This is a genomic window from uncultured Thiodictyon sp. (assembly GCF_903946935.1).
GTDB lineage: Bacteria > Pseudomonadota > Gammaproteobacteria > Chromatiales > Chromatiaceae > Thiodictyon.
This window is the reverse complement of the sequence record NZ_CAJAXH010000311.1, coordinates 1-57,185: the sequence shown is the minus strand read 5'-3', so window position 1 is coordinate 57,185 and position 57,185 is coordinate 1. Positions and strand designations below refer to the sequence as shown.

54 protein-coding genes and 2 tRNA genes (1 of these 56 running past the window's edge) are annotated in these 57,185 nt (G+C 61.9%); 29 read left to right on the top strand and 27 right to left on the bottom strand.

Annotated elements, in window-relative coordinates; all coding sequences use genetic code 11:
- A protein-coding gene (topA, locus tag QZX93_RS26400) for a type I DNA topoisomerase (RefSeq protein WP_295392057.1) crosses the window boundary here: on the top strand, positions 1-511 show its end. Its footprint begins 1,796 nt before the window's first position; 511 of the gene's 2,307 nt are visible here — the last part of the coding sequence; its start codon lies beyond the left edge, outside the window; it ends in the stop codon at positions 509-511.
- 709 nt (positions 512-1,220) lie between these two features.
- Here topA and mnmE read toward each other — a convergent pair.
- Genes mnmE through rpmH form a run of 5 tightly spaced genes read right to left on the bottom strand, consistent with a single transcriptional unit; the run spans position 1,221 to position 5,029 of the window.
- Complete coding sequence (mnmE, locus tag QZX93_RS26395; protein WP_295392056.1) at positions 1,221-2,558, bottom strand: tRNA uridine-5-carboxymethylaminomethyl(34) synthesis GTPase MnmE; 1,338 nt, start codon at positions 2,556-2,558, stop codon at positions 1,221-1,223.
- A gap of 30 nt (positions 2,559-2,588) precedes the next feature.
- Positions 2,589-4,262, bottom strand: a complete 1,674-nt coding sequence (gene yidC, locus QZX93_RS26390; RefSeq protein WP_295392054.1) for a membrane protein insertase YidC — start codon at positions 4,260-4,262, stop codon at positions 2,589-2,591.
- 5 nt (positions 4,263-4,267) lie between these two features.
- Positions 4,268-4,489: a membrane protein insertion efficiency factor YidD gene (gene yidD, locus QZX93_RS26385; RefSeq protein WP_295392052.1), complete on the bottom strand. Its 222-nt coding sequence runs from the start codon at positions 4,487-4,489 to the stop codon at positions 4,268-4,270.
- Positions 4,474-4,860, bottom strand: a complete 387-nt coding sequence (gene rnpA, locus QZX93_RS26380; protein ID WP_295392050.1) for a ribonuclease P protein component — start codon at positions 4,858-4,860, stop codon at positions 4,474-4,476. Before rnpA ends, yidD begins: the two co-directional genes overlap by 16 nt.
- Positions 4,861-4,894: 34 nt before the next feature.
- On the bottom strand, positions 4,895-5,029 hold the full coding sequence (gene rpmH, locus QZX93_RS26375; protein ID WP_295392048.1) for a 50S ribosomal protein L34: 135 nt from the start codon (positions 5,027-5,029) through the stop codon (positions 4,895-4,897).
- Between the two features lie 482 nt (positions 5,030-5,511).
- Between rpmH and typA the strand changes: the two genes are divergently transcribed.
- The 3 genes from typA to dnaN all read left to right on the top strand — a co-directional run bounded on the left by typA (position 5,512) and on the right by dnaN (position 10,303).
- Positions 5,512-7,335 carry a translational GTPase TypA gene (gene typA / locus QZX93_RS26370; RefSeq protein ID WP_295392046.1) on the top strand — a complete coding sequence of 608 codons (1,824 nt, stop codon included), beginning with the start codon at positions 5,512-5,514 and terminating at the stop codon, positions 7,333-7,335.
- 347 nt (positions 7,336-7,682) lie between these two features.
- Positions 7,683-9,008, top strand: a complete 1,326-nt coding sequence (gene dnaA / locus QZX93_RS26365; RefSeq protein ID WP_295392044.1) for a chromosomal replication initiator protein DnaA — start codon at positions 7,683-7,685, stop codon at positions 9,006-9,008.
- A gap of 194 nt (positions 9,009-9,202) precedes the next feature.
- Positions 9,203-10,303, top strand: coding sequence for a DNA polymerase III subunit beta (gene dnaN, locus QZX93_RS26360; protein WP_295392042.1), 1,101 nt, complete (start codon positions 9,203-9,205; stop codon positions 10,301-10,303).
- Positions 10,304-10,396: 93 nt separating this feature from the next.
- Here dnaN and QZX93_RS26355 read toward each other — a convergent pair whose 3' ends face one another.
- Genes QZX93_RS26355 through glyQ form a run of 4 tightly spaced genes read right to left on the bottom strand, consistent with a single transcriptional unit; the run spans position 10,397 to position 14,723 of the window.
- A complete protein-coding gene (locus QZX93_RS26355; protein ID WP_295392040.1) occupies positions 10,397-11,128 on the bottom strand; it encodes a lysophospholipid acyltransferase family protein in 732 nt (243 codons plus the stop codon).
- Positions 11,125-11,685: a D-glycero-beta-D-manno-heptose 1,7-bisphosphate 7-phosphatase gene (gene gmhB, locus QZX93_RS26350; protein WP_295392038.1), complete on the bottom strand. Its 561-nt coding sequence runs from the start codon at positions 11,683-11,685 to the stop codon at positions 11,125-11,127. Before gmhB ends, QZX93_RS26355 begins: the two co-directional genes overlap by 4 nt.
- Positions 11,686-11,725: 40 nt before the next feature.
- Positions 11,726-13,798 (bottom strand): glycine--tRNA ligase subunit beta, encoded by a 2,073-nt coding sequence (gene glyS, locus QZX93_RS26345; RefSeq protein ID WP_295392036.1) that lies wholly within the window; start codon positions 13,796-13,798, stop codon positions 11,726-11,728.
- Complete coding sequence (gene glyQ, locus QZX93_RS26340; RefSeq protein WP_295392034.1) at positions 13,791-14,723, bottom strand: glycine--tRNA ligase subunit alpha; 933 nt, start codon at positions 14,721-14,723, stop codon at positions 13,791-13,793. The genes glyS and glyQ overlap by 8 nt, the downstream gene beginning before the upstream one ends.
- Positions 14,724-15,195: 472 nt before the next feature.
- On the opposite strand from glyQ, the gene QZX93_RS26335 reads away from it, so the two are divergent.
- The 9 genes from QZX93_RS26335 (at position 15,196) to QZX93_RS26295 (ending at position 23,538) form a co-directional block, all read left to right on the top strand.
- Positions 15,196-15,762 carry a Sua5/YciO/YrdC/YwlC family protein gene (locus QZX93_RS26335; protein ID WP_295392033.1) on the top strand — a complete coding sequence of 189 codons (567 nt, stop codon included), beginning with the start codon at positions 15,196-15,198 and terminating at the stop codon, positions 15,760-15,762.
- Positions 15,763-16,058: 296 nt separating this feature from the next.
- On the top strand, positions 16,059-16,271 hold the full coding sequence (locus QZX93_RS26330; RefSeq protein WP_295392096.1) for a Trm112 family protein: 213 nt from the start codon (positions 16,059-16,061) through the stop codon (positions 16,269-16,271).
- Positions 16,272-16,400: 129 nt separating this feature from the next.
- Positions 16,401-16,742 (top strand): preprotein translocase subunit YajC, encoded by a 342-nt coding sequence (yajC, locus tag QZX93_RS26325; protein WP_295392031.1) that lies wholly within the window; start codon positions 16,401-16,403, stop codon positions 16,740-16,742.
- Positions 16,743-16,810: 68 nt separating this feature from the next.
- Positions 16,811-18,667 (top strand): protein translocase subunit SecD, encoded by a 1,857-nt coding sequence (secD, locus tag QZX93_RS26320; RefSeq protein ID WP_295392029.1) that lies wholly within the window; start codon positions 16,811-16,813, stop codon positions 18,665-18,667.
- A gap of 14 nt (positions 18,668-18,681) precedes the next feature.
- Positions 18,682-19,617: a protein translocase subunit SecF gene (gene secF / locus QZX93_RS26315; protein ID WP_295392027.1), complete on the top strand. Its 936-nt coding sequence runs from the start codon at positions 18,682-18,684 to the stop codon at positions 19,615-19,617.
- A 20-nt stretch (positions 19,618-19,637) separates the two neighbouring features.
- Positions 19,638-20,726 carry an FAD:protein FMN transferase gene (locus tag QZX93_RS26310; protein ID WP_295392025.1) on the top strand — a complete coding sequence of 363 codons (1,089 nt, stop codon included), beginning with the start codon at positions 19,638-19,640 and terminating at the stop codon, positions 20,724-20,726.
- Positions 20,727-20,745: 19 nt separating this feature from the next.
- Positions 20,746-22,128 (top strand): amino acid permease, encoded by a 1,383-nt coding sequence (locus QZX93_RS26305; protein ID WP_295392023.1) that lies wholly within the window; start codon positions 20,746-20,748, stop codon positions 22,126-22,128.
- A gap of 136 nt (positions 22,129-22,264) precedes the next feature.
- On the top strand, positions 22,265-22,813 hold the full coding sequence (locus QZX93_RS26300) for a diheme cytochrome c (protein WP_295392021.1): 549 nt from the start codon (positions 22,265-22,267) through the stop codon (positions 22,811-22,813).
- Between the two features lie 95 nt (positions 22,814-22,908).
- Positions 22,909-23,538, top strand: coding sequence for a DedA family protein (locus QZX93_RS26295; RefSeq protein ID WP_295392019.1), 630 nt, complete (start codon positions 22,909-22,911; stop codon positions 23,536-23,538).
- 273 nt (positions 23,539-23,811) lie between these two features.
- Here the strand turns inward: QZX93_RS26295 and QZX93_RS26290 are convergent, their stop codons facing one another.
- The 3 genes from QZX93_RS26290 to QZX93_RS26280 form a co-directional block, all read right to left on the bottom strand.
- Positions 23,812-24,888, bottom strand: coding sequence for an ABC transporter substrate-binding protein (locus QZX93_RS26290; protein WP_295392018.1), 1,077 nt, complete (start codon positions 24,886-24,888; stop codon positions 23,812-23,814).
- Positions 24,889-24,965: 77 nt separating this feature from the next.
- Positions 24,966-25,742, bottom strand: coding sequence for an ABC transporter permease (locus QZX93_RS26285; RefSeq protein ID WP_295392016.1), 777 nt, complete (start codon positions 25,740-25,742; stop codon positions 24,966-24,968).
- Between the two features lie 9 nt (positions 25,743-25,751).
- The gene (locus QZX93_RS26280) at positions 25,752-26,426 is read right to left on the bottom strand and encodes a L,D-transpeptidase (RefSeq protein ID WP_295392014.1); all 675 of its coding nucleotides are present in this window, start codon (positions 26,424-26,426) and stop codon (positions 25,752-25,754) included.
- Between the two features lie 192 nt (positions 26,427-26,618).
- On the opposite strand from QZX93_RS26280, the gene QZX93_RS26275 reads away from it, so the two are divergent.
- The 10 genes from QZX93_RS26275 to QZX93_RS26230 all read left to right on the top strand — a co-directional run bounded on the left by QZX93_RS26275 (position 26,619) and on the right by QZX93_RS26230 (position 35,979).
- Positions 26,619-28,832: an ATP-dependent RecD-like DNA helicase gene (locus tag QZX93_RS26275; protein WP_295392012.1), complete on the top strand. Its 2,214-nt coding sequence runs from the start codon at positions 26,619-26,621 to the stop codon at positions 28,830-28,832.
- A 225-nt stretch (positions 28,833-29,057) separates the two neighbouring features.
- Positions 29,058-29,546, top strand: a complete 489-nt coding sequence (locus QZX93_RS26270) for a lipocalin family protein (RefSeq protein ID WP_295392094.1) — start codon at positions 29,058-29,060, stop codon at positions 29,544-29,546.
- Between the two features lie 99 nt (positions 29,547-29,645).
- Entirely contained in the window at positions 29,646-30,659 is a 1,014-nt protein-coding gene (locus QZX93_RS26265) for an N-6 DNA methylase (protein ID WP_295392010.1), read from the top strand.
- A gap of 423 nt (positions 30,660-31,082) precedes the next feature.
- On the top strand, positions 31,083-31,319 hold the full coding sequence (locus QZX93_RS27540) for a restriction endonuclease subunit S (RefSeq protein WP_366761280.1): 237 nt from the start codon (positions 31,083-31,085) through the stop codon (positions 31,317-31,319).
- A gap of 8 nt (positions 31,320-31,327) precedes the next feature.
- Positions 31,328-31,897, top strand: a complete 570-nt coding sequence (locus QZX93_RS26255) for a hypothetical protein (RefSeq protein ID WP_295392007.1) — start codon at positions 31,328-31,330, stop codon at positions 31,895-31,897.
- Complete coding sequence (locus QZX93_RS26250; RefSeq protein ID WP_295392005.1) at positions 31,897-32,601, top strand: DUF3800 domain-containing protein; 705 nt, start codon at positions 31,897-31,899, stop codon at positions 32,599-32,601. Before QZX93_RS26255 ends, QZX93_RS26250 begins: the two co-directional genes overlap by 1 nt.
- Positions 32,601-33,065, top strand: a complete 465-nt coding sequence (locus tag QZX93_RS26245) for a hypothetical protein (protein WP_295392003.1) — start codon at positions 32,601-32,603, stop codon at positions 33,063-33,065. The genes QZX93_RS26250 and QZX93_RS26245 overlap by 1 nt, the downstream gene beginning before the upstream one ends.
- Before the next feature lie 138 nt (positions 33,066-33,203).
- Positions 33,204-33,785, top strand: a complete 582-nt coding sequence (locus QZX93_RS26240; protein WP_295392001.1) for a type I restriction endonuclease — start codon at positions 33,204-33,206, stop codon at positions 33,783-33,785.
- A complete protein-coding gene (locus QZX93_RS26235; RefSeq protein ID WP_295391999.1) occupies positions 33,782-34,807 on the top strand; it encodes a DEAD/DEAH box helicase family protein in 1,026 nt (341 codons plus the stop codon). The genes QZX93_RS26240 and QZX93_RS26235 overlap by 4 nt, the downstream gene beginning before the upstream one ends.
- A complete protein-coding gene (locus tag QZX93_RS26230; RefSeq protein ID WP_295392092.1) occupies positions 34,798-35,979 on the top strand; it encodes a type I restriction enzyme endonuclease domain-containing protein in 1,182 nt (393 codons plus the stop codon). Before QZX93_RS26235 ends, QZX93_RS26230 begins: the two co-directional genes overlap by 10 nt.
- Before the next feature lie 47 nt (positions 35,980-36,026).
- Here QZX93_RS26230 and QZX93_RS26225 read toward each other — a convergent pair whose 3' ends face one another.
- The 9 genes from QZX93_RS26225 to QZX93_RS26185 all read right to left on the bottom strand — a co-directional run bounded on the left by QZX93_RS26225 (position 36,027) and on the right by QZX93_RS26185 (position 43,628).
- Positions 36,027-36,572: a hypothetical protein gene (locus tag QZX93_RS26225; protein WP_295391998.1), complete on the bottom strand. Its 546-nt coding sequence runs from the start codon at positions 36,570-36,572 to the stop codon at positions 36,027-36,029.
- Between the two features lie 66 nt (positions 36,573-36,638).
- Positions 36,639-36,714, bottom strand: a tRNA-Phe gene (locus tag QZX93_RS26220).
- A 228-nt stretch (positions 36,715-36,942) separates the two neighbouring features.
- A tRNA-Asn gene (locus QZX93_RS26215) sits at positions 36,943-37,018 on the bottom strand.
- Positions 37,019-37,136: 118 nt separating this feature from the next.
- A complete protein-coding gene (locus QZX93_RS26210) occupies positions 37,137-38,321 on the bottom strand; it encodes a pyridoxal phosphate-dependent aminotransferase (RefSeq protein WP_295391997.1) in 1,185 nt (394 codons plus the stop codon).
- A 188-nt stretch (positions 38,322-38,509) separates the two neighbouring features.
- A complete protein-coding gene (gene cysN, locus QZX93_RS26205; RefSeq protein ID WP_295391995.1) occupies positions 38,510-40,384 on the bottom strand; it encodes a sulfate adenylyltransferase subunit CysN in 1,875 nt (624 codons plus the stop codon).
- A complete protein-coding gene (cysD, locus tag QZX93_RS26200; RefSeq protein WP_295391993.1) occupies positions 40,384-41,268 on the bottom strand; it encodes a sulfate adenylyltransferase subunit CysD in 885 nt (294 codons plus the stop codon). The genes cysN and cysD overlap by 1 nt, the downstream gene beginning before the upstream one ends.
- Before the next feature lie 192 nt (positions 41,269-41,460).
- Positions 41,461-42,036: an SRPBCC family protein gene (locus QZX93_RS26195; RefSeq protein ID WP_295391990.1), complete on the bottom strand. Its 576-nt coding sequence runs from the start codon at positions 42,034-42,036 to the stop codon at positions 41,461-41,463.
- A gap of 68 nt (positions 42,037-42,104) precedes the next feature.
- Positions 42,105-42,863, bottom strand: coding sequence for a hypothetical protein (locus QZX93_RS26190; RefSeq protein ID WP_295391987.1), 759 nt, complete (start codon positions 42,861-42,863; stop codon positions 42,105-42,107).
- Between the two features lie 120 nt (positions 42,864-42,983).
- The gene (locus QZX93_RS26185; RefSeq protein WP_295391985.1) at positions 42,984-43,628 is read right to left on the bottom strand and encodes a CpsD/CapB family tyrosine-protein kinase; all 645 of its coding nucleotides are present in this window, start codon (positions 43,626-43,628) and stop codon (positions 42,984-42,986) included.
- 252 nt (positions 43,629-43,880) lie between these two features.
- On the opposite strand from QZX93_RS26185, the gene uvrB reads away from it, so the two are divergent.
- From uvrB to ald, 3 genes are all read left to right on the top strand, one after another.
- Complete coding sequence (gene uvrB / locus QZX93_RS26180; RefSeq protein ID WP_295391983.1) at positions 43,881-45,890, top strand: excinuclease ABC subunit UvrB; 2,010 nt, start codon at positions 43,881-43,883, stop codon at positions 45,888-45,890.
- A 122-nt stretch (positions 45,891-46,012) separates the two neighbouring features.
- On the top strand, positions 46,013-46,192 hold the full coding sequence (locus QZX93_RS26175) for a PLDc N-terminal domain-containing protein (protein WP_295392091.1): 180 nt from the start codon (positions 46,013-46,015) through the stop codon (positions 46,190-46,192).
- Positions 46,193-46,210: 18 nt separating this feature from the next.
- Entirely contained in the window at positions 46,211-47,332 is a 1,122-nt protein-coding gene (gene ald, locus QZX93_RS26170; RefSeq protein WP_295391982.1) for an alanine dehydrogenase, read from the top strand.
- Here ald and QZX93_RS26165 read toward each other — a convergent pair.
- From QZX93_RS26165 to QZX93_RS26150, 4 genes are all read right to left on the bottom strand, one after another.
- Positions 47,329-47,508 carry a hypothetical protein gene (locus QZX93_RS26165; RefSeq protein WP_295391981.1) on the bottom strand — a complete coding sequence of 60 codons (180 nt, stop codon included), beginning with the start codon at positions 47,506-47,508 and terminating at the stop codon, positions 47,329-47,331. The two genes, ald and QZX93_RS26165, sit on opposite strands and share 4 nt — an antisense overlap.
- A gap of 141 nt (positions 47,509-47,649) precedes the next feature.
- Complete coding sequence (locus tag QZX93_RS26160) at positions 47,650-47,913, bottom strand: RnfH family protein (protein ID WP_295391979.1); 264 nt, start codon at positions 47,911-47,913, stop codon at positions 47,650-47,652.
- A gap of 46 nt (positions 47,914-47,959) precedes the next feature.
- Complete coding sequence (rsxC, locus tag QZX93_RS26155; RefSeq protein ID WP_295391977.1) at positions 47,960-49,420, bottom strand: electron transport complex subunit RsxC; 1,461 nt, start codon at positions 49,418-49,420, stop codon at positions 47,960-47,962.
- A 14-nt stretch (positions 49,421-49,434) separates the two neighbouring features.
- The gene (locus QZX93_RS26150; RefSeq protein WP_295391975.1) at positions 49,435-49,968 is read right to left on the bottom strand and encodes an RnfABCDGE type electron transport complex subunit B; all 534 of its coding nucleotides are present in this window, start codon (positions 49,966-49,968) and stop codon (positions 49,435-49,437) included.
- 534 nt (positions 49,969-50,502) lie between these two features.
- On the opposite strand from QZX93_RS26150, the gene nifL reads away from it, so the two are divergent.
- Both nifL and nifA read left to right on the top strand, forming a co-directional pair.
- Entirely contained in the window at positions 50,503-52,143 is a 1,641-nt protein-coding gene (gene nifL / locus QZX93_RS26145) for a nitrogen fixation negative regulator NifL (RefSeq protein ID WP_295391973.1), read from the top strand.
- A 4-nt stretch (positions 52,144-52,147) separates the two neighbouring features.
- Positions 52,148-53,782 (top strand): nif-specific transcriptional activator NifA, encoded by a 1,635-nt coding sequence (gene nifA, locus QZX93_RS26140; RefSeq protein ID WP_295391972.1) that lies wholly within the window; start codon positions 52,148-52,150, stop codon positions 53,780-53,782.
- 119 nt (positions 53,783-53,901) lie between these two features.
- Here the strand turns inward: nifA and QZX93_RS26135 are convergent, their stop codons facing one another.
- Complete coding sequence (locus tag QZX93_RS26135) at positions 53,902-55,068, bottom strand: hypothetical protein (RefSeq protein WP_295391971.1); 1,167 nt, start codon at positions 55,066-55,068, stop codon at positions 53,902-53,904.
- Between the two features lie 2 nt (positions 55,069-55,070).
- Positions 55,071-56,660 (bottom strand): MBOAT family protein, encoded by a 1,590-nt coding sequence (locus tag QZX93_RS26130; protein WP_295391969.1) that lies wholly within the window; start codon positions 56,658-56,660, stop codon positions 55,071-55,073.
- 266 nt (positions 56,661-56,926) lie between these two features.
- On the opposite strand from QZX93_RS26130, the gene QZX93_RS26125 reads away from it, so the two are divergent.
- Positions 56,927-57,185, top strand: a 259-nt coding sequence (locus tag QZX93_RS26125; protein ID WP_295391967.1) for a hypothetical protein, incomplete at its 3' end; no start/stop codon positions are given.

Here is a 57,185-nt window from a genome sequence, read left to right as displayed (position 1 = left end):
CATCCGGCTCGGGCGCAATGGCCGCTTCATCGGCTGTACCCATTACCCGGAGTGCGACTACACCCGGGACCTGAACGCCGACAAGACCGCGGCCGAGCCCAAGGAGGTCATCGAGGGGCGGGTCTGCCCCGATTGCGGCTCCGTGCTGGAGGTCAAGAACGGGCGCTACGGCAAGTTCATCGGTTGCAGTGGTTACCCCAAGTGCAAGCACATCGAGCCCCTGGAGCGCCCAGAGGACACCGGCGTGACCTGCCCACAATGCAACAAAGGCACCCTGCAGAAGAAAAAATCCCGCCGCGGTAAGTTCTTCTTCTCCTGCTCCACCTATCCGAAGTGCGATTACGCGGTGTGGAATGAGCCTGTTGCTGGCCCCTGCCCGCGCTGCGGCTGGCCGGTGCTGACGATCAAGACCACCAAGCGCAACGGCACCGAAAAGGTCTGCCCACAGAAAGACTGCACCTTCAGCGAACCGTGCGAGGACGTGGGTACTACGGAAGAGGCGGAAGGCTGAACCCGCGCGATGCGGCAAAGGTCCGTGACCTCGACCGTCTTCCGAACATTGGCTAACAGCCAAGTGTAGATAGGTAAGACTTAACTTGGATGCGGTCGGCGTGAACACCACGCCGACCGCCAGGAAACCTCACCAGCCGCTCCACCAGGTCGCCGCGGTGGTCCCCTAGGAGGCATGTACCGGCTAGGGGACCGGCGGCGTAGGGGGGTTCTGGGCGCGTCTCAATGCCTCGGTCGCTTTAGAGCGCGCGGCCAATAGGAACATCCGAAACTTGTCGTCTGCCGACGCCCGGTCCGATTCCGTGCGGAACGGCCGCTCAGGCTGAAACTCGACTTTGACCAGTCTTAACCAGGCAGCGCTAAATTGGACACCCCCTCTTAACTTAGAAGACAATAAGTAAAGATAATAGTAATAAGGGCTGTGGGTATGTGGGGAAACCTATAATCTGCTTTATTTTCAGTATCTACGCCGGTCGCCAAGCGAGCAATAAGCATCTTTGGAACCTGTGGATAAGATGCGTAAAATTTCGTCGTCGCAAACGCCGCACAGGTTATCCACCGTTACCCCGGAGCATTCCGAAGCGGCAGCAGCGGTGTTTCTAGCGTGACCGGCGGGGCCGGAATCGTGCCCGCTAGAATTATTGATCATCCTGGGATCGCTCGCTTGCCCCTTCGTGGTCGCAGTGGTGCGGCGATCCTGGATCTCCTTGCTATTTTCCGATGCAGAAGCTCGAGAAAATACGGCCAAGCAGGTCCTCTGGGGTGAACTCCCCGGTAATCTCGCCAAAGGCGTGTTGGGCCTCCAGCAATTCCAGTGCGACCACCTCCGGGCCAAGACCGACCTCGAGGGTTGAGCGGGCGGCGTGCAGCGCAGACAGGCCGCGTCTCAATGCGTCTAGATGCCGCCGTCGAGCGACAAAGGAGCCCTCACCCAGTCCGTCGATGTGCGCACGCGACTTGATGTGTCGGCGCAGTTCCTCAAGGCCCTCGCCGGTCAGTGCCGATAGGCGAAGCGACACAGTCCCATCAGGCATTAGGGGCGTGTGCGTCAGTAGCCCGAGATCGATCTTATTCTGAACCAGTGTGATCGGAATTGAGGTGGGGAGCGCCGCGAGTTCATCTCGATCGAGGCCGTGGGGCTGGTCGTATACCCAGAGGATCAGGTCCGCGAGTTCCAGTTGGCCGCGGGCCCGGCGTACCCCCTCCTGTTCTACCGGCTCGAGTGCCTCCCGGAGGCCGGCGGTATCAATGAGTTTGACGGGTAAACCGTCGATCTGCAGGTCGCAACGCAGCACGTCCCGGGTGGTGCCGGGGATGGGGGTCACGATGGCCGCGTCGTATTCAACTAAGGCGTTGAGAAGGCTCGATTTCCCTACGTTCGGGCGGCCGGCGATGACCACTGTCAGGCCATCGCGGACGCGCTCCCCCTGGCAGGCCTGTGACAGAACCCGCGCCGCTCCCTCGACCAGGGCGTCGAGCGCGTGCCTTAGGCGGATGTTGGACTGCGAGTCAATCGCCTCTTCGGGGAAATCCAGGGTGGCCTCGAGGGCGGTTCGCAGACCGATGAGTTCATCCACCAGTCGGCGGATACGCTGCGAGAAGACCCCTTGTAGGCTGCGCATTGCCAGCCGGGCCGCCAGAGCGGTCGAACTCGTAATGAGATCTGCCGTGGCCTCGGCCTGAACCAAATCGAGTTTGCCATTCAGGTAAGCACGTTGTGTAAATTCACCCGGACGGGCCAGACGGGCGCCGAGCTCGAGACAACGCGACAATAGGAGGTCCATCACCACCGGCCCACCATGGCCTTGGAGCTCAAGTACATCCTCACCGGTGAAGGAGCGCGGACCGCGGAAAAATAGTGCGATCCCTTGATCGATCGCCGTGCCGGCGCCATCGCGGAAGGCGCAAAACGACGCCCGCCGCGGTTTCGGTCGGCGGGCGAGTATCGCATTTGCGATGTCTGCCACCGCCGGGCCGCTGACCCGCACGACACCAAGGCCGCCGACACCTGGCGGTGTAGCAACGGCGGCGATGGTGTCAGTAGGCACTAGCGGCGCACGCCGAACTTAAGCAACGGATCACCGCTTGCGTCTTGCCGCGGCCTTGTCGGCATTGCGCGTGATGTGCCATTGTTGCGCAATGGACAGGGTGTTGTTCACCGTCCAATAGAGCACCAAGCCGGACGGGAAGAACGCAAAAAACACTGTAAATACGATAGGCAAGCTCATCATGATCTTGGCTTGCATGGGGTCCGGTGGGGCGGGATTGAGCTTCGACTGCACGAACATGGAGATACCCATGAGCAATGGCAGTACGTAATATCTATCGGGAGCTGAGAGATTGTCTATCCAGAGGATAAAGGGGGCTTGACGCAGCTCGACACTTTCCAGCAACACCCAATACAGCGCGATGAAGACCGGAATCTGTACCACGATCGGGAGACATCCGCCCAGCGGATTGATCTTCTCGGTCTTGTAGAGCTCCATCATGGCTTGGTTGAGGCGTTCCTTATCATCTCCGTAACGGTCCTTGAGTGCCTGCATGCGTGGCGTCATCTGCCGCATGTTAGCCATCGATTTATAACTGGCTTCGGAGAGCTTGTAGAAGGCGAGCTTAATGATGATCGTGAGCACGATAATCGCCCAGCCCCAGTTCCCAACCACGCTGTAAATCATGTCCAAGAGCCAGTGGATCGGTTGCGCGATGACGGTCAACCACCCGTAGTCCACGGTCAGCTCGAGTCCAGGCGCAATGGCAGCGAGTGCATCCTGGAGTTTGGGTCCAACAAAGATTTGATTGGTAAAGGCGTGACTGGCACCGGCCGGAATGCTCACGGCCGGCGAAAACTTGCCGATGATGAAACGGTCGCCATCCAAGACATTGGTATAGAAGGTTTCTTCGGCGCCCCGGGGCGGAATCCAGGCCGCCAGGAAATAATGCTGGATCATCGCCACCCAACCGTCGGTTACCTGACGGTCGAGCTTTTGCGACTGCATGTCCTTGAACGCAATTTTTTTGTATTTGTCTTGCGGGCTGTAATAGACGCCGCCGGTATAGGTACTCACGAAACGGGAGGCGTTGGGGTCCTGCAACTCGGTGCGCTGCAACTGGGCATAATCCCGTGCTGTCAAAGGCTGCGCGGTTGCGTTCGTGACCTCCTGACGCGTCTCGACGACATAGCTGCCGCGGCTGAAACGCAGCGTCTTCTTGACCTTGACGCCCGCAGCATCGGTCCAGTAGAGCTCGACCGGGAGCGTCGATTGACCCTCGCCCAGCGTGTAATGCAAGGATTCGCTGGAAAAAATCGCATCATGGTTGGGCAAGGCACTCGGGGTTTGACCGATCAAACCGGACTGGGCCACGAAATAGTTTGGTGCATCCGGTTTCAGGAGACGAAACTTATCATCGCGTTGTTCAGGAGAGATCGGATAGTCGAGGAGCCAGGCACTCGAGATCGTCCCGCCCTTCGTCGAGATTTCAACCCGCAGTACGTCTGTTTCAACCGTGATGACGGGGGCTTGCGACAGGGCCGCCGTTTCAGTTACGGCGGGGCCGCCGATTTCGGGGGTGGCTGGCGTCGTGGGTACTGCCGGAACTTCCGGAGTGCCGACTTGCGCCGACGTGCCGGTAGGCGCCGAGCGACTCATCGCCGCTTCCTTGGGCACCTGACCGTAATCATGCATCCAGGCCTGATAGATAAGCAGCAAGACAGCCGCCAGCGAGACGACCAGGACTAAACGGATATTTTCCATGAGTATTAGCGCTTCTTTGGGGGGACCGGGTCAAGCCCGCCGGGGTGCCAAGGGTGACAGCGGGACAACCGGCGCGCGGCCAGATAGCTCCCCTTCACCAGCCCATGGCATTCAATGGCCTCAATAGCGTATTGGGAGCAACTCGGATGGAAGCGGCAATGTGGGCCGATCATCGGGCTGATCACCAACTGATAGAGGCGGACAAGCCAAATCAAGATTCGACCCATGTCTTACCGATGACCTTTCGCCACGCCCGATCCAGTCCGTCGAACAGGTCGCGATTACTGAGGAGCCTGGCCTTCGCAGTGCAGAGCACCACCAAGTCAACTGCAGGCAGGGCGCTGGCATTGAGACGGAAGCTAGCGCGCACGATTCGCTTGAGTTTGTTCCGATCAACGGCACGCGGGCAGCGTCGTTTGGATATGGCCAGTCCCAAGCGCGCGTACGGTTGTTCGTTGGTCCTCGCAAGTACCAGGAAACCGTTGCAGTCAAAACGCGCCGAGTGTTCGAACACGCCCTTGAACTGATCGGCCTGCACCAGCCGACATGAACGTGGGAAGCGTTCCGTCAGGTCCGTAGCGTTGCGGCTGGTAGCCAAAGAGTCCAGATTAAACCACGTATATGTGACAGTATTACGGCGCTAACCGCACACGACCCTTTGAACGGCGGGCGCTGATAACCTTGCGGCCGTTGCGGGTTGCGCTGCGTGCGCGAAACCCGTGGGTACGAGCCCGTTTGATAAGGCTCGGTTGGAACGTACGTTTCATGACGAATATCTCTGGTTCTGGTGTTGAGAGCGCCGCAGCGGATGGCGCCCGAAAAAAAGATTAACGGTAAGCGACTTTCCCCATGCTGTCAACATTGCAGGGGATCCTCAGCAGTTTGCCCCGTGGCGTCTGTTGCCCCATCTCGGTGGAGATCGGGGTGAGGTCGACTTCAAGTACAGTCCGTTAGTGGTTCGGAGGTGGAAATCGGACGCGTTAATTCTGCGCTAAACCTTTTTTATGAGATGTATATATGTGTGGTGTACACAACCATATTAAGTAATTGTATTACGCCAGGAAGGCGAAAAGCGCGCCAGGTTTGGCGAGGAGGGACAGCTTGGTCCCGCCCCCGCGGGTCGGACGGACGTAGACCTGCGCTTACGCTTATACTGTCTGGCTAACCATGAGCCCCCATCCCAGACCCGGGCAGCGCCGCCAACACTCGCCGTGCGCCTCCCCGCCCACCCCGTCGGAGCATTCCCCCCGTGATCGAGAACCTTCGTAATATTGCCATTATCGCCCATGTGGACCATGGCAAGACCACTTTAGTCGACAAACTGCTACAGCAATCGGGCACCTTGGGCGACCGGTTCGGGCCGGTGGAGCGGGTGATGGACAGCAACGACCTTGAGAAGGAGCGGGGCATCACGATCCTGTCCAAGAATACGGCGCTGCGCTGGAAGGATTACCGCATTAACATCGTAGACACCCCTGGGCACGCCGACTTTGGTGGCGAGGTGGAGCGGGTGCTGTCGATGGTCGACTCAGTACTGCTCCTGGTCGATGCTCAGGAAGGCCCGATGCCGCAGACACGTTTTGTCACGAGCAAGGCGTTCCAACACGGGCTGCGCCCGATTGTCGTGATCAACAAGATCGATCGGCCCGGCGCCCGGCCGGACTGGGTGATCGACCAGGTTTTCGATCTCTTCGACCGGCTCGGGGCAACCGACGAGCAGCTCGATTTCCCTATTGTTTACGCCTCGGCGATCAACGGTTACGCCGGCTTCAACAACGACGTTCACGACGGGGACATGACCGCGATCTTTGAGGCGATCATCAAGCATTGTCCGCAACCGCCGGTGGATCCAGACTCCCCGTTCCAAATGCAAATCTCCACGCTCGACTATTCGAGCTTCGTTGGCGCCATCGCGCTTGGACGGATTCGTCATGGGAGCATTCGACCCAACCAGCAGGTGGTGGTGGTCAAGCCGGACGGCGTCCGGTATAAGGCAAAAATTGGGCTGGTCTACGGGTACCTGGGACTGGCGCGCTACGAGGTGCCTTCGGCCTCTGCGGGGGATATCGTCGCACTGACGGGGATCGAGGCACCCAATGTTTCCGATACCCTATGCGACCCCGATCATGTGGAGGCCATGCCACAACTGACGGTCGATGAGCCTACGGTCACGATGACGTTCCAGGTCAACACTTCCCCGTTCGCCGGGCGTGAGGGTAAATATCTGACGTCCCGCCAGCTCAAGGAGCGGCTGGAGCGGGAACTCATTCACAATGTGGCGCTGCGCGTTGAGGAAGGTACGGACCCGGAGAAATTCCGGGTCTCCGGGCGCGGTGAGTTGCACCTGTCCATTCTCTTAGAGACCATGCGTCGCGAGGGTTATGAGTTGGCGGTGTCGCGTCCGGAGGTGATTTTCCGTGAGATTGACGGTGTCATATGCGAGCCCTACGAGCAACTCACGGTGGACCTGGACGACACCTATCAGGGTGCGATCATGCAGGCCCTCGGCGAGCGCAAGGGTGAATTAAAGGATATGGCGCCCGATGGGCAGGGCCGGGTTCGACTCGACTATGAGATCCCGTCGCGCGGACTGATCGGCTTCCAGACTGAGTTTATGACGCTGTCGTCCGGTAGCGGACTCAAGTACCATAACTTCGATCATTATGGTCCGGCGAATCAGGGCGGAATCTCGCCCCGGCGCAACGGTGCGTTGATTTCCAACGGCCAGGGCAAGGTACTTGGTTACTCGCTCTTCAACTTGCAAGACCGGGGCCGCTTGCTAGTGGCGCCGGGCGTTGAGGTCTACGAGGGCCAGGTGGTTGGGATTCACGCACGTGATAACGATCTGGTTGTCAATCCACTCAAGGGCAAGCAGCTCACCAACATTCGGGCCTCTGGCTCGGACGAGAATATTATCCTGACGCCGGCCATTCGCTTCACCTTGGAACAAGCCCTTGAGTTCATTGAAGACGACGAGCTGGTGGAGATCACACCCGGGGCGATTCGTATCCGTAAGCGTTACCTCACGGAAAACGAACGCAAACGTCATGCCCGTGGGCCGAGGGGAGAGTGATCGGAGCACTACCCTGAGAGTCGCGACGGAAGCGCGCTCCAAATTCCCGCCCTCCATCTGGGCACGGGCTGGGTGAGGAATCGGCCAAGGCGTCCGCATCGTTCATCTCTCGAGGTGGTGCGGGCGCTATCGCCATTGCTCGGAGCGTATAGCCATGGGGCCTTTGGCCAGCACTGAGTCGCGATCACTCAAAAGTTCCAGCGTTAGACTGGAGCTCGGCGAGCGGCCGAGCCTGTGCTCGCTGGCACACGCGGGAAGCAACAGTGGGGAACTGGCTGGGGAAGTAAAGATTCAGTTCGATATCTTTTTTCAGTTGGAAATGTTGGTTTTTTTAAAGGGGGAACGCTATGAATCCGTGGCAGGACTGCATTCAAAGGCTCAAAGCGGAATTGACGGCAGCTGAATTTAACACCTGGATTTTGCCATTACAGGCGCGCCAGGAAGGAGACGTTCTCCGTTTGCTGGCACCGAATAAGTTTGTGCAAGATTGGGCCCGACAACATTATGAAAAACGGTTGCTGGAATTGTGTCTGCACATCAGTCAAGGGACGATTACGCAGTTACGCTTTGACGTTGGAGGATTGGATCGGCCGGAAACGCACGCTCGGATTGTTTCGGAAGTTCACTCGCTTGGGCTGAATGAACGTCGGGCTGAAGCCAATCTTAACCCGGAGTTTTGTTTCAGCAGCTTCGTTGAGGGTAAATCGAACCAGCTTGCGCGTGCGGCATCTATCCAGATCAGTCAAAACCCTGGAGTGGCCTACAACCCACTTTTCATATACGGTGGAGTGGGTCTAGGTAAGACGCACTTGATGCACGCCGTGGGTAATATGATATTGGAAACGAACCCAAATGCACGGGTTGTTTATCTGCATTCAGAGCGATTTGTTGCGGAAATGATTCGCGCACTTCAGCATAACCGAATTGACGAATTCAAAAAGACCTACCGATCTCTCAATGCCTTACTTATTGACGATGTTCAGTTTTTTGCGGGTAAGGAGCGCTCACAAGAAGAATTTTTTCATACTTTTAATGCGCTTTTTGAGTCGCGACAACAAATCGTCCTGTCGAGCGATCGTTTTCCCAGAGAGGTCGTAGGACTTGAAGAGAGGCTAAAGTCTCGTTTTGGTTGGGGATTGACGGTTTCGATCGATCTGCCGGACCTGGAAACGAGTGTCGCCATCTTGCAGAGTAAGGCGACCCAACTCGGTGTTATACTACCAGAGGATGTTGGGTTTTTCGTGGGCCGCCGAATTCGTTCGAATATTCGAGAGCTTGAAGGTGCGTTGCGGCGGCTGGTTGCGAACGCGCAATTTACTGGTCGCGCAATCACGGTGGAGTTCGCCAAGGAAACGCTGAGGGATATGTTAGCGGCGCAAGATAAACGGATAACGATTGATAGCATCCAAAAGACGGTGGCGGAATATTTCAAAGTACGCACGGCTGACCTGTTGTCGGCAAAACGGAGCAGATCCATCGCCCGGCCCCGGCAGATAGCGATGACGTTGGCAAAAGAACTCACTAAGCACAGTTTGCCGGAAATCGGTAGCGCCTTCGGCGGTAGGGATCACACGACGGTGCTTCATGCGACGCGAAAAATTCGAGAACTCAGGGATAGCGACCCTGCTCTTGACGAGGATTTTCGCAATCTGTTGCGTAGTCTATCCTCTTAGCTGTGGATAACTTGGGTGCAATATTTTATGACTGTTTTCTGAAAAAGTTATCCACAGGTTTTAGGGCTCGTGTTATGCTCGGAAAGTTGTTTCAAGCCGCTGGTAAAAAAAGAAAAACAGGCTTGTTCACATATCCACAGCCCTTATTACTAATAACTTATTAAATATTTTTCTGTTTAAGAGAGGTGAGCGGTATGGATGTCAAGGTCAACCGTGAAGAAATGCTTCCTGTGTTAAACCGGGTGGTGTCCGTTGTTGAGAGGAGACAAACACTACCTATTTTAGGAAATATACTATTGCGTGGACAAGGTGAGTCCCTGACCGTCATTGGTACGGATATGGAAATTGAGATCCGTGCGGGCTGCCGAGCTGAGGTGATCGAGTCCGGGGAGGCGACAGTTCCCGCCAGGAAACTAGGCGATATCTGTCGCTCCCTAGCAGAAGGCTCAGAGATGAGACTTAAGATTGGAGGCGAGCGCTGTGTATTGACCGCCGGGCGCGGGCGATATGTTCTGGGTACGCTGCCGGCGCGGGATTTTCCGGTGATGGAATCGATATTGCCGGATGTTGCTTTCGAATTAGAAGGAGGCGTGCTGAAAAGGATACTTGAGAAGACGGCTTTTGCGATGGCTCAGCAAGACGTTAGATATTACTTGAATGGCCTGTTCTTCGAGGTCGATGGCAGTTGTGTGAAGGCGGTTGCAACCGATGGGCATCGATTGGCGTGTTATGAGCATCCGTGTTCTCTTGGGGTAACCGAGAGTCGATCGGTGATCGTGCCGTTTAAGACGGTTAATGAGCTGCGGCGGCAGTTGAGTTCCGCGACGACGCCGGTACAGATTGAGATTGCTGAACGACTCATTCGCTTTGTGGTAGGAGATACGGTGTCGTCGTCAAAGCTCGTCGACGGGCGGTATCCCGAGTACAGTCGAGTAATTCCTACCGGACTTACAAAAGTCGCTATTGCGGATCGGGATTCTTTACGGAAAGCGCTGGCACGGACGGCGATTCTTTCTAATGAGAAATATCGCGGTTTGCGAGTGACATTTGAGCCTGGAGTTCTTCGGCTTGTCGCGCATAATCCTGAGCAGGAAGAAGCGGTCGAGGAAATGGAAGTGGATTACGCCGGAGCGGCAACTATCGTTGGTTTTAATGTTGCCTATCTATCGGATTTACTTGGGGCGGTTGATAGCGATAAGGTGGAAGTACATTTTGACGACGGGAATAGTAGCTCCCTTTGGCGGGGATTAGACGCTGCGGGGGAAACCTACGTTGTGATGCCTATGCGGCTGTAATTGGTGACGTTCTTGATTGGTGACGAGCCCGATCGGCTTTACAGCGAGATCGGGCGGTTGCAGATGGAACTGGGTAAGTACTGCTTACGTCCCTCAATTGGGAGTTTGTGCCGACTGTGGAAGAGCAGCGACTGTTTGCTCAATCCACTGCTCGACAGTCGCGTTGATCTCCTTGGCGGTTTTCCCCTTGCTGGCAATGAGTTCGCCGATGACAAGGTCGATTGTTCCTGGGTACTTGAGAAAACGTCTCCTACCCCAGAATACCCCCGCGTTGTGCGCGATAGGCACCACTGGGTAGCCTGTCCGCTCGGCAAGTAAAGCGCCCCCGATGCTGTAGGGTATTCGCTTGCCGGCGGCGACGCGGGTTCCCTCGGGAAATATCATTACCCAGCGTCCGGCGTTGAGGGATTGCGCTCCTTCTTTCATGAGTTGCTTAACGGCCTGTCTGCCGGCAGAGCGATCGATCGCGATGGGCAAAAGCCGTTTAAGCGCAGAACCTAGAATGGGTATGCGGAGTAACTCCCGTTTCAGCACCCAGGTCTGGTCAATCGGAAGGAGTCCACGCAGCGCTATGGTTTCCCACGCTGACTGGTGCTTGCAGAGAACGATCACGGTGGTTGTCGGTAAGTGCTCGAGTCCGGTGATACGGTAATCGAGTCGACATAGATACTCGAGTGCAAATAAATTTGCCATTCCCCACGCACGGCCTAATCGGCCAACGCTGTGGTATGGGACAAAGCGACCTGAGATTGCTATTGCCGTGCCAAAAAGCACGACAGAAAGAATAAGAAAGGCTTGATAAGCCAGCGAGCGTAGTAGAATCAAGAGCGACTCCAACGACAAATTAATTCTTTGGAAACCGACTTTAGGTCGTCAAACACAGCGACCCCCTCCAATACCGCGCCTCCCTGCGCTAAGGTCCTGGTACCCTTGCCGGTCTTCACCAGGATAGGCTCCATCCCCACGATCCTCGCCGCTTGAATATCCGCGAGCGAGTCTCCGACAAAGGGTAATCCTCGCAGGATCACACCGGTTCTATCGGCTATTTGGCTTAACAGGCCTGGTTGCGGTTTACGGCAGAAACACTGGTCCTGCGGGGCATGTGGGCAAAACAAAATCATCTCAACGCGCCCGCCGAACAGATAGGCAGTTTCCCGCAGCTTCCGGTGTATCCTGTTCAGGGCTCCAAGATCGAAAAGTCCGCGCGAGAGCCCTGACTGATTTGATGCGATGGCGATCCGGAAGCCGGCACGCGTCAACATGGCGATGGCCTCGAGACTCCCTGGGATGGGCACCCATTCTCCCGCCGACTTAATATAGTCATCCGAGTCTTCGTTGACTACGCCGTCCCGATCCAGGATAACGAACCGCTCTAGCTGCATACCAAAACACCAGCGGCAATCGCCCTGTGTAAAAGGCCACCTAACGCAATAACGATACGTCAGCGACGTTCAAAAATAGTGCCTGTAACCGCATTAACAGCACCAGCCTATTTTCTCTAACGGCCGCATCTTCGCACATGACCATCACCTGCTCGAAAAATGCGTCCACATCTTCTCTTAATTCCGCGAGTCGCACTAACACGCCGGAGAAGTCCTCGCTCCGAATCAATGGTGCAATACGTCGCTCAAGTTGGCATACGCTCTGCCAGAGTTGGCGTTCAGCACTTTCCGTGAAGAGCAGGGGATCTGGTGAGGTGTCGGGCGCAAATGAAATGTCGGTTTTCGCAAGAATATTGCTGATCCGCTTATTCGCCGCGGCCAAGGACTCGCTGGCCGGCAGATTGCGAAATGCCTGTACCGCCCTAATGCGCCGGTCTAATTGGCTGATGACCGCTCCTCCGGCAGCGATAACCGCCTCAACGCAATCCAGCGAAACGCCTTGTTCCTGGTAGTAGCCCTTTAGGCGGGCCAACACGTAGACAAACACCGCGTCAGCGGTATCTTGACTCAGCCGAGCTGGCGGAAAGTGCGCTACCGCGCCGGCAAGTAATACATGGAGATCCAGATCCAGCGGCGTTTCCACGAGGATGCGTATGATCGCAATCGACGCCCGACGTAGTCCGTACGGATCCTTGGCCCCCGTCGGCCGGTGGCCAATACCAAAGACCCCCACTAAGAGATCTAACCGGTCCGCTAGAGCAAGTACCAAGCCAATTGGCGTTCCTGGTAATTCGCCGCCGGCGGAACGGGGATAATACTGTTGCGCGATGGCCGAGCAGACAACGGCAGGCTCCCCGCCATGTTCCGCGTAGTACCCGCCCATAACTCCCTGAAGGCTCGGGAACTCAATGACTAAAGAAGTCACTAAGTCACACTTTGCCAGCATCGCTGCGCGCTCGACCAATAGTGGGTCGACGGCGCTTGATGTGGCGATCATAGTCCCGAGCTTCGCCACCCGCCTGCTGCGGTCGGCGACTGAGCCAAGCTTATCCTGAAATACCACGGACTCAAGTTCGGAAAAATAACCTGCGAGGGGGCGACGCCGATCTTGTTCCCAAAAAAACTTGGCATCCGCAAAGCGGGGTCTCAGTACTCGCTCGTTGCCCTTTCTTACTTCGGCTGGGCTCTTGCTTTCAATATTGCAGATGGCGACGAAGCTTGCCCGAAGGCGGCCATCCACGCCGCGCACTGGAAAATATTTCTGGTTTTTCTGCATCGTCTCAATGAGAACATCCGCGGGCACCGAAAGGAATGCCTCATCAAATGATCCCACGAAAGCGACCGGCCACTCGACGAGTGCGGTCACTTCATCGAGCAAATCGCTCGGCAGATCGACTACAACGCCGTTTTCCTCCGCAATCTGCGCGACCTGAGTGGTGATGAGCGCTCGGCGCTGTTCGAATGACGGCTCGACAAACCCACCGTCCCTCAACAGTTCAGGGTAGCGTGACGCATGAGTCACCGCGCGCGGCCCCGGGGCGTGGAACCGATGACCAAAGGTATCACGACCAGCGGTGATGCCCATTATCGTCCCAGGTATTGCCTCATCGCCAAAGACCAGGCAAACCCAATGCACCGGGCGGACAAATTCCGCATCTCCGGCGCCCCAGCGCATCCGTTTTGCAATAGGTAGTCCAGCCAGCGCCAACTCGACGATCTGTGGGATAAGCCGGGCGGTGAGAGCACCGGCTTCAACGGTGCGAAAGACGATCCAGGTCCCTTTTTCAGATTCCTCGCGCTCGAGGCTCTCTACTGCGACCCCACAGGAGCGGGCAAAGCCGACCACGGCCTTCGTGGGCTGGCCGGCTGCATCGAATGCGGCAGAGACCGACGGGCCGCGGCGCGAAATGACCCTCTCTGCTTGGCGTACCTTTACCCCAGAAACGAGGATTGCAAGCCGGCGAGGGGTGCAGAAGGTTGAGTAGCTTCCGTGGCCAATCCCCTGCGCCGTCAATTGCTCCGCGACCCCTCGAGCGAAGGCGACCGCCAAGTCCTGCAACGACAGCGGTGGCAGTTCCTCAGTGCCGATTTCTATCAAGAGATCCTTAGTCATGCGCGCGCTCGATCGATAGTGGTCGTTTCAGCATGGGGAAGCCTAAAGCCTCGCGGCTCTCGAAATAAGTCTGGGCGACTGTTCGCGCCAGCGCGCGAACCCGCAGGATAAACCGCTGGCGCTCGGTCACTGAGATGGCACCGCGTGCATCCAACAAATTGAAAGTGTGCGATGCCTTGAGGACCTGTTCATACGCCGGCAGCGGGAGTCCGTCGGTAATCAACTGTTGACTCATTCGCTCGCACGCGTCGAATGTTGCCAACAGTGCGGTAACCTCCGCCTTCTCAAAGTTATAGGTGGACTGTTCGACCTCGTTCTGATGGAACACGTCCCCGTACGTGATTACCCCTTCAGGCGATCGGCTCCAGACGAGGTCGTAAACACTTTCCACTGACTGTAAGTACATTGCGATACGTTCCAGTCCATAAGTGATTTCCCCGCTAACCGGCCGACAATCGAGTCCACCGACCTGTTGAAAGTAGGTAAACTGGGTGACCTCCATGCCATTGAGCCAGACCTCCCAGCCGAGCCCCCACGCGCCAAGGGTTGGCGACTCCCAGTTATCTTCCACAAACCGAATATCATGGACGAGTGGATCGATCCCAAGGTGTCGAAGGGATTCCAGATAGAGTTCCTGAATATCGAGCGGAGCTGGCTTCAACAGCACCTGAAACTGATAATAGTGTTGTAACCTGTTTGGGTTTTCTCCATAGCGGCCGTCAGTAGGCCGCCGTGAAGGTTGTACGTAAGCGCAGCGCCAAGGTTCCGGGCCGATCGAGCGCAAAAAAGTGGAAGGATGAAAGGTACCCGCGCCCACCTCCATGTCATGAGGTTGGACCACGACACAACCTAAGTTGGCCCAAAAGCGCTGAAGCGCAAAAATGATGTCCTGGAATGTGGTGACGTCCACCGGCTCAAGGTCCAAGCTATACTCCCGCGGCAGGCTGAGTGGATAAGTGCCCAGTATATCTGTTATGCCGCCTAGGTTGAAACTACTTCCCGTTAGGCGAGCTGAGTGTCGATCTGTCCGGTCCAAACGGGCACCGCCGATACACCGGTTGACGACGGCACGGTAAACCATACACGTCGCAAGCGTTGGTCGGGGGGCGGGCAACAAGGGGTTCGCCGGGGGCGCTGGGTCGCCCGGAGTGGCCACGTCTACGCGTGTACGGCGTGGGTGGCCGTGGCGGGTGGCCGTGGCGGCGCTGGACGAGTTGCCGGCTCGCGCGAGCCGGGGTTGTTGTGATCGGTGCCCGTGCGCTTGACGTCGCTGGGCGCGCTATTGCACCCTAAAGACAACCTAGACCCGCGGCCGACGCCACCAGCGTCTGCCAGTGTGCGTGCCACCTCCGGGCGTTTGCTTGGTCCTTGTAGCGTCGGCGATTGCCGGATAGAAGATGACCCCGACCTTCCTTCGTCACCGCGTGCGTCTGGCCGCTCGGGTCATTGCCAATGGCGGGCTGGTGGCCTATCCGACGGAGGCGGTCTATGGTTTGGGCTGCGATCCCTGGAACCGGGCGGCGGTGATGAGACTGCTCGTCCTCAAGTGCCGCCAGCAGTCCAAGGGCTTGATTCTGATCGCTGCCGACCCGCAGCAGTTGGCGCCTTTCGTCTTGTCCCTGGCGCCCGCGCGAATGGCGGCGATTCTCGCCTCCTGGCCAGGCCCCAACACCTGGTTGCTGCCGGCGCGCCCGGGGGTACCGGAGTGGCTGCGTGGCCGTTTCGACACCTTGGCGGTGCGCGTCACCCAGCACCCCCTGGCCGCGGCCCTGTGCCGGGCCTATGGTGGCGCCATCGTTTCCACCAGCGCCAACGTGGCAGCCCGCCTGCCCGCCCGTTCTGCCGATCAGGTGCGCCGCCGCTTTCCCGGCGGTCTGGACCTGATCCTCGCGGGGGCCTGTGGTGGGGCGGACCGGCCCTCTGTCATCCGCGACGGCTGCACTGGCCAGGTCCTGCGCCCTTGAGTCTAAGGCGATTCGCGACGGCTTCCGCAACGAAAGGTATAGAATATCGAGGCTTTGCGCCGACCCCCAGCCGTGGGTCGCTTGCACAAATAACTATGTGAAAAAGAGTTTGTCTCGTTGCAACGTAGCGTGACATGCGCGCGGTTTGGGTTGTCGTCGGCGCGCGTCTGGCCACGCAGCGCTTTACCCCGCCCTCGTTCTGCGGCGATCATCATCGGCGAGCGCCGCAGCGCCCTGCCGGGCCACGGCGAACCTACCCCGATGGCAATCCCAAACAACCTGGAGAATTTTGGATGCTGGACAAGAATTTGCTGGAGATTCTCGTGTGCCCCGTGACCAAGGGGCCGCTGATCTACGATAAGGCGCGAGCGGAGTTGATCTCGGTCGCCGGCCGCCTGGCCTACCCGATCCGTGACGATATCCCGGTGATGTTGGAGGAGGAGGCGCGCACCCTCAGTGCAGAGGAGGCGGAGGGCTATCGCAAGGGCGGCAGCGCGCAGCTTGGCTGAGGACCGGCTCGATAGGAGGGCAACTTCAACGGTGCTGTGACATAATGCACGGCTGTTTTTGTACGGGTTTGGGCCGCCGACACGGCGCTCCTGACCTGCCACGACCATCGGTAACCACCAGGAACCCCCATGAGCTTCTTGATCTCCGACGCACTCGCCGCCGCCGCCGCCCCCGCCGCCGCCGGCCCCATTCCTGAATCGCTACTGACCCTGCTGCCGCTGCTGTTGTTTGCAGTGGTCTTCTATTTTCTGCTGATCCGTCCCCAGGCCAAGCGCCAGAAGGAGCACCAGAAGCTGATCAATGCGCTCACCAAGGGCGACGAGGTCATCACCCTGGGCGGCATCGCCGGCCGCGTCGCGGACCTGGGCGACAACTTTGTACTGCTGGAGATCGCCGAGGGCGTCCAGGCCAAGGTGCGCCGCGCGGCCATTGAGGCCGTCCTGCCCAAGGGCTCCTTGAAGGATCTGTGACTTGGGGCCGGGATGCCGGTAACCGGCAGCCCGTGACCCTCCCCGCCGCGTGAGCGATTGGAAGTGCGATGAACCATTACCCGCTGTGGAAGAACCTCTCGATCCTGGCCGTCGTCTTGGTCGGCCTGGTGCTGGCCTTGCCGAACATTTTCTCCCAGGACCCCTCCATTGAGATCACGGCCGCCCGCGGCGGCCATGTAACCGCGGCCAGCGTCGGGGAGGTCCGGGCCGTCTTGGAGAACGCCAAGGTCCCGGTCAAGCGCTTCGATCCGCCGGCCGACGGCAAGTTACTGGTGCGGTTTGCCGCCTCGGGCGATCAACTGCGCGCCGAGGAGGTGATCGAGAACACCCTGTCCGACCGTTACCGCAGCGCACTCACCCTCTCGGCCGACCTGCCGCGCTGGGTGCGTGCCATGGGTCTCAAGCCTATGAACCTGGGTCTCGATCTGCGTGGCGGTATCTATGTGCTGATCGATGTCGACATGGACGCGGCACTGGACCAGGCGCTGGAGCGCTATGTGGAGGACATCCGCACCCAATTGCGCGACGCCAAGGTGCGCTATATCACGGTCGCCCGCGAGAAGGGTCGGGTCGTCGTCAAGTTTGCCGACGCAGCGGCCCGTGATGCGGGTGAAAAGGTCATCGTCAAGGAGTTCCGCGACCTCAAGGTTGCGCCAGTGGAGGAGGGCGGTGAATTCCTGGTGATGGCCAGCCAGACGCCGACTCAACAGAAACAGATCCAGGACCTGGCGCTCCAACAGAACATTACGACGCTGCGCAACCGCGTCAATGCATTGGGCGTGGCCGAGCCCAGCATCGCCCGCCAGGGCGATCGACGCATCGTGGTGCAACTGCCGGGCGCCCAGGACCCGGGCCGCCTCAAGGAGATCCTGGGGGCAACCGCGACCCTGGAATACCGGCTGGTGGATACCGAGCACAGTGCCGCCGACGCCGAGGCCGGGCGGCCCGCGCCGGGTAGTCGACTCTACAAGACCCGCGAGGGCAAGCCGGTGTTGCTCAAACGTCGGGTGATCGCTACCGGCGACCAGATCACGGACGCCTCCTCTGGCTTCGACTCGCAGAGTGGTACCCCGATGGTCAGTGTGAGTCTCGACGCCCAAGGCGGTCGGCGCATGCGTGACATGACCACCGAGAACGTCGGCAAGCCGATGGCCGTGGTCTTCATCGAGAATCGCACGACCACCAAGTTGGTCGACGGCAAACCGATGAAGCGCACCGAGAAGGTGGAAGAGGTGATCAGCGTCGCCACCATTCGCGAGCCGTTCGGCCGGCGCTTCCAGACCACCGGGCTCGACAGCGCCGATGAGGCCCACAACCTGGCGCTCTTGCTGCGCTCGGGTGCCTTGGCCGCACCGATCCAAATCATTGAGGAGCGCACGGTCGGCCCCAGCCTGGGTCAGGAAAATATCGATAAGGGCGTGCGCTCGGTTGCGGTCGGTTTCGTGCTCGTGGTCCTCTTCATGGGCCTCTATTACCGGGTGTTCGGTCTGGTGGCGAATCTGGTCCTGCTGGTCAATGTCGTGCTCTTGGTCGCCATTCTCTCGGCCATCCAGGCCACCCTGACACTGCCCGGTATCGCCGGCATCCTGCTCACCGTCGGTATGGCGGTGGACGCCAATGTGCTCATTTATGAGCGCATCCGTGAGGAGTTGCGCAACGGCAATTCGGTCCAGGCGGCAATCTACTCCGGTTTTGACAAGGCCATGGCGACCATCGTGGACTCGAATGTCACCACCCTGATTGCCGCCGTGGTGCTCTTCAGCTTTGGTACCGGTCCGGTCAAGGGCTTTGCGGTGACGCTGTTCTTCGGCATCTTGACCTCGATGTTCACCGCCATCCTCGGTAGCCGCGCCATCATCAACCTGCTGTACGGCAACCGGCGCGTCGCGCACTTGCCCATCTAACCGGGACCTGAGCCATGGAACTTTTCAAGCGCACCAATATCAACTTCATGCGCATCCGCTGGCCGGCCATCTGGCTGTCCAGCGCGGTGAACCTGATTGCTATCGGGTCTTTCATCGTACTCGGGTTTAATTTCGGGCTCGACTTCACCGGCGGCACCGTGGTCCAGGTGGGCTACCAGCAGCCGGTGGAACTGCCCCAGGTCACGGATGCACTGCGCTCGGGCGGGTTCGAGGCCGGCGTTCAGCACTTCGGCAGTTCCCGCGACGTGCTGATCCGGCTGCCGCCCACGGACGTGGCCGCCGCGGCGACCTTGGGCGAGCGGGTCATCGCCGCCCTGAGCGCCAGCGCGGGCGCCAACCCGGTGGAGCTCAAGCGGGTCGAATTCGTGGGGCCACAGGTGGGCCAGGAGCTCGTCAATCAGGGGGGGCTGGCGATCCTCTATACCCTGATCGGCATCCTGATCTATGTGGCGATCCGCTTCGAGTGGCGCCTCGCGCTCGGCGCGGTCATCGCCACCATCCACGACGTGATCGTGACCTTGGCGGTCTTCTCCCTGTTCCGGGTCGAGTTCGACCTGACCGTGCTGGCCGCAGTGCTGGCCGTCATCGGTTATTCGCTGAACGACACGGTGGTGATCTTCGACCGTATCCGGGAGAACTTCCGCAAGGTGCGCAAGGGGACGGTACTCGATGTGGTCAATCTCGCGATCAACGAGACCATGTCGCGGACCATCATCACCTCGGGCGTGACCCTGCTCGCGGTGATTGCACTCTTCTTGTTGGGCGGTGCGGTCATCCACGGCTTCGCCTTGGCCCTGATCGTGGGTATCGTCACCGGCACCTACTCCTCAATCTATGTGGCGAGCAGTTCGGCGGTATTGCTCGGTATCAGCCGTGCGGACCTGATGCCGGTGCCCAAGGAAGGACCGGGTGTCGATGCCCGGCCGTGATCGGCGCCGTCCCGGATTAAGTGGAACCGCCCAGGTACCCCAAGGTCGCAGACGCCAGTCACCGGCAGATCCGGTGGCTGGCACTCATTGCCTGCGCCCTGCTTGCCGCCTGCGGGGCGTCACCGGACCCCCAGCTTGAGGTCACTGGTCCCACCATGGGGACCTATTATGCGGTCAAGGTTGCGCGCCCCCCCGCGGGGCTCACCCCGGAGGCCCTGCGTGCCGGCATAGAGCGGGTGCTGGGCGGTGTGATCGCCACGCTCTCCACCTATGACGCAAGCTCCGAACTTTCCCGTCTGAATCGTAATCCAAGCACCGATTGGGTGCCGGTCTCGGACGCACTGCGTCAGGTCCTCGCCGCGGGCCAGCGACTCGGCGCGGTGTCCGACGGGGCCTTCGACATTACCGTCGGTCCGCTGGTCAACCTCTGGGGCTTTGGACCAGGGGCGCATGCCGACGCGGTGCCTGCGCCCGAACTGATCCGAGCCGCCCGTGAGCGCGTCGGGTATGGCAAGCTGGAGTTGCGTGCCGACCCTGCGGCCATCCGCCGGCAACGTGGGGACCTCTATATCGACCTTTCGGCCCTGGGTGAGGGTGAGGGCGCGGATCGGATGGCCGCCTGGCTGGAGTCCATTGGGGCCACCGACTATATGGCGGCGGTGGCTGGGACCCTGCGGGTGCGGGGTAAGAATGCGGCGGGCCGCCCCTGGGGCATTGCCATCGAGGTACCGGACCCGGAACAGCGTTCGGTTCAGCGCATCCTGCCGGTCACCGACGGCGCGGTTTCGACCTCGGGCGACTACCGCAACTTTTTCAAGGCCGGCGGTAAACGCTACTCACACCATATCGACCCGCACACGGGTCTCCCGGTCGAACAGCACCTGGCCTCGGTGACGGTCGTGTTGCCGGCCGGCACGGACAGCGCCCGGCGTGCCGACGGGCTGGCCACGACCCTGATGGTGATGGGCGCGGCGCGGGGGCCGGCCCTGGCCGAGGCCCAGGGGCTTGCCGCCTATTTCATCCTGCGAGAGAATCAAGGATTCCGCGAATTGACCACCACGGTCTTCCAGCAGATTGAACATTCTGCGTCCGCAAATGAACGAAAATGATCCTCGGCGGAGACCTCACATGACCGGACTGCTGCGTACCAAGGCGATCAACGCCGACCATCACCTCACGGACACCGGCTTGCGGCGCGTCCTCGGGCCAGTGGATCTCACCCTGCTCGGTATCGGCGCCATCATCGGCGCTGGCATCTTCGTACTGACCGGGGTCGCCGCGGCGACCAAGGCGGGGCCGGCCATCGTGCTCTCCTTTGTGGTCGCCGGCTTCGCCTGCGCCTTTGCCGCGATGGCCTACGCGGAACTGGCGGCGGCCATCGGCGGATGCGGTAGCGCCTATGGCTACAGCTATGCCGGCTTGGGCGAGCTCATTGCCTGGATTATCGGCTGGGACCTGATCCTGGAATACGCCGTAGCGGTCTCGGCGGTCGCTATCGGCTGGTCGGCCTACGTGAATAATGCCCTTCAGGCAGCGGGCCTTGCACTGCCCCCGCAGCTTCTCAAAGGCCCGCTCGAGGGCGGTCTGATCAATTTCCCGGCGGCCGCCATCGTACTGATTCTTGGTCTATTGCTGTCGCTGGGGGTGCGCCAGAGCGTGCGCATCAACGCCGTCATGGTCCTGATCAAGCTGCTGGCCATCGGCGTCTTCATCGCCATCGCCGTCTCCCACGTGCAGCCGGCCAACTGGAGCCCCTTCATGCCCTTCGGTTGGAGCGGGGTGATGGGCGGGGCGGCCTTGGTGATCTTTGCCTATCTCGGCTTCGACGCGGTCTCCACCGCGGCGGAGGAGGCGCGTGACCCGCAACGCGATCTGCCGACCGGCATCCTGGTCTCGCTCGCGGTCTGCACCCTGATCTATATCCTGGTCGCCGGGCTGCTGACCGGCGTGGTCCCTTACCCCACCCTCAATGTTGGGTCACCGGTGGCGGACGTGGTTCTGCGGCTCGGCTACCCCTGGGGTGCCGGGCTGGTGGCGGCCGGGGCCATCGCCGGCCTGACGACGGTGATGCTGGCCATGTACTACGGCTTGACCCGGGTCTTCCTCGCCATCGCCCGCGACGGCCTGTTGCCACCGCTGTTTGCCCGGGTCAACCCGCGCACCCAAACGCCGGTTCGGGTGATCGCGGTGAGCGGGGTGCTGATGGCCGCAATTGCGGGGCTTACCCCCATCGGTGACGTGGCCGAACTGGTGAACATCGGAACCCTGGGCGCCTTCTTCCTCGTCTGTATCGGCGTGGTGGTCCTGCGCTATACGCAACCGGACCTGCCGCGCCCCTTCCGCACCCCCTTTGCACCGCTGGTTCCTCTCCTGGGCGCCGCCTCCTGTCTTTACCTGATGGCGAGTCTGCCGCTCGTGACCTGGCTGCGCTTTGGTCTCTGGCTGGCACTCGGACTGGCGATCTATTTCACCTGGTCGCGCCGCCACAGTGCGCTGGCGGGCAGTGACTGATCGCGATGCCGGTGTTTCCTGGCGATTGAGCGAGCAGCCACCCGCAAGACCTTACCCACCGCCGTTGCTATAAGCGAACCAGCGCTGCAAGTGACGATGTCATAACGATAAGACCGATCGCCGGAGATGAGGAGACATGAACAAGACTATTGCGGGTGCCGTGTGTGCCGGATTGATCGCCATCGGCCATGCCGGTGGCGCAACCGCCAGTTTATATTACATCTTTCAGGACGTGATCGGCGGGAGCGACTTTGCCCCGGTCACCAACGAACGCTATCGCGCCGAGTGCGGCAGTTGTCACCTCGCCTTCCCCCCGCGGCTGCTGACCGCCGCGGCCTGGCAGGACCTGATCGGCAAGCTCAAGAACCACTTCGGGGATGATGCCTCCTTGGCCCCGGCCGTGACCAAGGAGCTGCTTGACTACCTCGTTGCGAATGCCGGGCAGTTGAATATCGAGGACCATACGCCTTTCGTCACGACCACTGCCGCCGATAATCCGCCGCGCATTACCGACACCTTCTTTTTTACCACCAGACATTCTCGTCAGGTCTCCTTGCAGGAGGTTAAAGCGAATCCGAAGGTCGGGAGCTTTGCCAATTGCGCGGCATGCCATCCCAACGCCGATAAAGGCAACTTCAGCGACCACGAGGTCGCTATCCCCGGCAAGGGCAAACCGCAAGACTGAGCGTGCGTGGCGGTCCGCCGCGTAGGGGCTGGTTTCAAACCCGCCCCCTATGATCTGTTTCTAAATTCAAAGGGGCGGGCGAGGTGCCCTAGACTATGCTGCACGAATTGATCGATTGGCTCCTGCTCACCGTCCACGACTGGGGCTACGCGGGTATCTTCATCCTGATGGCCCTGGAGTCGACCGTGCTGCCCGTCCCCAGCGAGTTGGTCGTGATCCCGGCCGGCTATCTCGCCTATCAGGGGCAGATGAGCATCTACCTGGTCTTCCTCGCGTCCACCCTGGGGAGCCTCGCCGGGGCCTTTATCAACTACACCTTTGCGCTCCTGGTGGGGCGGCCCTTCCTCGAGCGTTATGGTCATTATTTCTTTGTGCGGCCGGCCCTCCTGCATAAGACCGACGACTTTTTCGCCCGCCACGGGGCCATCTCGACCTTCACCGGCCGCCTGATCCCCGGTATCCGACACCTGATCTCGCTGCCGGCCGGGTTGAGCCGGATGAATCTGCTGACCTTCAGCCTTTATACCAGTCTGGGTGCCGGTCTGTGGAGCACTGTCTTGATCGCCATGGGCTGGTTCATTGGCGGCAATGAGGGGCTGCTCAAGGAGAACCTGCCGTTGGTGACCGGCGCGGTTCTGGTGTTCGTGGGTCTGATCCTGACCGGCTATGTCCTGTGGCAACGGCAACGGCAACGGTCTCGGGCCGATCTGCGACGAGCGGCATAGGCCAACCGCGCCGCGCGCAACGCCCTGTCAATCTCCGGCCTTGCATTGATCCTAAATCCGGAAGTCGCTCACGCCAAGGCGCCAAGGCGCCAAGAAAAATCATGAGCATCTGGACAGCATCCGAATCACCCGACGGGTGAGTAGCCAAGCGGCGATAACGCATGGCAAACCCTTGGCGAGCTTGGCGAGCTTGGCGCCTTGGCGTGAGAAGCGCTCTTTCTTGGTTGATACCGCTCGTCGCGCCCCCGGGCCGCGACGGATTAGCGCGTTAATTTAGTGTCCGGCGCCCACGGGTGGCAGCAAACGCGCCTTCACATCCAACCCCACCCCCTTGCCGACAAAGCGAGTGTCGGCGACCTGGCTCAGGTCGACATCATTGGCACGGTAGAGACCGGCGGCCACCATGGCATCATAAAAGTCACGGATGCGCTCAGTATTAATGGCCCCGATGCCTTGGGTCAGGGCGGCACCGGAGTCGACGATCCCCTGGGATTTGAGCAGTGCCAATGAGGCCGCGAGCTCGGCCTCGGTCATCTCCGGGTTGTCCTTGAGCATCAACGCATCGGCCGCGCGATGGTCGCCATACAGATAGTTGACCCAGCCGATGATGGAGGCATCGACAAAGCGCTGAACCAGGTCCGGACGGGTCCGTACCGTTTCCTCACGCGCCTCGATCAGGGTCGAATAGGTGGAGAATCCGTGATCGGCGAGCAGGTGGACGACCGGAATGAACCCGGCCTCGCGCTCCACATAGATAGGTTCGGCCACCGAATAGCCCTGCTGGACCGCCCGTGGATTGGCGAGGAATGGCCCTAACGCATAGTTATAGGGCCGCAACTGCTCGTCGCGGAAGCCGTGTGCGGCCTTGAGCCACTGCCACCAGGTGAATTGGGCGTCCTTGGCGATCAGCACGACGGGTGCGTCCTTGAGCGAGTCGAATGACTCATAGCCCTGACCCGGATGGGCGATGAGCGCCTGCGGGTCCTTCTGGAACAGGGCCGCCACCGCGCGGGTGGGCACGCCGTTCTTCACCGCATCGAATGACTGTAAGAGATTGCCGGTCAGCAAGAAGTCAATCCGTCCGGCGGGCAGCAGCGGGCGATTGTTGACCTGGGGTCCGCCCTGGCGGATCTCGACCGCGAGCCCGTGCGCGAGGTAGGTGCCATCCGCCAGCGCCTGATAGAAGCCGCCTTGGGCGGCCTGCGCCTTCCAGTTAGTGGCAAAGACCACGCGCTCGGGGTCGGCCAGCGCCGCGGTTGCCGCCAAGGCAAGCAGGCCGATCACCAGTCGGGCGATCTTGGGTATGCGTCGTCCGGGCCAGGATGCCGGGACCCAGACCAGGGAGGGCAATCTTTCACCGGGCCTGAAGCCGCCGAATAAGGCAGAACCTTCTACGCGTGCCATTGTCGCCTCCGCATGTGGGTTGATCAGTGCCCGCTCGCCGTATAGCGCCGCCCGAGTAGGAGCCGCGCCAGCACGTCGAACAAGATAAAGATCGCTACTCCGGTGAGCGCGATCAAGAGCAGGGCCGCGTACATCTTGGGGATCTCGGTGCGAAAGCTGGCCTCCAGGATGCGCGAGGCGAGCCCGGTCTCGCGCCCCGCCGCACCCGCCGCGAACTCCGCCACCACCGCCCCGATCAGGGCCAGGCCGCCGGAGATCTTGAGCCCGGCGATGAAATAGGGCAGCGCCGTGGGCACCAGGAGCCAGCGCAGCCGCTGCCAGGGCGAGGCGCGGTAGAGTCGGAACAGGTCCTTGAGCCCGGGGTCGGCGGCGCGCAGCCCGATCAGGGTGTTGGACAGGATGGGAAAAAAGGCGACGATCCAGGCGCAGATCAGCAATGCCGCGGTGGTGCTGTCCACATAGATCAGGATCAGGGGGGCGATGGCGACGATGGGGGTCACCTGCAGGACCACGGCAAAGGGAAAGAGTGCCAGCTCCAGGGTGCGCGACAGGGCGAACAGTGCGCCGAGCAGGATGCCGCTGCCGATGGCGAGTGCCAGGGCGCCGAAGGTGATCTTGATGGTGAAGAGCCAGGAGACGGCGAGCGAGTCCAAGTCGGCCCACAAGGTGGTCAGGATCAGGCTCGGGGCCGGGAGTATGTAGTGTGGAATGCCGGCCAGTCGCACCGTCGCCTCCCAGGCGCCGAGCGCGGTGCAGAACACCAGGGTCGGCAGCCAGACGCTGGCGTGAGGTGCCTTCATGCACGAACCTCAGCGGGTGATGACGATCGGGTCGCCCGCGCGCAGGCGCGAGAACAGGAATTGGGCATCCCCGGCGTGCAGCCGCACGCAGCCGTGGGAGGCCGGATAGCCCGGCAAGCGGCCCTGGTGGATGAAATAATTGCTGCGAAACTGGATCGCGTAGGGCATGGACGCGGGCCGTCCATTGGAGCCGGCGTAGAGGCTGGAGAACTTATGGCGTTGCTTGCTCAGGACCCGGTAAGAGCCACCGGGAGTCCCGTAGCCACGCCGTCCCGAGGACACCGGGCCGCTTCGCACCGCCCGCCCGCCTTCCGAATAGACGAAACGCTGGGAGCCCAGATGGATGGTCAGGCGGCGCGACGAGCCCGCGGGCCGGGCCGGCGGCTTCTTCATGGTGGCCGGGGCCGCCTCGGGCGTCGGTGCGCCGGCACCGCTCGGGCTTGGGGCCGGCGACGGAGCACCGGCACCCAGGGCGCCCCCTGGTGCGCCCGCCGTCTCGGCCGGCCGCGCCTCCGGCGCGGGTGGTGCTGCGACCGGCACGGTTGAGCCGGCCCCCACGGCCGCGCTGGGGTCCTGCGCCCAGCCCGGTGTCAGCGTTAAGGCCGCGCCCAACGCGACCGCGGCCAGGCGGATCAGGAACCCATTTATACGCTTGATTGCCATTGCGATGTTGTACTGGCTCATAGGGCTGGTCTCCGCGGGCGCTTGGCGATCGTTAGCGTGATGGTCATGTTAGGTGACTAACCCCGGTCAAGGGAAATCGGGTATAACCCAGGGCGGTGTGCCGGACCGGCCCCGGCCGCGCCGCCCGCCTGGTATCTATCAATCATTTGCGTTAACTTGCCTTCACTTGCGCACACCGACCCCCGCCCCGGCATGACCGAACGCACCCCCCCTTACCAGGCCCAGGCGCCCGAGCACCTCGCGGGTTCCATCGAGCGCGTCACCTTCCATAGCGAGGAGAGTGGGTTCTGCGTCCTGCGGGTCAAGGTGCGCGGGCAACGCGATCTGGTGACGGTGATCGGCTCCGCCGCCTGCGTCACCCCGGGTGAGTATCTGGAGTGCCAGGGCGAGTGGATCAACGACCGGCAGCACGGCTTGCAGTTCAAGGCCGCACAGTTGCGCGCGGTGCCGCCCTCCACGCTCGAGGGGATCGAGCGCTATTTGGGCTCCGGCATGGTCAAGGGCATCGGCCCGCACTTTGCGCGCAAGCTGGTCCGCGCCTTCGGCGAGCGGGTGTTCGATGTGATCGAGGACAACCCGGATGAGCTGCTCACGCTCCCCGGCATCGGCCCCAAGCGCCAGGCGCGCGTCACCGGCGCCTGGGCCGAGCAGAAGGCGATCCGGGAGATCATGGTCTTCCTCCAGTCGCACGGGGTCGGCACCGCGCGGGCGGTGCGCATCTACAAGACCTATGGGGATGAGGCCATCGCCCGCGTGACCGAGAACCCCTATCGGCTCGCGCTCGACATCCACGGCATCGGTTTCAAGACCGCCGACGCCATCGCCCAACGCCTCGGCATCGCCCCGGACTCGCTGATCCGCGCCCAGGCGGGGGTGCGCCACTGCCTCCAGGAGGTCGCGGGCAATGGACACTGCGCCGCCTTCCGGGAGGTGCTGGCCGAGCAGGCGGCGACGCTGCTGGAAATCCCGGCGCCGATCATTGAGCAGGCGATCCGCGCCGAGTTGCGCGAGGAGAATCTGGTCGAGGAGTCCATCGACGCGCGCCCGGCACTCTTCCTCACCCCCTTGCAGCGCGCCGAGCAGGGCATCGCGCTGGGAGTGCGGCGGCTGCAACAGCGCCCGCCGCTGTGGGGGCGCATCGACCCGCAGCGTGCCATCCCCTGGGTGGAGGGGCGTACCGGCCTGGAACTTTCGCCCTCCCAGCGCACCGCGGTGGCCGCGGCCATCCAGGGCAAGGTCACGGTCATCACCGGCGGCCCCGGGGTGGGCAAGACCACGGTGGTGCGCTCCATCCTCGACATCCTGGCGGCCAAGGGGGTGGAGATGCAGTTGTGTGCCCCGACCGGGCGGGCGGCCAAGCGTCTGGCGGAGTCGACCGGGCGGGAGGCGCGCACCATCCATCGCCTCCTGGAGTTCGACCCCAAGGCGATGGGTTTTAAGCGTGACCAATATTCGCCGCTCGCGACGCACCTGGTGGTGGTGGACGAGTGCTCCATGGTCGACGTGGTACTGATGAACCAGTTGCTGCGGGCGGTGCCGACCGAAGCGGCCGTGCTGCTGGTGGGCGACGTGGACCAATTGCCGTCGGTGGGGCCGGGGGCGGTGCTTGCCGACCTGATCGGTTCCGGGGTGCTCCCCACCTGCCGGCTCACCGAGGTCTTTCGCCAGGCGGCGGCCTCCCGGATCATCGTCAATGCCCACCGTATCAATGCCGGGCGGATGCCGGAGCGGCCCGACGAGGGTCCGGCGGACAGCGATTTCTATCTCATCCCCTGCACCTCACCGGAAGAGATTGCCGACCGGCTGATGCGGGTGGTGCTCGAGCGCATCCCCCAGCGCTTCGGGTTGGACCCGGTGGCGGACGTGCAGGTCCTCACCCCCATGAACCGGGGCGGGCTGGGTGCGCGCTCACTCAATGTAGCGCTGCAACAGCGACTCAATCCGACCGCGACCCCACGGATCACCCGCTTCGGTTGGACCTATGCCCCGGGGGACAAGGTGATCCAACTGGTGAATAACTATGACAAGGAGGTCTTCAATGGCGATATCGGGCGGATCGCCGCCATCGACGAGGCGGAGGGTCTGGTCCAGGTGGAGATCGATGGTCGGCGGGTGGAATACGACCTGGGTGAGCTGGATGAGCTGTCGCTCGCCTATGCCACCAGCATCCATAAGGCCCAGGGGTCCGAATACCCGGCGGTGGTGATCCCGCTGGCGGTGCAGCACTATATGCTGCTCGAGCGCAATCTGCTCTATACCGCGGTGACCCGCGGCCGGCGCTTGGTGGTGCTGATCGCCGAACCGCGCGCGCTGGCGATGGCGGTGAAGCGGGTCGGCTCCAATCAACGCCTGACCCGCCTGCGGCAGCGGTTGCTCGAGGCGATGGCGGATCGCCCCGTCTGGTGACATCACTGGCTCTGGTGACACCGCCACTTCTGGTGACACCGCTCCGCGGTGTCACCCCCATGTGTCAGCCGGTGCGCGGCCCGCGCCCCGGATTTCCGCTCGCGGCTTGTGGTGCCACCCCGGCAACCCAAACTCTTCCAGCTTGCGCGTTCCCGACCCCGGTAAGGCCTGCACCTAACCATGAAACCGACCAGCACCCGCCTACTCACCTTGTCCCTACTGCTCATGACCGCCACTGCCGTGGCACAGGAGTCACCGATGCAAACCGTCCCCCAGGTCGACCTGTCCCGCTTCATGGGTCCTTGGTATGTCATTGCCAATATCCCGACCTTTTTGGAGAAGGGCGCCCACAACGCGGTGGAGTCCTATGCCCTGAACCCCGACGGCACCATCGCCACCACCTTCACCTTCCGTCAGGGCGCCTTCGACGGCCCCCAGAAGGAATACCACCCCAAGGGCTTCGTGGTCCCGGGCACCGGCAATGCCCGCTGGGGGATGCAATTCATCTGGCCATTCAAGGGCGACTACCGGATCGTCTGGCTCGAGCCGGACTACAGCATCACCGTCATCGGCCGCGAGAAGCGCGACTATGTCTGGATCATGGCCCGCACGCCCCAGATACCGGCGGCCAAGCTTGATGAAATCTTAAGCTTCCTCAAAGGCGTCGGCTATGACACCGCCCAGGTCCAGCACGTGCCGCAGCGCTGGCCTTGATCGTCCTTCCGGGACGCCGCAACGGCTCGGCCGCCGACTCGCAGACCCTGGCTTCGCCGGCGGTTTAAGGTCCGTGCCCCCGGAGCGATCGCCATCGCGATGGTGCGCATCCTCGTGGAGATGCTCGAGCCATTCCCCGACCCGGTGCGCAAGGTGCAGGGGCGCGTCTATGACCCCTGCTGCGGCTCCGGCGGCATGTTCGTCCAGACCGAACGCTTTCTGACGAACCACGGTGGGCGCCTCGGCGACCTCGCCATCTACGGCCGGGAGTCCAACTATGTCACCTGGCGGCTGTGCAAGATGAACCTGGCGGTGCGCGGCATCGACGCCGACATCCGCTGGAACAACGAGGGCAGCTTCCACAAGGACGAGCTGCCGGACCTGCGCGCCGATTTCATCCTGACCAATCCGCCCTTTAATATCTCCGACTGGGGCGGGGACAAGCTGCGCGAGGACGCGCGCTGGACCCACGGCGCACCGCCCGCAGGCAACGCCAACTTTGCCTGGTTACAGCACATCCTGTACCACCTGGGACCCAACGGCACCGCCGGGGTGGTGCTCGCCAACGGCTCCATGTCATCCAGCCAGTCGGGCGAGGGCGACATCCGCCAGGCGATGGTCAAGGCCGACGTGGTGGACTGCATGATTGCGCTACCCGGTCAGTTGTTCTATTCCACGCAGATCCCCGCCTGCCTGTGGTTCCTGGCCAAGAACAAGCGCGGCGGCGGCCTGCGCGACCGCCGCGGTGAGGTCCTGTTCATCGACGCCCGCAAGCTCGGCCACCTGGTGGACCGCACCCGGCGCGAGCTGTCGGATAAGGATATCGACCAGATTGCCGACACCTACCACGCCTGGCGGGGCGAGATGGACGCGGGCCAATACGCCGATGTGCCGGGGTTCTGCAAGGCCGCAGTGAAGGAGGTGATCGCCGGCCACGGATATGTGTTAACACCCGGGCGCTATGTGGGGGCGGCGGCGGTGGAAGAGGACGAGACGCCTTTTGCGGAGCGGTTCGCGGCGTTGCAGGATACAATGGCGGGACAGTTTGAGGAGGCGGATCGACTGACGGCACTGATTCGGGAGAAGCTGGCGGGAGTGGTCAATGGAGGTTGAAGCACTGCTCGGCGACTTGCCGGACGATAGGTTATATCAGACACTTGGCGAAGTATGTCGATCAGGTGGCGGCGGTATTCAAACCGGCCCTTTCGGAAGTCAGCTTCACAAGTCAGATTATGTGACTAGCGGTATTCCATCCATTATGCCGCAAAACATCGGCGATAACCGAATCATTGAAGACGGTATTGCTAGGATTAGCCCCGTCGATGCGAAGAGATTAAGTCTTTACTGTGTCCAAGCCGGTGATATAGTCTACAGTCGCAGAGGCGACGTCGAGAGACGAGCGCTTATGCGCAAGCCCGAGACCGGTGGGCTTTGCGGAACAGGTTGCTTACGCGTTCGGTTAGGGACGGTTCACTAACAAGTGGCGCGTTGCTTTAGCGCAACAGACTGTTTTACAAGGTTTCGCGTCGAATTATCGTGTATAACTTGTTTCTGCACCGTTACTTAGGCCACAAAGGCCCAGACCCCAGGTACGCAGCCTTCTATCTCGGCCACCCCCTCGTTCGAGAGTGGATTGTGCGTCACGCCCATGGCGCGACAATGGCTAATCTCAACACTTCAATTCTTTCTTCTTGCCCATTCGTTTTACCTCCGCCTGCCGAACAAGAAGGGATTGCTTCGATTCTCTCCGCTCTCGACGACAAGATGAGCTGAATCGCCGCATGAACGAGACGCTGGCGGCGATGGCGCAGGCACTGTTCAAGGACTGGTTCGTCGATTTCGGCCCGACCCGCGCCAAGCAGGAAGGCTTGGAACCGTACCTCACGCCCGAGCTGTGGTCCCTGTTCCCCGAGCGGTTGGATGCTGAGGGGACGTCTGAGGGGTGGAGACGATGCGCACTGGAAGACATCGTCGATGTGAATCCCACAGAACCGCTCAAGAAAGGAACCGCTGCGCCGTATCTGGAAATGTCGGCCTTACCAACCCGCGGCTCCATAACCGAACCTGCGGTTTTGCGCGAATTCACATGGGGAATGCGATTTCGCAATGGAGATACCCTGTTTGCCAGAATCACGCCTTGCCTTGAAAATGGCAAGACGGCATTCGTCCAATCACTTATCGATGTTTGGTCCGCCTTTGGCGCCATCATAGAACCGCTGTTTCAACGCATCAGGGCAAACGGAGAAGAATCCCGCACCCTCGCCCAAACCCGCGACCTCCTCCTCCCTAAGCTGATGTCCGGCGAGATTCGCGTCAAGGATGCCGAGCGGACTATTGAGGACTTAACCTGATGGCCGAATATAGTATCTACTGCGACGAGTCCGGTCATTTGGAGAACGACGAGATACCGGTGATGACGCTCGGTGCCCTTTGGTGCCCATCCGATCAAAGAAAGTCAATACAGCGGCATGAGCGGGAGCTTAAGCGGCGCCACGGACTGGCCTCCGGCTTTGAGATCAAGTGGTCGAAAGTCTCGCCTGCACAGCTCGACTTTTATCGTTCATTGATTCATCTCTTTTTTGGTGATGAACGACTGCATTTTCGGGCTGTCGTGGTGCCAGACAAGTCGCGGCTTAAACATGAGGCCTTTTCGGGGCAGGATCACGATCTCTTTTACTACAAGATGTTCTTTCTAGTGCTGCGGGAGATTTTGGTTGGCGATGAGACCTACCGGATCTATCTCGACATCAAGGACACGCGTAGCCAGCAAAAGGTCCAGAAACTGCGTCAGGTGCTGTGCAACGCAAATTATGATTTCGATCGGCGCATGATCCGCGGAATACAGCAGATGCGCTCGCACGAGGTGGAGCAACAGCAGCTGGCGGATTTACTGATCGGTGCGGTCGGCTATGCGAACTGCGGCTTGACGACGAGTCAGGCGAAATCGGCCCTCATCGGCGAAATACAAAAACTTTCCAGGCATTCCTTGGTGCGGAGCACCTTGCCGTCCGAGCGGAAGTTCAATATCTTTCGATGGGAGGCGCGGAGCCTGTAATGAAAGCACCGGTGCTTGAAGTTTTCGGTGGCGATTGCGCGACCTATGAGGATCATCTCTATGATATCGATATGGATACCCTGGTCCGCAATCCGGTCGCGTTCCGAGGTCTAACCGTCAAATGCCAATATCGGCCGGCGACCACGAATAAGGGATTTGGTTTTTGGCACTTGATCGCAGAAGGCCCAAAAGAAGAGGAGCGAACGCCTGATTTACGTCGCTGCGAGCGCATTCGTTGGGTAGCCTGGCTGATCGGCAACGCCGAGGCCGCGGGTATCCGCTGGTGGAAGAGTCGTCGCGGACGGGCAGTCAGGATCGTGATTTGGATCGAGTCGGAGCAGTTCGCGGTCGTTCTCGAAGAACGAAGCGATTACTTCTTGCTGAAAACGGCGTACTGGGTAAAGCACTTCCGCAGCGACGATTTTCGCAGGGAGCACGCGGAGTATTGGAAAAATCCATGGTAGAAAAGACATGCCCCGCGCAATGTTTCCGCTGCACGGGGCCGGATGCTCCTTCCGCACATGGCGGATGAGTCGGATGCTAGAGTCGACCAGAATCGCCCATTTGTCAACCGTACATGAACTGTTTTCCTGGATTGTCCGATGCCTTACATCTCCGAAGCCGACATCGAGAGCACCCTCTTGGAGCATCTGGAGCGCCTGGGTTACGCCCGCGCCACCGACGCCCAGATCGGCCCAGACGGCAGTGCCCCCGAGCGCGAGGCGTACTCGGATGTCCTGCTACTGGAACGACTCACGGCCGCCATCGACCGGCTCAACCCGCTGATCCCCGCGCCGGCCCGCCACGACGCGCTGATGCAGGTGGTCGCGAGCGCGTCGCCCTCGCTGATCGAGGAGAACCGCCGTCTGCATAAGCGCATCGTCGACGGTGTGGCGGTGGAATTCTACGCGGACGATGGGACCATCCGCGGCGACAGGGTGCGCCTGGTGGGCTTTGCCGATCCGGACGCCAATGACTGGCTGGCGGTCTCCCAGTTCACCGTGATCGAGACCGGGAGCAAGCGGCGGGCCGACGTGGTGCTGTTCGTCAACGGGCTGCCGCTGGCGGTGATCGAGCTCAAGAGCGCGGGGGGCGAACAGGCCACCCTCACCGGGGCCTTCAACCAGCTCCAGACCTACAAGGCCCAGGTCCCTCGCTGTTCCGCACCAACGCGGTCCTGGTGACCTCCGATGGACTCAGCGCGCGCATCGGCTCGCTGACGGCCGACGCGGAGCGCTTCATGCCCTGGCGCACCGTCGACGGACACATCATCGCGCCGAAGACCGCGCCGCAGTTGCCGGTCCTGACCGCGGGGGTGTTCGAGCGCCGCCACTTCCTGGCCCTGATCCAGGACTTTATTGTCTTCGGCAACACCGGCGCGGGCCTCACGAAGATCATCGCCGGGTATCACCAGTTCCACGCGGTGCGGCGCGCGGTGGATGCGACTTTGCGGGCGATTGCGGATGTCGGGTTAGGCTGCGCTAACCCGGCCTACGCCGGGGCGCGGGAGGACCCGGCGGCCTACGGGCTGCCGGGCGTGAAGGACTATCGCCCCGGGGATCGACGCATCGGGGTGATCTGGCACACCCAGGGCTCGGGCAAGAGCCTGCTGATGGTCTTCTATGTCGGGCAATTGGTGCGCCGGCCGGAGCTTGCGAACCCCACCATCCTGGTCGTCACCGATCGCAACGACCTCGATGGCCGGTTGTTCGGCACCTTCGCCATGTGCGCCGACCTGCTGCGCCGGGCCCCGGTCCAGGTGCAGAGCCGCGAGGACCTGCGCAACGCGCTGAACCGCGCGTCCGGCGGCGTGATCTTCACCACGATTCAGAAGTTCTGGCCCGCCGCGGGCGAGGAGGCCTACCCGCTGCTGACCGACCGCCGCAACGTGGTGGTGATCGCCGACGAGGCGCACCGCAGCCAGTACGGCTTCAAGGCCCGGCTGGACAGCCGCAGCGGCGAGATCGACTACGGCTTTGCCCAGCACCTGCGCGATGCACTACCCAACGCCTCCTTCATCGGCTTCACCGGGACGCCGATCGAGCACGACGACGTGAACGCCCCGGCGGTGTTCGGCGACTACATCGACATCTACGATATCAGCCGCGCGGTCGAGGACGGCGCCACGGTGCCGATCTACTACGAGAGTCGGCTCGCCCGCATCGAGCTGCCCGAGGACGAGACATCGTGCGGGATATGTGGCTGACCGGCTTCGACGCCCCGGCGATGCACACCATGTACGTGGACAAGCCGATGCATGGCTATGCCCTGATGCAGGCCATTGCGCGGATCAACCGGGTGTTCCGCGACAAGCCGGCGGGCCTGGTGGTGGACTACATCGGCATCGCGCAGAACCTCAAGGAGGCCTTGAGCCAGTATTCCGCCGCGGACCAGGGCCAAACCGGCATCGACGAGGCGCAAGCCGTGGCGGTGCTGCTGGAGAAGTACGACGTGGCGGCGGCGATGTACCACGGCTTCGATTACCGCCGGGGCCTTAAAGGTACGCCGCAACAGTGCCTGGTGGTCATGGCCGAGGCCATCGAGTGGATTCTGGCGCATCAGCACGCGGCGGCCGAGCGGGAAGAGAAGGCGGAGAACAAGAAGCGCGCGCACCGCCGCTATCAGGACGCGGTGCTGGCCCTGACCAAGGCGTTCGCCCTGGCGGCGGCGAGCGATGCGGCCCGGGCGATCCGCGACGAGGTCGGTTTCTTTCAGACCATCCGCGCTGCCTTGGTTAAGAGCGGTGGAAGCGGCGGCACGGCCGGGGCCGGTCGGGACTTTGCCATCGCCCAGATCATCGACCGCGCCGTGGTCTCCACCGAGATCGTCGACATCCTCACCGCGGCGGGACTGACGACGTCGAACCTCTCCATCCTGTCCGAGGAGTTCCTTGCGGAGCTCGCGCAGATGAAGAAAAAGAACCTGGCGCTGGAGGCCCTGCGGCGGCTCCTCAATGACGAGATTCGCTCGCGGACCCGCTCCAATGTGGTGGAGACCAAGCGGTTCTCCGTGCGGCTGGAGGAGGCCATCGCGCGCTATCACACCAACGCCATCAGCACGGTGGAGATCCTCCAGGAGCTGATCGGCTTGGCGCGGGACATCCGCGCGGCCCGCCAACGGGGCGAGGCGCAGGGCTTGTCGGCGGACGAGATCGCCTTCTACGACGCGCTGGCCGAGAACCAGAGCGCCATCGAGGTGATGGGGGACGATAAACTCAAGGTCATTGCGCACGAGCTGCTGACCGGCCTACGCGGCAGTATCACCGTGGACTGGTCGCATCGGGAGAGTGCCCGGGCGCGGATGCGCGTGCTGGTGAAGCGCATCCTGCGCAATGACCTTGAGAGCGCCGCCGTGCAGACGGTGCTGGCCCAGGCCTAGGCGCTATCGGCGCAGTGGGTGAACGCACCGGTCTGACTGATGGGCGGTCACTGCGGCCTGGTCGGAAGGGACTGTGAGGCCGGCGGCCGGCCAGCCGTGGGCGCCTCGGCTCGGGCCGCGGCGGCCCTGGCCGCATTCAAACGATCATCGGCAGCATGCGCCGCCTCGATGGCCGCAACGGCCTCCGCCTCGGCCTGGTCACGGGCAATCATGTTGGCCTGGGTCCGATTGGCATGAAACCGATCGTAGGCGGCGTTGACCACGGCGAGCTTGCTGCGCTTGTAGGCCTGGGCGGCCGCGGCCTCCTCCTCGGCGGCCTGGAGCGCGGCGGACGCCGCGCTGGCACGGGCGGCCGCAGCCTCCTCTTCGGCGGTCGGTACCGGGTCTGCCGCGTCCTCGGTCGCCGGGGTCGCCATGGCCGGGTCCTCGGCCGCCGGGACAGTGGTGGCTCCATCGTCGAGGACCGGGGCCGCCACCGGCTGGCCAGCCACAGAACCTGCTTCGATGACCGGGGCGGGCTGGGCGGCGAGCGCGCTGCACAGGGCGATGCTCAGGGTCGCGGCGCAACGGACGATCGGATGCTTCGGTGACATTGGCTGTTTCTCCAGGATCCACAAACAAAAAAGCCAGCTTTGTGGGCTGGCGTATTTGCTTTTTTATGGTGCCCAGGGGCGGAATCGAACCACCGACACGAGGATTTTCAATCCTCTGCTCTACCAACTGAGCTACCTGGGCGGGAAAGAGTAACCATGCTCGGTTGGGATTGACCTAACCCGGATGACTATCTAGCCGCTTATTAGAGCCGGACGGCGGCCCTCAGTCAAGCGTCAAATCAGGTCTATCGATCATCGGCGAGCGTCCGTGTGCCGTGCCGATATTCACAAACCGGAGCCATCGACAGCACCCGCCGATGGCATCTTCAAACATGAAAGGGGCCAGGACACCTGACCCCTTTCCAGCATTTGGCTCCCCGGGACGGGCTCGAACCGCCGACCTAATGATTAACAGTCATCCGCTCTACCGACTGAGCTACCGGGGAATGTCGCGAGCCCGAAATATTAAACGATGCGGGCCTACTCAGTCAATAGCCAGTCGCGGTGAATTTGCCGCTTGTGGGTCGGCATCTGCCGCATCCGGTCGCGGCCTGGGGGCCGCTCCTACGCAACCGCGGCGGCGATCCGCTCGAGTGCCTGGTCGAGGTTGCTGGGGCTGGTGGCGATGGAGATGCGCACATGCCCGGTGAGCCCGAAGGCGGCGCCCGGCACCAGGGCCACGCCGACCTTGTCCAGCAGGTACTCGGCGAACTCGAGGTCGTTGCTGACCCCGTTCAGGCGCTCAATGGCGTGCTGGACCCGGGGGAAGACATAGAAGGTCCCGTCGGTGGGCAGACACTCGATGCCGGGGATCGCGTTCAGGCCCGCCACCACATGGTCGTGCCGCTCCTTGAAGGCCTTGACCATGACGCCGATGCAGTCCTGGGGGCCTTCCAGCGCGGCCTGAGCGGCGACCTGAGAGATCGAGGTCGGGTTGGACGTGCTCTGCGACTGAACCTTGGCCATGGCCTTGATGATCTCTGCCGGGCCGCCGGCATAGCCGATCCGCCAGCCGGTCATGGCGTAGGCCTTGGAGACGCCGTTGAGCACCAGGGTGCGGGGCGCCAGATCCGGGCACACGTTGACGATGTTGACGAAGGGGGCCGAGTCCCAGCGGATGTGTTCGTACATGTCGTCGGTGGCAATGAGCGCGCGCGGGAAGTCCCGCAGCACCGCACCCAGTGCCTTCAGCTCATCGGCGCTGTAGGACATCCCGGTGGGGTTGGACGGGCTGTTGATGACCACCAGCCGGGTCTTGTCGTTCATGGCCGCCTTGAGCTGGGCCGGGGAGATCTTAAAGTGCTGATCGGCGCCGGCATGGACCAGCACCGGCGCCCCGCCGGCCAGCAGGACGATGTCCGGGTAGGACACCCAGTAGGGCGCCGGGATCACCACCTCGTCGCCCGGGTCGATGACCGCGAGTGCCAGGTTGAAGAAGCTTTGCTTGCCCCCGCAGGAGACCAGGATCTGCTCCGGGGTGTAGTCCAGTGCGTTCTCGCGCTTGAACTTGGAGATGACGGCGGCCTTGAGGCCCGGCGTGCCGTCGACCGCGGTGTACTTGGTGAAGCCCTGATGGATGGCCTCGATGGCGGCCGCCTTGATGTGGTCCGGGGTGTCGAAGTCGGGCTCGCCGGTGCCCAGGCCGACGACGTCCTTCCCGGCCGCCTTGAGGGCCTTGGCGCGGGCGTCGACTGCGAGGGTGGCGGAGGGCTTGACGGCCTGGACGCGGGCGGCGAGCTTGATGGTCATCGGCAAGGGTCTCGGGTGAACGGGTGCGGTTGGACGGGGGTTGGCAACCTGCAATCATATCGGATCGCGAGGGCGCGGACATCCCGCGCTCACGCTCGAGCGCGTGGGTGGATGTGTACATGATCCGTCGCGGCCGGGGGCCGCTCCCACGCTGCGGGAGCGCCTCCCCGGCCGCGCCGCGCCGCTGCCTACCCCAGCGTATCCACCAAGACGTCGACGCACGCCGGCGTGCTCAGTTGCCCGGCGTGCAGGTGGACCTCAGGCACTTCCGGTGCCTCGTAGGGGCTGTCGATACCGGTAAAGTTCTTCAAGGCACCGGCGCGGGCCTTGGCATAGAGTCCCTTCACATCGCGCCGCTCGCATTCCTCGATGGGCGTATCGACGTACACCTCGATGAACTCGCCCGGGGCAAACAGGTCGCGGGCCATGCGACGCTCGCTGATAAAGGGCGAGATGAAGCTCACGAGGACGATCAAACCCGCGTCGACCATGAGTTTCGCCACCTCGGCCACCCGGCGGATGTTCTCGACCCGGTCCGCCTCGGTGAAGCCCAGGTCGCGGTTCAGGCCGTGACGCACGTTATCGCCATCGAGCAGGTAGGTGTGCTTACCCTCCGCATGCAGGCGCTTTTCCAACAAGTTGGCAATGGTCGACTTGCCGGAGCCCGACAGCCCGGTGAACCAGATGCAGCGCGGCGACTGGTGCTTCTGCGCGGCCCTGACGGTGCGATTGAGCTCTAGCGCCTGCCAATGGATGTTGCTCGCCCGCCGCAGCGCGAAATCGATCATGCCGGCGCCGACGGTCTCAAACGTCAATTTATCGACGAGTATGAAGCCGCCCAGTACCCGATTGACCGCGTAGGGCTCGAATACCACGGGTGCGCTGGTGGACAGATTGACCGTGGCGATCTCATTGAGTCCCAAGTTCTTGGCCGCCAGATGGGTGCCGGTATTGACGTCCTCGCGATATTTGATGTCGGTGATCGTGGCGGTCACCTCCTTGCAGGCCAGCTTCATCAGGTATTGGCGGCCCGGCGACATCGGGTGCTCGACCATCCACAGCAAGCGCGCCTCGAATTGGTCGGCCACCTCCGCCGGTGCGGCCGCCGCGACCAGCACATCGCCACGACTGACATCCACCTCTTCGCTCAAGGTGATCGTCACCGAGTCGCCGGCGCAGGCGCTTTCTACCTCATCGAACCCCGCCAGGATTGCCTTCACTTCGACCGAGACGCCAGAGGGCAAGACGCGCAAGGTGTCGCCGGGTCGCACGGTTCCCTCGGCAATACGGCCGCAAAAGCCCCGGAAATCCAGGTTCGGCCGATTCACCCACTGTACGGGCAAGCGGAAGGCGTCGCGTCCATTGCTTTCATGCACCTCGACTGTATCGAGGTAGCCCATCAGGCTGGGGCCGCTGTACCAGGGCATCCGGGCGCTGTGATTCAGCACATTGTCCCCGTCCAGGCCGGACAGCGGGATGGCCTGGACAGTGGTGAAGCCGAAGCCGGAGGCAAAGGCCAGGTAATCCTCGACAATGGCGTCGTAGACCGACTGATCGCACTCCACCAGGTCCATCTTATTGACCGCCAGGACTACGTGACGAATGCCCATCATCGCCACAATCCGACTGTGACGGCGGGTCTGGGTTAGCACCCCCTTGCGCGCGTCGATCAGGATCACTGCCAGATCCGCGGTGGACGCACCGGTGGCCATGTTACGGGTGTACTGTTCGTGCCCCGGGGTATCGGCCACGATATAGCGGCGTCGGTCAGTGGCAAAGAAGCGGTAGGCAACATCGATGGTGATGCCCTGCTCGCGCTCGGCCTGCAACCCGTCGACCAACAGCGCCAGGTCTATCTTCTCACCCTGGGTGCCATACTGGCGCGAGTCGGTCTCGAGTGCCTGCAATTGGTCGTCGAAGATGCTCTTGCTCTCGAACAGCAAGCGCCCGATCAAGGTGCTCTTGCCGTCATCGACGCTACCGCAGGTGATGAAGCGCAGCGTCTCCTTGTCGCGCTGACCGTCCAGAAAGGACGCAATATCTTTGGCGTGCAGCATGCTCATTAGAAATACCCTTCTTGCTTTTTCTTTTCCATCGACCCCGGTATATCGGAATCGATCAACCGCCCTTGACGCTCGGAGCTTCGAGCATTGAAGGTTTCGGCGATCACGGCCTCGAGCGTATCGGCATCGCTCTCGATTGCGGCCGTCAGCGGCCAGCACCCAAGGGTGCGGAAGCGCACTCGTTTCATTTCCGCCTGCTCGCCTGGGGCGAACGGAAAGCGCTCGTCGTCGACCATGATCCACTGTCCATCGCGCTTGACCACCGGCCGCTCCGCCGCCAGATAGAGTGGTACAATCGGAATGCGCTCGGCGTGAATGTATTGCCAGATGTCGAGTTCCGTCCAGTTGCTGATGGGAAATACCCGGATGGTCTCGTCTGGCTTGACGTGGGTATTGTACAGATTCCACAGCTCGGGGCGCTGGGCCTTGGGGTCCCAGCGGTGGCCGGGGGCACGAAACGAGAAGACTCGCTCCTTGGCCCGACTCTTTTCCTCGTCGCGGCGGGCGCCGCCGAATACCACGTCGCTCCCCAATTCATCCAGCGCCTGTTTCAGCCCCTGGGTCTTCATCACATCGGTGTGGTAGTTGCTACCGTGAATAAATGGATTGACCCCGGCCACGACCCCCTCCGGATTGGTGTGTGTGATGAGCCTCATACCGCTCTCGGCGACCATGCGCGTGCGATGAAGGTACATCTCCTTGAACTTCCACCCGGTATCGACATGCAGCAGCGGAAATGGCGGCGGTGCCGGATAAAAGGCCTTGCGCGCCAGGTGCAGCATCACCGACGAGTCCTTTCCGATGGAATACAGCATGACCGGGTTGCGGGCCGTCGCCACGGCCTCGCGGATGATTTCTATAGACTCTGCTTCAAGGGTGATCATCGGCCTGCCAGATTTGGAAATCATAAAAAGTGATAAGGACTACATTCGGACCGCCCGTACTCGGGTCTATTAGCGATGGTAGCCGTGCGGCGGGTCACGAACAAGCACGAATGTGGCCGGGGCAGGGGGGCGGGCCGCGGCAAGCCTCGGCCACTCCGGCGAAGGTCGCGCTAAAGCGCGCGGATGGGTCTCTTAACCCTTTGTAATCTGGCGCAAATGCCTGAAGAGTTCCGGGAGTGCGTGCCGCTGTTCATAGCGCAGCAAGGCATCCGGCAAGTGGGTTTTTGGGACGGCGTGGACGCGATACACGGCCAGCGTGCGCCGGGGGTCGTCGGCGTAGCGCGTCAATGTCCAACTGCCTTCATTGACCAGGTAGTCGCCGCGCAACAGGCGCCAGGTGCGCGACCACTTGGGTGGACCCACCACATGGACCGCCTGCGTGACGCCGACCAGGTTCGCCAGCGGCGGCGGCAGACTGATCTCTACTTCGCACACCACCGTCTGGCCCTGCCGCGACAATTCCCTGGAACGCGCGATGTGCTGCATCGTCTTCGCGAATTGACCGCAGTCCTCAATGATCGCCCAGATCCGCTCCGCGGGCGCCTCAATCAGCCCGCGGGCCGTGACCTCCGGCAGGCTGCTGCCCGCGATCGGGCGTAGCGTGACCGTGACCTCACCGTCCTCCAGGCGTGTCTTCGGATCGTCTGGCGCAGCCGCCGCGGCGGCCGCGCAGAGGCCGAGCACCAGTATCAGCATCGGCGAACGCATCTCTATTCCCCCCGTACCAGGGTTGCCCTGGACCCTCGAAGCGGTATCGCGAGTTGGGCTTCGCGGCACTACTCCGGCAGCCTTCGCACCAGCGGCCCGGCATCCGGGAGCCCACCCAAGACCGGTACCCCCAAATAGCGGGCCATTTGTCTCTCTGACTTGAATGAGGGGTCTGCAAGTTCCAGAACCGCAATGAGTACCAGCACGCCCAAGGAGGATAGCAAAAGCGCCAACAGCGTGGGCCGCAGCCGCTCGGCACGCCAGATGGACCTCACTTCGACGACCTGGATGTCGCCCACCGTCATGCGGTCCACGCCTCTGAATGTCAGCGGTCCTGGCGCGGTTCTTGGCTGAGTGCGAATGATTCCATCATTGATTCTCTTGAGGAGTCGGTCGCTATAGAAAGCGACCAGTGCGCTGCCGATCTGCGGGTCGTTGCCGCTATAGCTTAGGCGTAGCCGGGCGTCCCCCGCATCGCCCAACGTCATGGCGGATTGGGTCAGCGTGCGCAGTGCCGCATCGCTCTTGAGCGCGCCGGTATTCTCCAAGAGCCGCAGCTTCCAGTGCAATTGCGGAAACGCGAGTTGGTCGAAAAACAGGAGCTCGGGGTTAGCCACCAGGTCCTCTAGCTTTAAGGTGACGGCCGGGCGGTCGAGCGCCGCGACCGGGCTGGCGCCGGAATACGGAGCGAAGTCCCGCGAGACCTTGAATGTCACATCGTTGAACACCGCGAAAATCAGATACAGGCCAGGCGCCAACAACGCCAGCAACGCCCACTTCTTGTTAACCCGCAGTGCCCTGTTATAGCGTTTGAGGTAATAGCTCATGTCATTTCCTTCAAGTGTGTGCGACCACCGGTAGGTCGCGGCGATAATGAGTCAATCACCATGGCAGTTGGGGCCGTGAAGTTCCTGCAACCCCAGTTCAGTGATGGCGACTGCTTGATTCTAGCTGTCTGCCGACATCCTTAGCTGATTAGCGATGACACCCAGGATCGTCGCGCCGGCGGTCTCCATGATCTTTTGCGCCTTTCTGACCTGCTGCTTGGGCGTGACGGCGGTTAACACCAGCATCACAACGCCATCGGCGATACCTGAGAGCATCACGGGGTCCATCATCATGCGATTCGTCGGGAACACCGCCGCACTGTCGATGATGACCAGGTCATAGGCCGCGGCGGCCTGCTCGACCAATCGCTTGGCTACAGGAAACGCAGGGGTATTCAGGTCGGAATAGTCCGCCGGCGCGGTCAGAATATCCAAGGCATCCTGTCCGGACGAACACATGAGCGTGCTCAAGTCGCCGGCCAGAAGTTCCGTTGAGGAATGATTCAATTCAAGATCAAAAAATTGATGCAGTGCCGGACGATGCCAATTCAGATCGATGGCGGCGACGCGAAATTTTCCGCTATTGGCGGCGGCGGTTGCGAGCACGGCGGCAAACAAACTCTTCCCCTCTCCCGGCGAGGCACTCGTGACTAACAGCGACGTGGGTATCTTGCTGCCCATGGCGTGTTCGGTTGCCCCCAAGATCCGTTTGACCTCGGCGATTTGTTCGAGTGTCTGGCGCTGTCTTTTTTCAAAATAAGGCATGGGGTTTTACTCGCCTAAATAAAGCAACCAAGGGATAATGGTGAGGAACACCACCGCGGCGCTCCGAGCGCCTGCACCGGCCGTGGGGCTTCTCGACATCGTTGGGCGAACGGCCCGCCGCCGTGTTGGGTGGGTTTGAATGGCGCCTTGGCACTGTCGGATGACCGCTCGCGGGGGCGGCCGGGCCCGCTCGCGCCCACCCTGCCGATCCGCCGGTGCGCTTGGTGGCTCAGTATAGCCGGAGCTTCAGTTATGTCGAAACACTTCGATCTGGCCGCCCAGTTCGCCCCGGCCGGCGACCAGCCGGAGGCCATCCGCCGCCTGGTCGCGGGCCTCGGCGACGGCGAGGCGGCCCAGACCTTGCTTGGGGTTACCGGCTCCGGCAAGACCTTCACCATTGCGAATGTCATCGCCCAGGTCCAGCGGCCGGCCCTGATCCTCGCCCCCAACAAGACGCTCGCCGCCCAGCTCTATGGTGAGATGCGCGAGTTCTTTCCGCACAATGCGGTGGAATACTTCGTCTCTTATTACGACTATTATCAACCGGAGGCCTATATTCCGGCCAGCGATACCTATATCGAGAAGGACTCCTCGATCAACGAGCATATCGAACAGATGCGCCTGTCGGCGACCAAGGCGCTGCTGGAGCGCCCGGACGTCATCATCGTGGCAAGCGTGTCCAGTATCTATGGATTGGGCGATCCGCAGGCCTATCTGAAGATGGTGCTGCACTTGCGCCGCGGCGATGTGATCGACCAGCGGGCGCTGTTGCGGCGGCTCGCGGACCTGCAATACCGCCGCAATGAGATCGAGCTCGCCCGCGGCACCTACCGGGTGCGTGGCGACGTGATCGACATCCACCCGGCCGAGTCCGACGAGGAGGCGGTGCGCATTGAGCTATTCGACGACGAGATCGAGGCCCTTTCGGTTTTCGATCCGCTCACCGGCGAGGTCCTGCGCAAGGTGCCACGCTATACCGTCTTCCCCAAGACCCATTACGCAACGCCGCGCGAGACCGTGCTGAATGCCATCGACCAGATCAAGCTGGAGCTGAAAGACCGCCTCACCTGGTTACGCGACAACAACAAGCTGCTGGAGGCGCAGCGGCTGGAGCAGCGGACCATTTTCGACATGGAGATGATGATGGAGGTAGGCTATTGTTCCGGCATCGAGAACTATAGCCGCTATCTCTCCGGTCGCGGCCCCGGTGAGCCGCCGCCGACGCTCTATGATTACCTGCCGGCGAACGCCATCGTGGTGATCGACGAGAGCCATGTCACGGTCCCGCAGCTCGGCGGTATGTATCGCGGCGACCGCTCGCGCAAGGAGAACCTGGTCGAATACGGCTTCCGCCTACCCTCCGCACTCGACAATCGCCCCATGCGCTTCGAGGAGTTCCAGGCGCGCCAGCCCCAGACCATCTATGTCTCCGCCACGCCGCGTCAGTATGAACTCACCCACTCCGGCGGGGCCGTGGTGGAGCAGGTGGTGCGCCCCACTGGACTGGTGGACCCGGAACTGGAGGTGCGTCCGGCCCTGTCCCAGGTGGATGATCTGCTGTCCGAAATCACGCTGCGCGTCGCCGTCGGTGAGCGGGTGCTGGTGACGACACTGACCAAACGCATGGCCGAGGACCTGACCGAGTATCTCAATGAGCACGGGGTCAAGGTCCGCTATCTGCATTCCGACATCGACACCGTGGAGCGGGTCGAGATCATTCGCGACCTGCGCCTGGGCGAATTCGACGTGCTGGTGGGTATCAACCTGCTGCGCGAAGGGCTCGATATGCCCGAGGTCTCATTGGTCGCCATCCTCGACGCGGACAAGGAGGGCTTCCTGCGCTCCGAGGGTTCGCTCATCCAGACCATCGGCCGCGCCGCCCGCAATGTCAACGGCAAGGCCATCCTCTACGCCGACCGGATTACCGGCTCCATGGAGCGGGCGATGGGCGAGACCGAGCGGCGCCGCACCAAACAGACCGCCTTCAACCTGGCCCACGGCATCACCCCCCAGTCGATTCAGAAATCGGTCGCGGACATCCTGGAGGGCTCCACTCCCGGCGCCCCCCGCTCGGCCCGCGCCTATGCCCGGGTGGCGGAGGAGATCGTCGAATACGCCAATCTCACACCGGTGCAGATGGCCAAGAAGATCAAGGCACTGGAGAAGGAGATGTACGGCCACGCCAAAGACCTGGAGTTCGAGAAGGCGGCCGCGGTGCGCGACAAGATCAAGGAATTGCAGGGGAAGGGGTTGGCGGCGTGAGGGCTGCTGCGGCCAGCGGCCGGCGGGGACTCTGGACAGGGTCGGAGGGATCTTGCACCCTCTGGGCCGTCATGCAAGCCTAACACTCGAATGATATCGCTTTGGAGCACTAAGACATGAACATGAATATCGAAGTCCTCGGCCCGCTGGGCCTGATCCATTTGGTCTTGATGGTCTATGCCATCGTCAAGATCGTACAGAGTCGCGCCGGGACCGGCCGTAAGGTCATCTGGATCGTGGTGATCCTGTTGTTGCCGGTGCTCGGTCTGATCCTGTGGTTTATCTTCGGGCCGAGTCGCTGATGCTTGGGGGGCGACAAGATGCTGATCGGTGTACCACGAGAGATCAAGCCGCAGGAGTTGCGGGTCGGGCTCACCCCGGAGTCCGTGGCCGAGCTGGTCTATCAGGGCCATCAGGTGCTGGTGGAGACTGAGGCGGGGTCCGGCATCGGGGCTGGGGATGCGCATTACCAGGCGGCCGGGGCGGAGATTGTGGCAGATGCCGCGACTGTATTTGCCCGTGGCGAGCTGATCGTCAAGGTGAAGGAGCCCCAGCCAGGGGAGCGGGTACAGCTGCGGCCTGATCAGGTGCTCTTTACCTACCTGCACCTGGCCCCCGACCCGGACCAGGCGCGGGACCTGTTGGCGTCCGGGGCCGTCTGCATCGCCTACGAGACGGTCACCGATGACCAGGGCGGCCTGCCGCTACTCAAACCGATGAGTCAGGTCGCCGGCCGGTTGGCGATTCAGGCCGGGGCCTGGGCGTTGCAGGCGGCCAACGGTGGGCGGGGCCTGCTGCTGGGCGGCGTCCCGGGGGTGGCTCCGGCGCGGGTACTGATCCTGGGCGGGGGTGTGGTGGGGTTCAACGCCGCCCAGATGGCGGTCGGCCTGCAGGCGCACGTGACCATCCTGGACCGCAACCCCGCCTTACTGGAGCGGTTGGCGACTCACTTCGGGGTGGGCGCGCGGGTGCTCTATTCGACCCGGGCCGAGCTGGCGGCGGAGCTTCTCGGTGCGGACCTGGTGGTCGGTGCGGTCCTGGTGCCGGGGGCGTCCACACCGCGTCTGGTAACCCGCGCCCAGCTCGGGACCATGAACCCGGGGGCGGTGTTGGTGGACGTGGCCATCGACCAGGGTGGCTGCTTCGAGACCTCGCGCCCGACCACCCATGCGCAACCGACCTATGTGGTGGACGGGATTTTGCATTATTGCGTGGCCAACATGCCTGGGGCGGTGCCGCGCACCTCCGCCTATGCGCTCAATCATGCCACCCTGCCCGCGGTCCTGGCCCTGGCCGCCAAGGGGTGGCGCCGCGCCTTGGCCGACGATCCCCACCTGCGCGCCGGACTCAATTGTTGCGCGGGCCGCGTCACTCATCCGGCGGTGGCCGCGGCCTTGGGCTATGACCTGACCCCGGCGGAGTCGTTGCTGGGCGACGTCTAGGCCGCGATGCGTAACGTCCGATATCCCATCAAGATGCCCGCGATCAGCAATGGCAGACTGAGCGCTTCCCCCAGCAGTCGGATCGCCGGGACGGCGCCGAAAAATGGGGCCACGGAGAAATAGGCGCCGCTCCTGGCCGTCCCCAGGTGGCGCAGAAGCCCGTGTTTCCCATTCATCGTTGTCGGTATCCCAGCGCTCGGTAGGAGCGGCCCCCTGGCCGCGACGAATGTTGCATATACCGGTAGCCGGAATGATGATCAAGGCCAGAGATCGGGCAGTTCAGCGATGTCCTCGAGATAAGCCGTGCGCCTTGACCTTCACTCGCGATCGCGCCGCTCCACCGTCTCGGGATCGGCGATGATGGGGCGGTAGATCTCCACCCGATTGCCGGCCTTCAGCGGCGTGTCGAGCCGCACGACCTTACCGAAGATGCCGACCTGGTTGCGCGCCAGGTCGATCTCCGGGAATTGGTCCAGCAGTCCGGAGCGCAGGATGGCGTCGCGCGCCGAGCTGCCGTCCGGCACGTCGAGCTTGAGCCAGGTCTGTTTGAATTTGTCTGCATAGGCGACGCCGACGTGCATTGGGTAACCTCCAGGGTCAAATCGAAAGTGGTTGTCCGCCTCTTGCTCAAGCCTCAGCGGCCGCGGCCGGCTTGGCAGTGTCGCGCTTGCGCGCCGCCATGGCCTCGCGCTTGGCGCGCTGGATCGCCTCCATCCGCTCCGCGCGGCCCTCTACCAGGCGCCTGGTCTCGGTCTGCTTCTGTTTGGCGCGCCCGCGGGCGGCCATCTCGCCCTTGGCATAGTTGAAAAACTGCACCAGCGGGATGTGCGACGGGCAGACAAATGAGCAGGAACCGCAGCCGATGCAGTCCATGAGCCCCAGGCGCACCGTCCCCTCCAGGTCCCCGGCGCGGGCGTGGGCGGCCATGTTGAGCGGCAGCAGCCCGCAGGGGCAGGCGTCCACACAACTGCCGCAGCGGATACAGGGCGAGCTCGGGCCAGCGTTGATCTCGGTCGCGGTGAGGGCCAGGACCCCATTGCTGCCTTTCACGATCGGCACCCGGGTGCTCGGCAGCGGTTGGCCCATCATGGGGCCGCCGCTCACCAGCTTGGCCGGGTCCTCCCGGAAGCCGCCGCAGTGGTCGATCAGGTGCTGCACCGGGGTACCCAGGGGCACCCGCAGGTTGCGCGGCCGGTTGATGGCCGCGCCGCTCACCGTGACCAAGCGCGCCACGAGTGGCCGGCCCTGGCGCAGGGCCTGGTGGACCGCGAAGGCGGTCGCCGGATTGTGGACGACGATCCCGATGTCGGCCGTGAGCCCGCGGGCAGGGGTCTCCAGGCCGGTGAGTGTCTGTACCAGGTGTTTTTCGGAACCCATCGGGAAGCGCATGGGCAGGTGGGCCACCCGGATCTCAGGATAGGGCGCGGCGACCCCGGTCATGGCGTCCTGCGCTTGCGGCTTATTGTTTTCGATCCCGATGATGATCCGCGAGACCCCCAGCGCATGGGCCATGATGCGGGCGCCGTCCAGGACCCCAGCGGCGTGCTCGCGCATCAGCCGGTCGTCACAGGTGAGGTAGGGTTCGCATTCGGCCCCATTGATCACCAAGGTGTGCAGACTGTATTTGGTGCGCAGGTTGAGCTTGACCGCCGAGGGAAAGGTCGCCCCGCCCATGCCGACGATGCCGGCCGCCGCAACCCGTGCGGCGACATCTTCCGGTGTCAGGGCGAAGGGGTCGGGCACCCCTTCCAAGCCTTCCAGCCAACGATCCTCCCCATCGGGTTGCAGCGTGATGGTGCGCACCGACAGCCCCGAGGCGTGGTGGGCCGGGAAGCTGCCGATCCCCATGATGCGCCCGGAGGTCGGGGCATGGACTGGGGCGGACATCGGCCCCTGGGCCGCTCCGATGAGCTCGCCTTTGGCGACCCGCTGGCCACGGCGCACCGCCGGCGTGGCGGGGTTGCCGATGTGCTGCTGTAAGGGGACGTGCAGCAGGGGCGCCAGTGGCAGGTCCTCGATCGCTTGATTGGCGGCCAGGTGTTTGCGGTCTTCCGGGTGAACGCCGCCGCGGATCTTAAAGAGCTTCATGGGGGCCTCCCGACTCAGGCGGTTACCGTGGCCGGATTGGGCCAGAACCAGGTTTGCAGGGTCGCCGCGATGGGCCGCATCTCGATGCACTCGGTGGGGCACACCTCGAAACACTTCTCGCAGCCGATGCAGGCGTCCGCGAAGACGCTATGGATCATGTTGTTCGCCCCCATGATTGCGTCTGTGGGGCAGCGCTTGAAGCACTTGGTACACCCGACACACAGGTTTTCGTTGATGTGCGCGACGGTCGGGGCCTTTTCCGCCACGCCCGCGAGATCCACCGTCTTGCCGAGCAGGCTGGCCAGGGCCTCGGCGACGGCCCGCCCGCCGGGTGGGCAGACCGTCGGCGGGGCGGTGCCCGCGGTGAGTGCCTCGGCCGCCTGGCCGCAGCCAACGAAACCGCACTGTCCGCACTGGGAGCCGGGCAGCAGTGCCAGGGCCTGTGCAGTCAATGGGTTACCCTCCACCCGCAGATAGCGGGAGGCGAGCCCGAGGACCGCGCCCAAGATCAGACCGAGAACGGAGAGACTGCCAATGGCGGCGAGCATGATTCGATGCCTCTGGTGCAAGCGGTCAGCGGCTCAGAACGAATTTTGGTCCGCAAATGAACGCAAATGAACGCAAAATAATGTCATTGGGCCGATCAGCGAGCGGCCCACGGCCAGCGGTGCGCCAACCAGCAGGACCGAGGCCTTTCCGGCGTGGCAGCCGCGCGTTGGACCTTGCTTAGGGACTACAATGCAAGCTGGGTGCCAGGTGCTTCTGGTAGCGGTGCTTCGACAACCCCAACTTAGGTCAAAGTGCAGCTAAAGACTCTAGAAGATCAGCGTGTTGCGGCTTATTCGCGAGTGCCGCTTCGGCCCGGCGGGCGGCCGCTGAGGGAGTCATCCGTCCTCTTGGCTGTTGACGACACGACAACACCCATGCCGCGGTCCAGTAGAATTGTCGTAATATCGACAGGCCGCCGGACGGGCCGGCCCCAAGCGGGGCGACCGGCCGTATCTGCCATTTTTCGCGGTTATTCGCGGACAAATTTTCTTTTTCGGTTCCACCTTCCCAACACCAATCTATTGGAGAACGCCGTGTCGGCCCGACCATCCCCGGAGTCCCCGGAACAGCTCGTCGCCACCGCATTGGGTGAGTTCCTCGCCGCCCCTCCGGCTGGCACCCCGGCGGAGGTCATCGAGGCCCTCACCCTGATGGCGGGCAACCCCCGCGACCCGCTCTCGCCACGGCTCTTTTTCGAGGCCGTGGAGCAGGCCCCATCGGCCATCTCGATCACCGACGTCGGCGCGACCATCCTCTATGCCAACCGTGCATTCGAGGTCCTGACCGGCTACAGCCGCGACGAGGTAATCGGCAAGAACGAGGGGATCCTCTCCAACCACGCCACCCCGCAGAACGTCTATCAGCACCTGTGGCGGACCATCCAGCGCAAGCAGACCTGGACCGGGACCCTGATCAACCGCACCAAGCAGGGCGGGGACTATCTGGCTGAACTGGTGATCGCCCCAGTACTTGATTGCCATGGGGAGCTCAAATATTTTCTCGGCATGCACCGTGACGTGACGAAGGTACACGAGCTGGAGGGTGAGCTACGCCGCCAGAAGGCGCGTATCGAGACGGTGCTGGACGCGGCCCCGGTAGTGATCGTGCTGCTCGATTCCGAGGGGCGGGTGATCCTCAATAACCGGGAACACAAGAAGCTCTCCGGTGAGCTGCACGGGCAGGAGCCAGCTCAGGTCCTAAGCTCCGCGCTACGCGAGCAGGTCGGCCTGGACCCCCTGGCGGAGTGTCTGGGCGGGCGAGCATTCAAGGACCTGGAGGTCAGCATCAGTGTCCCGGGGTCGAACGGTCCGCGCTGGTTCTCCTGCTCCGGCACTCCGGCAGACGAATTCGACCCCAGCGCGCGCGGTTTCTTCGGTCGCCAGAAGCCGGGCGAGCGGCGGATGCTCCTGCTGGCCAACGAGGTCACCGCCCGCCGTCGCGAGGTGGATCGGGCGCATGTGGAGAACTTGCGCGCGCGGCTAGCCGAGCAGCAGTTGGCCCACGGCATGCGCGAGGCGCTGGCGGCGGCCATCTATCAGATTCAGGCCCCCATGAACGTGATTCAGGCCGCCGCGGCCATGGCGCGCGGGGGCAATGCCAGCCTTGCGACCCTGGCCGGGATGCTGGAGGAGATCAGCCGCTCCGGGGCGCGTGCCCTGGACACCCTCAAGGCGGCCCTGCCGGAGGGTCCGCGCGAGAGCGGGGTGATGGTCAACGTCAACGACCTGCTGCGGCAGGTCCTGGTGCTGGAGACGGACCGGCTGCTGGCGGCCGGCATTGTGGTGGACTGGCGCCCGGCGCCCCTGTTGCCGCCGCTCTCGGGCCATCAGGATTCGTTGCGCTCGCTCTTCAAGCACTTGATCGACAATGCTATTCAGGCGCTGAACGAATCCGGGCGGCCACAACGGGAGTTGTTACTCGCCACCCGCCAGTTGGACGGCGCGGTGGAGGTGACCGTACAGGACAACGGCCGGGGCATCCCTCGCGGAGAGCGCTACCGGGTCTTCGAGCCCTTCTATATCGGTTGGCGCAATCGCCGTGGGCGCGCCGGCATGGGGTTGGCGATGGCCCAGGAGATCGTGACGGCCCACGGGGGCAGTATCGAGGTCGATCCGGACTATCAGGACGGCTGCCGCATGCTACTCACCCTGAACGCCGTGGCAGCGGATGAGTGAGCAGATGAATCGCGATCCACTGGCCCCAGTCAACACAGATGCGGCCCGCCTCGAGCTCTTAGAAACCCAGTTGGCCGCACTCTATGAGGTCAGCACTGTGCTGAGCCGCTCACTGGACCTGAGCCAGACGCTGCGCGAGGTGTTGCGGGTGCTACACGAGCGCGGCCGGCTGTGCAATGGTCTGGTTAGCCTGCTCGAGGAGGAGAGCGGCGAACTGATGATCAGCGCACTCTATAACGAGGAGGACGCCGACCCCTTCGAGCCGGTTCGCTACCGACCCGGCGAGGGTGTGATCGGCCGCATCCTGGAGAAGAACCAACCCTGGATTCTGCCCCGGGTGGGGGATGAACCCCGTTTCTTGGACCGGCTCAACCTCTACCGACCGGAGCTGCCCTTTATCGGGGTCCCCATCCGGATCGGTGAGGGTTCCGCCGTTGGGGTCTTCGCCGCCCAGCCACCGGTAGCGGACGGTCTTTTGGAGGAGCGCGCCCGGTTCCTGGAGATGGTGGCCAACCTCATCGGCCAGGCCATCCGCCTGGCGCGCGGGGTGGCGGCTGAGCAGGCGGCCCTGCGGGAGGAGCGCGATAAACTACGCCGCGAGGTGAAGGGCGTACACGGATTCGATAGCATCATCGGCCACACCCAGCCGATGCGGATCGTGTTCGACCAGGTCAGGCAGGTCGCCAAGTGGACCACGACGGTCCTGATCCGCGGTGAGTCGGGCACGGGCAAGGAGCTGATCGCCAACGCCATCCATTACAACTCGCCGCGCGCCCGCGCCCCCTTCGTCAAGCTCAACTGCGCGGCCCTACCGGACAACCTGTTGGAGTCCGAACTCTTCGGCCACGAGAAAGGCTCATTTACCGGGGCGGTGGCCATGCGCAAGGGCCGCTTCGAGCAGGCCGATGGTGGCACCCTGTTTCTGGACGAGATCGGCGAGATCACCCCCGCCTTCCAGGCCAAGCTACTGCGCGTGCTCCAGGAGGGCGAATTCGAGCGGGTCGGCGGCGGGCGGACACTCAAGGTCGACGTGCGCATCATCGCCGCTACCAACCGGGACCTGGAGTCCGAGGTGCGCGCCGGTGAGTTCCGCGAGGACCTTTATTACCGGCTCAACGTCATGCCTATCCGCATGCCGGCGTTGCGCGAGCGGATCGAGGACGTGCCGGACCTGGCCCGGTTCCTGATCACCAAGGTCGCGCGGATGCAGGGCCGGGATCTGTCGATCACCGACAGTGCCCTGCGCATCCTCATGCGTCACGACTGGCCCGGCAATGTGCGCGAACTGGAGAACTGCATGGAGCGGGCGGCCGTGATGAGCGCCGATGGCACCATTGACCGGTCGGTGATCGAGCTCACCGGGCTGGATGTCAGCGCCTGGGATGGGCGCTCGACCAGTGCGGGGAGCGGCACTCTTGTCGGCGCCGGTGCCGAGGCGGATTCAGGTCCCCAATCGCCGATGGAGTCGGTCCCGAAGGTCGACCTGGACGATCCCGACCTGGACGAGCGCGAGCGGGTGATTGCCGCGCTGGAGGAGGCGGGCTGGGTTCAGGCCAAGGCTGCGCGTCTGCTCAACATGACGCCGCGGCAGATCGCCTATCGGATCCAGACCTTGAACATCAAGGTGCGGCAGTTCTGAGTCGTCCCCTGGAGCGCCGAGCATCAGCTCGGCGCATGCTCCGTTTCCCGAGCCCAAGGCGTCAGCGTTGGAAGGGGCGCGACAAGATGGAAGACGGCGGCCAGCAGGACCCGCTCGGGTTACGGCTTTCTTGCCAAATAGGCGTCGATTTGGGCGCCGATGTTCTTGAGAGGATAATTGGCTGCCCGCTCAGTAATGACGGCAATGTATGCGTCAAGATTCGACGGAGTCAATTGATGCTCACCGCTCTTCATCCAGCGTAGCATTTTGGAATTATAACGCTGATGGTAGTGGCTCGTGTCTTTGTAATTTGCGATGTCGTCAAGAAAGGATTCGGTTTCAAAGCCAAAGACCTTGATGTTTGAGTATCGAGCACTTTCCTGCACCATGAATCGTACAGTTTCAAGATAATTCTCGAAAGCTTGCGGAGTACTTTGTTTCATGATGGCATACTGCAAACGCGAGCATGGCGGGAAGAACAGATAAAAGTTCGTTGCCGGATACTTGGCAGCGAAACTTAGCAGAGTCTCCTTAAATTCCCGTTGGCCATTTGTCTGTGCCGCAGCCACCTCGGTCCAATCGATTTCCTTGATCTTTCCGGAGTTGATGGCATTGATACTGTCGGCGATTGTGTGTAATGCATTTAGGACTTGACCGCTGTTGGTCGCCGCCAACCATTTGGACAGCCCGCCAAATCGCCGGCGATGGTCCCAGTCTGAGTGCCACTCGACCAAGGTTTCCAGGTCTCTTGTGTTTGGGCACAGGCGATTGCTTGAAAACACCCTGTTTCTACACAACGCATACTGCATAATTTTGATGTTGGATGCGTATAGGAATATATCGTTCAGTGGGTTATCGTCATATAGCCGGATATAGGGTGTGATCGGCGTGCCGTTTATCGCGGAGTTTCCCGATGATGTCCCATCCAGCGAGAAAATCACCCGTGAGAGATTTCTGTTCTTGAGTGCATACGCTAATACAATAGATCGCTCTGCGATCGAGGAGCCATCCAAGGAGATGTTGACGAAATGGCTTCGGAAGACTTGACTTGCCTCATTGGGCGAGAAGTTGGCTGCCATGCTGGTGCCGAGTATGATGGAGTCGAAATCTTCGGTGTTGATGATCCCGCTGGCCTCGATCCGCATCTTGCTGGTATTGAGGTAATAGTTATCGCGAACCCAGGGTTTGTGAAAAATTCGGTATGGATCAATCAGCCAGTTGATTCCGGTGACTGCGGCAGCTGGCAGTATTGCCGAGACAAGCAGAGCGATCAGATACCGGCGCATGGCTAGAACTGGAAATACAGAAACTCACTGACTTTTGTCAGCGAAATCAAGCAAGCATAGAATAACAGGCCAATCAGAACAGCATGGCTGGTTATCGGCCGCCAGGTCAGCAATTGTGTGACATACCCGCGCGGTAGGGCGGCGGACACGGGCATATTCGCCATATCCTCCCAAGTGGGTTTGTAGTTCCGCATAATTTGATGGACGTTGGGGAACAGCCAGACGAGAGCGAGACCGACAGCGATAAAAGTCAGCGCATGGACGCCGACAGTGTTGCTTGCGGGCAGTAAACCAGTGAACGCAATCTGCTGATGTGGCACTATTTCCAGCAATGTCGAGAGCCGTGCTTGGAGCGCGTTGGGCAACGCAATGCCATTCATCCCCACCATGCCGGCCAAGACCGATTGTGCCGCGGCAAGGCTGTTGGCGCGGAAGAAGACCCAGGCCACGACGACTGCGAGAAAAGTAAGTGTGCGGGCGACGAGTCTGGCTAAGTGTCCGCCGTCGCCCCAGCCGTGCCGCGCTTTCACTTCGCGCCAGCCGTGGTTGATCGTCAGATAGAGTCCGTGCAATCCGCCCCAGATGACAAAGGTCCAGCCGGCACCGTGCCACAGGCCGCCGAGTAGCATGGTGGCCATGAGGTTGAGATAACGGCGGAATGGGCCTTTACGATTGCCGCCAAGTGGGATGTAGAGATAGTCGCGCAGAAAGGCCGACAACGTCATGTGCCAGCGGCGCCAGAAGTCTATAATGTTGAGCGCCTTATAGGGTGAATCGAAATTTAGCGGCAACCGGACATTGAACATCAGCGACAACCCAATGGCCATGTCCGAATAGCCGGAGAAATCAAAATAGAGTTGCAGCGTATAAGTCAGCGCGCCGACCCAGGCTTCGAAAAGCATCAATTGTTGGCCCGCGTTCGCGGCGCCAAAAATCGGCGTGGCATAGTCGGCAAGCGTATCGGCGATCAGCACTTTCTTGGCTAGGCCCAGCACAAAAATGGTTATCCCTACGGCCATGTGTTCGGGACTAATGCGATACGTGGCCGGGTTGGCGAACTGCGGCATCATCTGTTTGTGGTGTAACACCGGCCCGGCAATCAGATGCGGGAAATAGGTGACGAACAGTAGGTAGTGAATGAAATTGTATTCGCGGGCGATCCCGCGATAGGCATCGACCAGAAAGGCGATCTGGGTGAAAGTGAAAAAGGAAATGCCCAGGGGTAGGATGATGTCAAGTGCAGGAATATGGCCACCGAAAAGCGCGTTGGCCGAGGTGATGAAAAAGTTGGTGTACTTAAAATACCCCAGCATCATTAGATTTAAAGTAATCGCGGCAATCAAGGTATGCTTGGCGTGCTCAACAGCGCCAGTGGCTCGGCTCACTCCTATCCAGTAGCCCGCGCCGTAGTTGAATGCTACTGACGCGAGTAGCAGCAAGACCATGCGGGAATCCCAAACGGCGTAAAAAGCCAACGACGCTAACCCCAGCCATAACGCAGCCAGCCGATGGCTGTATCGTCCCAGCCAGAACATACCGGCAAAAGCGATCGGCAAGAATATAAAGATAAAGCTGTAAGAATTGAAGAGCATGGCGAAATTTACGATAGACCTATGCGATAAGGGTTTTGCGGTTTTTTGTTCGCGATAATCTTGCAATTCTCAGCGTGAAGTGTGCGCAGTTGCGGGGCAAATGCATAATGCTCGCCGAAAAGGGTCTTGCAGGCCCCGCGAAACTTTTCAAACAAGTCGTAATATTGATTGTAAATTACTTGGCGTTCGGTAACTACTCAGGTCCCGCGGCCCGGCCGCGTTTGTTTTGCTTGAGCACGAGGCGCGGAGGCGGATAACTCCTGGCCATGGAATCCCTGCCGGACCTGAGCGGCGCTGAGAAAAAGTGCATTGATCGGGGGGGCTGGTGGCGCGTGGCTGCGTTGACGGCGGCGGTCGTGGAACTGCAAGGTCGTCCGGCGATAAGCAGCAATTCCCGCTCCCCCGCATCGTGGTCGGCCAAGGCGAGTACGCGGCGGCAGCGCGAAAAGGTAGGCACAGCAGCCCCTCGCCGACGCGCGGCGATGCTGAAACGGTTGGTTGACGATCCCCCTCAAGAACGGCGCT

Excerpts from the sequence above, each read along its gene's own strand:
- yidC (WP_295392054.1), bottom strand. The coding sequence starts at position 4,262 with ATGGAAAATATCCGTTTAGTCCTGGTCGTCTCGCTGGCGGCTGTCTTG.
- yidD (WP_295392052.1), bottom strand. The coding sequence starts at position 4,489 with ATGGGTCGAATCTTGATTTGGCTTGTCCGCCTCTATCAGTTGGTGATC.
- rpmH (WP_295392048.1), bottom strand. The coding sequence starts at position 5,029 with ATGAAACGTACGTTCCAACCGAGCCTTATCAAACGGGCTCGTACCCAC.
- dnaA (WP_295392044.1), top strand. The coding sequence starts at position 7,683 with ATGAATCCGTGGCAGGACTGCATTCAAAGGCTCAAAGCGGAATTGACG.
- dnaN (WP_295392042.1), top strand. The coding sequence starts at position 9,203 with ATGGATGTCAAGGTCAACCGTGAAGAAATGCTTCCTGTGTTAAACCGG.
- gmhB (WP_295392038.1), bottom strand. The coding sequence starts at position 11,685 with ATGCAGCTAGAGCGGTTCGTTATCCTGGATCGGGACGGCGTAGTCAAC.
- glyS (WP_295392036.1), bottom strand. The coding sequence starts at position 13,798 with ATGACTAAGGATCTCTTGATAGAAATCGGCACTGAGGAACTGCCACCG.
- QZX93_RS26335 (WP_295392033.1), top strand. The coding sequence starts at position 15,196 with ATGACCCCGACCTTCCTTCGTCACCGCGTGCGTCTGGCCGCTCGGGTC.
- yajC (WP_295392031.1), top strand. The coding sequence starts at position 16,401 with ATGAGCTTCTTGATCTCCGACGCACTCGCCGCCGCCGCCGCCCCCGCC.
- secD (WP_295392029.1), top strand. The coding sequence starts at position 16,811 with ATGAACCATTACCCGCTGTGGAAGAACCTCTCGATCCTGGCCGTCGTC.
- secF (WP_295392027.1), top strand. The coding sequence starts at position 18,682 with ATGGAACTTTTCAAGCGCACCAATATCAACTTCATGCGCATCCGCTGG.
- QZX93_RS26305 (WP_295392023.1), top strand. The coding sequence starts at position 20,746 with ATGACCGGACTGCTGCGTACCAAGGCGATCAACGCCGACCATCACCTC.
- QZX93_RS26300 (WP_295392021.1), top strand. The coding sequence starts at position 22,265 with ATGAACAAGACTATTGCGGGTGCCGTGTGTGCCGGATTGATCGCCATC.
- QZX93_RS26295 (WP_295392019.1), top strand. The coding sequence starts at position 22,909 with ATGCTGCACGAATTGATCGATTGGCTCCTGCTCACCGTCCACGACTGG.
- QZX93_RS26285 (WP_295392016.1), bottom strand. The coding sequence starts at position 25,742 with ATGAAGGCACCTCACGCCAGCGTCTGGCTGCCGACCCTGGTGTTCTGC.
- QZX93_RS26280 (WP_295392014.1), bottom strand. The coding sequence starts at position 26,426 with ATGAGCCAGTACAACATCGCAATGGCAATCAAGCGTATAAATGGGTTC.
- QZX93_RS26275 (WP_295392012.1), top strand. The coding sequence starts at position 26,619 with ATGACCGAACGCACCCCCCCTTACCAGGCCCAGGCGCCCGAGCACCTC.
- QZX93_RS26270 (WP_295392094.1), top strand. The coding sequence starts at position 29,058 with ATGACCGCCACTGCCGTGGCACAGGAGTCACCGATGCAAACCGTCCCC.
- QZX93_RS26265 (WP_295392010.1), top strand. The coding sequence starts at position 29,646 with ATGGTGCGCATCCTCGTGGAGATGCTCGAGCCATTCCCCGACCCGGTG.
- QZX93_RS26255 (WP_295392007.1), top strand. The coding sequence starts at position 31,328 with ATGAACGAGACGCTGGCGGCGATGGCGCAGGCACTGTTCAAGGACTGG.
- QZX93_RS26250 (WP_295392005.1), top strand. The coding sequence starts at position 31,897 with ATGGCCGAATATAGTATCTACTGCGACGAGTCCGGTCATTTGGAGAAC.
- QZX93_RS26245 (WP_295392003.1), top strand. The coding sequence starts at position 32,601 with ATGAAAGCACCGGTGCTTGAAGTTTTCGGTGGCGATTGCGCGACCTAT.
- QZX93_RS26240 (WP_295392001.1), top strand. The coding sequence starts at position 33,204 with ATGCCTTACATCTCCGAAGCCGACATCGAGAGCACCCTCTTGGAGCAT.
- QZX93_RS26230 (WP_295392092.1), top strand. The coding sequence starts at position 34,798 with ATGTGGCTGACCGGCTTCGACGCCCCGGCGATGCACACCATGTACGTG.
- QZX93_RS26225 (WP_295391998.1), bottom strand. The coding sequence starts at position 36,572 with ATGTCACCGAAGCATCCGATCGTCCGTTGCGCCGCGACCCTGAGCATC.
- QZX93_RS26210 (WP_295391997.1), bottom strand. The coding sequence starts at position 38,321 with ATGACCATCAAGCTCGCCGCCCGCGTCCAGGCCGTCAAGCCCTCCGCC.
- cysN (WP_295391995.1), bottom strand. The coding sequence starts at position 40,384 with ATGAGCATGCTGCACGCCAAAGATATTGCGTCCTTTCTGGACGGTCAG.
- cysD (WP_295391993.1), bottom strand. The coding sequence starts at position 41,268 with ATGATCACCCTTGAAGCAGAGTCTATAGAAATCATCCGCGAGGCCGTG.
- QZX93_RS26195 (WP_295391990.1), bottom strand. The coding sequence starts at position 42,036 with ATGCGTTCGCCGATGCTGATACTGGTGCTCGGCCTCTGCGCGGCCGCC.
- QZX93_RS26190 (WP_295391987.1), bottom strand. The coding sequence starts at position 42,863 with ATGAGCTATTACCTCAAACGCTATAACAGGGCACTGCGGGTTAACAAG.
- QZX93_RS26185 (WP_295391985.1), bottom strand. The coding sequence starts at position 43,628 with ATGCCTTATTTTGAAAAAAGACAGCGCCAGACACTCGAACAAATCGCC.
- uvrB (WP_295391983.1), top strand. The coding sequence starts at position 43,881 with ATGTCGAAACACTTCGATCTGGCCGCCCAGTTCGCCCCGGCCGGCGAC.
- QZX93_RS26175 (WP_295392091.1), top strand. The coding sequence starts at position 46,013 with ATGAATATCGAAGTCCTCGGCCCGCTGGGCCTGATCCATTTGGTCTTG.
- ald (WP_295391982.1), top strand. The coding sequence starts at position 46,211 with ATGCTGATCGGTGTACCACGAGAGATCAAGCCGCAGGAGTTGCGGGTC.
- QZX93_RS26165 (WP_295391981.1), bottom strand. The coding sequence starts at position 47,508 with ATGAATGGGAAACACGGGCTTCTGCGCCACCTGGGGACGGCCAGGAGC.
- QZX93_RS26160 (WP_295391979.1), bottom strand. The coding sequence starts at position 47,913 with ATGCACGTCGGCGTCGCCTATGCAGACAAATTCAAACAGACCTGGCTC.
- rsxC (WP_295391977.1), bottom strand. The coding sequence starts at position 49,420 with ATGAAGCTCTTTAAGATCCGCGGCGGCGTTCACCCGGAAGACCGCAAA.
- QZX93_RS26150 (WP_295391975.1), bottom strand. The coding sequence starts at position 49,968 with ATGCTCGCCGCCATTGGCAGTCTCTCCGTTCTCGGTCTGATCTTGGGC.
- nifA (WP_295391972.1), top strand. The coding sequence starts at position 52,148 with ATGAATCGCGATCCACTGGCCCCAGTCAACACAGATGCGGCCCGCCTC.
- QZX93_RS26135 (WP_295391971.1), bottom strand. The coding sequence starts at position 55,068 with ATGCGCCGGTATCTGATCGCTCTGCTTGTCTCGGCAATACTGCCAGCT.
- QZX93_RS26130 (WP_295391969.1), bottom strand. The coding sequence starts at position 56,660 with ATGCTCTTCAATTCTTACAGCTTTATCTTTATATTCTTGCCGATCGCT.